The sequence below is a fragment of the Photorhabdus antumapuensis genome (assembly GCF_020387775.1).
In the GTDB taxonomy this organism is placed as follows: Bacteria; Pseudomonadota; Gammaproteobacteria; order Enterobacterales; family Enterobacteriaceae; genus Photorhabdus; species Photorhabdus antumapuensis.
In genome coordinates, this window is sequence record NZ_JAHZMK010000012.1 from 155,120 (window position 1) to 211,558 (window position 56,439).

General features: G+C 46.5%; 39 protein-coding genes and 3 pseudogenes (1 of these 42 running past the window's edge). 9 read left to right on the forward strand and 33 right to left on the reverse strand.

What is annotated here, in order from left to right; all coding sequences use genetic code 11:
• On the reverse strand, positions 1-5,365 hold the 5' portion of the coding sequence (locus tag KZ793_RS04185; RefSeq protein ID WP_225813769.1) for a TcdA/TcdB pore-forming domain-containing protein. The gene continues 3,482 nt to the left of window position 1, outside the view; the window shows 5,365 of its 8,847 coding nt (coding positions 1-5,365); it begins with the start codon at positions 5,363-5,365; the stop codon falls past the left edge of the window.
• A gap of 545 nt (positions 5,366-5,910) precedes the next feature.
• On the opposite strand from KZ793_RS04185, the pseudogene panE reads away from it, so the two are divergent.
• A pseudogene (panE, locus tag KZ793_RS04190) lies at positions 5,911-6,823 on the forward strand (2-dehydropantoate 2-reductase).
• A gap of 81 nt (positions 6,824-6,904) precedes the next feature.
• Here panE and thiI read toward each other — a convergent pair.
• A complete protein-coding gene (thiI, locus tag KZ793_RS04195) occupies positions 6,905-8,353 on the reverse strand; it encodes a tRNA uracil 4-sulfurtransferase ThiI (RefSeq protein ID WP_225813771.1) in 1,449 nt (482 codons plus the stop codon).
• 200 nt (positions 8,354-8,553) lie between these two features.
• Here thiI and xseB point away from each other — a divergent pair, with 200 nt between their 5' ends.
• The 3 genes from xseB (at position 8,554) to dxs (ending at position 11,682) form a co-directional block, all read left to right on the forward strand.
• Positions 8,554-8,832: an exodeoxyribonuclease VII small subunit gene (gene xseB, locus KZ793_RS04200; protein ID WP_225813773.1), complete on the forward strand. Its 279-nt coding sequence runs from the start codon at positions 8,554-8,556 to the stop codon at positions 8,830-8,832.
• Positions 8,833-8,836: 4 nt separating this feature from the next.
• The gene (gene ispA / locus KZ793_RS04205; protein ID WP_225813775.1) at positions 8,837-9,754 is read left to right on the forward strand and encodes a (2E,6E)-farnesyl diphosphate synthase; all 918 of its coding nucleotides are present in this window, start codon (positions 8,837-8,839) and stop codon (positions 9,752-9,754) included.
• 62 nt (positions 9,755-9,816) lie between these two features.
• Complete coding sequence (dxs, locus tag KZ793_RS04210) at positions 9,817-11,682, forward strand: 1-deoxy-D-xylulose-5-phosphate synthase (RefSeq protein WP_225813777.1); 1,866 nt, start codon at positions 9,817-9,819, stop codon at positions 11,680-11,682.
• Between the two features lie 633 nt (positions 11,683-12,315).
• Here dxs and KZ793_RS04215 read toward each other — a convergent pair.
• From KZ793_RS04215 to queA, 13 genes and pseudogenes are all read right to left on the reverse strand, one after another.
• Positions 12,316-12,639, reverse strand: a pseudogene (locus KZ793_RS04215) (type II toxin-antitoxin system YafQ family toxin).
• Positions 12,611-12,883, reverse strand: a complete 273-nt coding sequence (locus KZ793_RS04220; protein WP_225813779.1) for a type II toxin-antitoxin system RelB/DinJ family antitoxin — start codon at positions 12,881-12,883, stop codon at positions 12,611-12,613. The pseudogene KZ793_RS04215 and the gene KZ793_RS04220 overlap by 29 nt, the downstream one beginning before the upstream one ends.
• Before the next feature lie 252 nt (positions 12,884-13,135).
• A complete protein-coding gene (pgpA, locus tag KZ793_RS04225) occupies positions 13,136-13,627 on the reverse strand; it encodes a phosphatidylglycerophosphatase A (protein ID WP_225813781.1) in 492 nt (163 codons plus the stop codon).
• Positions 13,620-14,609, reverse strand: coding sequence for a thiamine-phosphate kinase (gene thiL, locus KZ793_RS04230; RefSeq protein WP_225813783.1), 990 nt, complete (start codon positions 14,607-14,609; stop codon positions 13,620-13,622). The genes pgpA and thiL overlap by 8 nt, the downstream gene beginning before the upstream one ends.
• 100 nt (positions 14,610-14,709) lie before the next feature.
• Complete coding sequence (nusB, locus tag KZ793_RS04235) at positions 14,710-15,126, reverse strand: transcription antitermination factor NusB (RefSeq protein WP_112879366.1); 417 nt, start codon at positions 15,124-15,126, stop codon at positions 14,710-14,712.
• Positions 15,127-15,152: 26 nt separating this feature from the next.
• Entirely contained in the window at positions 15,153-15,623 is a 471-nt protein-coding gene (gene ribH, locus KZ793_RS04240) for a 6,7-dimethyl-8-ribityllumazine synthase (protein WP_225813785.1), read from the reverse strand.
• Positions 15,624-15,750: 127 nt separating this feature from the next.
• Positions 15,751-16,860: a bifunctional diaminohydroxyphosphoribosylaminopyrimidine deaminase/5-amino-6-(5-phosphoribosylamino)uracil reductase RibD gene (gene ribD / locus KZ793_RS04245; RefSeq protein ID WP_225813787.1), complete on the reverse strand. Its 1,110-nt coding sequence runs from the start codon at positions 16,858-16,860 to the stop codon at positions 15,751-15,753.
• Between the two features lie 4 nt (positions 16,861-16,864).
• Positions 16,865-17,314, reverse strand: coding sequence for a transcriptional regulator NrdR (gene nrdR / locus KZ793_RS04250; protein WP_225813789.1), 450 nt, complete (start codon positions 17,312-17,314; stop codon positions 16,865-16,867).
• A 114-nt stretch (positions 17,315-17,428) separates the two neighbouring features.
• Positions 17,429-18,397, reverse strand: coding sequence for a protein translocase subunit SecF (gene secF, locus KZ793_RS04255; protein ID WP_225813791.1), 969 nt, complete (start codon positions 18,395-18,397; stop codon positions 17,429-17,431).
• A gap of 10 nt (positions 18,398-18,407) precedes the next feature.
• The gene (secD, locus tag KZ793_RS04260; protein WP_225813793.1) at positions 18,408-20,255 is read right to left on the reverse strand and encodes a protein translocase subunit SecD; all 1,848 of its coding nucleotides are present in this window, start codon (positions 20,253-20,255) and stop codon (positions 18,408-18,410) included.
• Between the two features lie 27 nt (positions 20,256-20,282).
• Positions 20,283-20,612 (reverse strand): preprotein translocase subunit YajC, encoded by a 330-nt coding sequence (yajC, locus tag KZ793_RS04265; RefSeq protein ID WP_011148038.1) that lies wholly within the window; start codon positions 20,610-20,612, stop codon positions 20,283-20,285.
• A gap of 92 nt (positions 20,613-20,704) precedes the next feature.
• The gene (tgt, locus tag KZ793_RS04270; RefSeq protein ID WP_225813799.1) at positions 20,705-21,829 is read right to left on the reverse strand and encodes a tRNA guanosine(34) transglycosylase Tgt; all 1,125 of its coding nucleotides are present in this window, start codon (positions 21,827-21,829) and stop codon (positions 20,705-20,707) included.
• 141 nt (positions 21,830-21,970) lie between these two features.
• The gene (gene queA / locus KZ793_RS04275; protein WP_225813801.1) at positions 21,971-23,038 is read right to left on the reverse strand and encodes a tRNA preQ1(34) S-adenosylmethionine ribosyltransferase-isomerase QueA; all 1,068 of its coding nucleotides are present in this window, start codon (positions 23,036-23,038) and stop codon (positions 21,971-21,973) included.
• A gap of 104 nt (positions 23,039-23,142) precedes the next feature.
• Between queA and KZ793_RS04280 the strand changes: the two genes are divergently transcribed.
• From KZ793_RS04280 to ggt, 3 genes are all read left to right on the forward strand, one after another.
• Positions 23,143-23,739, forward strand: coding sequence for an acyl carrier protein phosphodiesterase (locus tag KZ793_RS04280; protein ID WP_225813803.1), 597 nt, complete (start codon positions 23,143-23,145; stop codon positions 23,737-23,739).
• Positions 23,740-24,048: 309 nt separating this feature from the next.
• Complete coding sequence (locus KZ793_RS04285) at positions 24,049-24,651, forward strand: peroxiredoxin C (protein WP_118987802.1); 603 nt, start codon at positions 24,049-24,051, stop codon at positions 24,649-24,651.
• A gap of 218 nt (positions 24,652-24,869) precedes the next feature.
• Positions 24,870-26,630 (forward strand): gamma-glutamyltransferase, encoded by a 1,761-nt coding sequence (gene ggt, locus KZ793_RS04290; RefSeq protein ID WP_225813805.1) that lies wholly within the window; start codon positions 24,870-24,872, stop codon positions 26,628-26,630.
• Positions 26,631-26,752: 122 nt separating this feature from the next.
• Here the strand turns inward: ggt and brnQ are convergent, their stop codons facing one another.
• The 3 genes from brnQ to phoB all read right to left on the reverse strand — a co-directional run bounded on the left by brnQ (position 26,753) and on the right by phoB (position 30,508).
• Positions 26,753-28,084, reverse strand: coding sequence for a branched-chain amino acid transport system II carrier protein (gene brnQ, locus KZ793_RS04295; protein ID WP_225813854.1), 1,332 nt, complete (start codon positions 28,082-28,084; stop codon positions 26,753-26,755).
• A 350-nt stretch (positions 28,085-28,434) separates the two neighbouring features.
• Positions 28,435-29,772: a phosphate regulon sensor histidine kinase PhoR gene (gene phoR / locus KZ793_RS04300; protein WP_225813808.1), complete on the reverse strand. Its 1,338-nt coding sequence runs from the start codon at positions 29,770-29,772 to the stop codon at positions 28,435-28,437.
• A gap of 46 nt (positions 29,773-29,818) precedes the next feature.
• A complete protein-coding gene (phoB, locus tag KZ793_RS04305; protein WP_112879375.1) occupies positions 29,819-30,508 on the reverse strand; it encodes a phosphate regulon transcriptional regulator PhoB in 690 nt (229 codons plus the stop codon).
• A gap of 261 nt (positions 30,509-30,769) precedes the next feature.
• Here phoB and sbcD point away from each other — a divergent pair, with 261 nt between their 5' ends.
• Together sbcD and KZ793_RS04315 are read left to right on the forward strand one after the other, a co-directional pair.
• On the forward strand, positions 30,770-32,005 hold the full coding sequence (gene sbcD / locus KZ793_RS04310; RefSeq protein WP_225813809.1) for an exonuclease subunit SbcD: 1,236 nt from the start codon (positions 30,770-30,772) through the stop codon (positions 32,003-32,005).
• Positions 32,002-35,688, forward strand: a complete 3,687-nt coding sequence (locus tag KZ793_RS04315; protein WP_225813810.1) for an SbcC/MukB-like Walker B domain-containing protein — start codon at positions 32,002-32,004, stop codon at positions 35,686-35,688. The genes sbcD and KZ793_RS04315 overlap by 4 nt, the downstream gene beginning before the upstream one ends.
• Before the next feature lie 113 nt (positions 35,689-35,801).
• Here KZ793_RS04315 and KZ793_RS04320 read toward each other — a convergent pair.
• From KZ793_RS04320 to KZ793_RS04390, 15 genes and pseudogenes are all read right to left on the reverse strand, one after another.
• Positions 35,802-35,906, reverse strand: a pseudogene (locus tag KZ793_RS04320) (transposase); the annotation flags it as partial.
• Positions 35,907-37,037: 1,131 nt separating this feature from the next.
• A complete protein-coding gene (locus tag KZ793_RS04325) occupies positions 37,038-37,223 on the reverse strand; it encodes a hypothetical protein (RefSeq protein WP_225813811.1) in 186 nt (61 codons plus the stop codon).
• 103 nt (positions 37,224-37,326) lie between these two features.
• Positions 37,327-38,580: a hypothetical protein gene (locus tag KZ793_RS04330; RefSeq protein WP_225813813.1), complete on the reverse strand. Its 1,254-nt coding sequence runs from the start codon at positions 38,578-38,580 to the stop codon at positions 37,327-37,329.
• Positions 38,581-38,777: 197 nt separating this feature from the next.
• On the reverse strand, positions 38,778-39,218 hold the full coding sequence (gene tssE, locus KZ793_RS04335; protein ID WP_225813855.1) for a type VI secretion system baseplate subunit TssE: 441 nt from the start codon (positions 39,216-39,218) through the stop codon (positions 38,778-38,780).
• A gap of 11 nt (positions 39,219-39,229) precedes the next feature.
• Positions 39,230-39,769: a type VI secretion system lipoprotein TssJ gene (gene tssJ / locus KZ793_RS04340; protein ID WP_225813815.1), complete on the reverse strand. Its 540-nt coding sequence runs from the start codon at positions 39,767-39,769 to the stop codon at positions 39,230-39,232.
• Positions 39,747-40,838 carry a type VI secretion system baseplate subunit TssG gene (gene tssG, locus KZ793_RS04345; RefSeq protein WP_225813817.1) on the reverse strand — a complete coding sequence of 364 codons (1,092 nt, stop codon included), beginning with the start codon at positions 40,836-40,838 and terminating at the stop codon, positions 39,747-39,749. Before tssG ends, tssJ begins: the two co-directional genes overlap by 23 nt.
• Positions 40,802-42,562, reverse strand: coding sequence for a type VI secretion system baseplate subunit TssF (gene tssF, locus KZ793_RS04350; protein ID WP_225813819.1), 1,761 nt, complete (start codon positions 42,560-42,562; stop codon positions 40,802-40,804). Before tssF ends, tssG begins: the two co-directional genes overlap by 37 nt.
• A gap of 34 nt (positions 42,563-42,596) precedes the next feature.
• A complete protein-coding gene (locus KZ793_RS04355) occupies positions 42,597-43,697 on the reverse strand; it encodes a TssA family type VI secretion system protein (protein WP_225813822.1) in 1,101 nt (366 codons plus the stop codon).
• A complete protein-coding gene (locus KZ793_RS04360) occupies positions 43,697-47,059 on the reverse strand; it encodes an ImcF-related family protein (protein ID WP_225813824.1) in 3,363 nt (1,120 codons plus the stop codon). Before KZ793_RS04360 ends, KZ793_RS04355 begins: the two co-directional genes overlap by 1 nt.
• Positions 47,056-48,183 (reverse strand): hypothetical protein, encoded by a 1,128-nt coding sequence (locus tag KZ793_RS04365; RefSeq protein ID WP_225813826.1) that lies wholly within the window; start codon positions 48,181-48,183, stop codon positions 47,056-47,058. The genes KZ793_RS04360 and KZ793_RS04365 overlap by 4 nt, the downstream gene beginning before the upstream one ends.
• 1,161 nt (positions 48,184-49,344) lie before the next feature.
• Positions 49,345-50,454 carry a T6SS immunity protein Tli4 family protein gene (locus tag KZ793_RS04370; protein ID WP_225813828.1) on the reverse strand — a complete coding sequence of 370 codons (1,110 nt, stop codon included), beginning with the start codon at positions 50,452-50,454 and terminating at the stop codon, positions 49,345-49,347.
• 97 nt (positions 50,455-50,551) lie between these two features.
• A complete protein-coding gene (locus KZ793_RS04375) occupies positions 50,552-51,457 on the reverse strand; it encodes a T6SS immunity protein Tli4 family protein (RefSeq protein WP_225813829.1) in 906 nt (301 codons plus the stop codon).
• A gap of 97 nt (positions 51,458-51,554) precedes the next feature.
• Positions 51,555-53,189: an esterase/lipase family protein gene (locus KZ793_RS04380; RefSeq protein WP_225813831.1), complete on the reverse strand. Its 1,635-nt coding sequence runs from the start codon at positions 53,187-53,189 to the stop codon at positions 51,555-51,557.
• Between the two features lie 3 nt (positions 53,190-53,192).
• A complete protein-coding gene (locus KZ793_RS04385; protein ID WP_225813833.1) occupies positions 53,193-55,718 on the reverse strand; it encodes a type VI secretion system Vgr family protein in 2,526 nt (841 codons plus the stop codon).
• Between the two features lie 180 nt (positions 55,719-55,898).
• Positions 55,899-56,390, reverse strand: a complete 492-nt coding sequence (locus KZ793_RS04390) for an Hcp family type VI secretion system effector (RefSeq protein WP_225813835.1) — start codon at positions 56,388-56,390, stop codon at positions 55,899-55,901.
• Positions 56,391-56,439: the final 49 nt, after the last annotated feature.

The following is a 56,439-nucleotide window of genomic DNA, read 5'->3' on the forward strand; positions in this document are numbered from 1 at the left end:
CTGTGCTCACCAATTCAGTGATCTTGACCACGTCCTGGAGACTACCGTGAGCCATCTGAGTCAGACCAAGATAGCTATGGATCTTGAGTGCAGTGGCTAGATCAGGCGAAACCACTCCGCTTGCAGCATCATGGCGGTTCTTGTCAGCAAACCACTGGATCAGCGTTTGGACCGTAAACCCGGCGTTCAACCCGTCCACCGGTGCGACCTCGCCAACCCCGCGGCGAAGCTGCATCCGACCATTCTCCAGAGTAAAGTGCTCATTCAGCACACTCATGTGTTCATCGACGAAGCGCCGGAATTCGACAAAAGTACTATCGTCAGTGGTCAACCAGCGGGTTTGCTCGGGTTGGTCACGGTTGATGAACTGGACCCGGTAGCGACCTTCTCCCAGGTCCTCGGTCGTGGCAATAATCGGTAGCCAGTAGCTGTCCAGTTGGTGTTCTTGCGCCAACCGGGTGCTGGCAACTTCAAACCGTGCCCCTAATTGCTCGGCATCAAGGGTCTTGAGCAAGGTACTCAGTCGCAAGTCTTCCGTGACCCGCTCTGGTGCTCTCACCGCCTGCTCGACCTGGCGTCGTTGCCCAATGACACTGGCCAGTTCCTCGAACCGGGTCAGATCGGCCACGTTCAAGCCATTGCCCACAGGTACCTCAGCCATCTTACCGGTATTGATCTCAACCAAGTTGAAGGCCGGCGCCGACTGACTGCCGAACGAGCCATAGTGTACGGCCAGATTGTGCCCAACTAAGTGCTTCTCCATCGCCCTAGACAAATTATTAGTGTTGTCGAAGGCAAAGATGCCGACGTTCGGGTCATAGAAGTAGTAGCGACGCCCTTCGGCTGTATCAGTGATCCCTACCATCATCGAGTGATTCTGGGTATTGAGCGCGAACATCGCAGTGTGAGTCGTTGTGGTCAGCAGCGACACCACTTCGGACAAATTGAACAGGTCCAATTCCGTGGAAGCCTGAACGGCTTCAACATTGGAGTGCAGCCGGATCAGGCTGTTCTTGAGCAGCGTGGAGCTGCCCGCCCGCGGGTCGGCGGAAGCGAAGAACAGTTTTTGCACCAGATTGTTGATGCCGGTCTCACCGCCACTAGCCAATGCCACGGCCATAGCCCTGACCAAGGGGTAGCAACGGCCACCGAATTGGTCACCGACCAGCGACAGATAAAAGTCCTGTGGTACCAGGCGATTGAAGACACTGCCGGCATCATGGAAGTCCTCACTGAACACCGCAGTCTGCCGTAGTACCTTATCGATGTATTCGGCCTGGCTGGTTTCGGTGATGCGACCGCTTAAGGCTCCCCGTTGCTTGGCGGTAAGTTTTCCCTCAAGAAACAGGCGTTTCATGTCGAGAACTGACGTTTCATCATCCACCCCGGGGATATTGATCTTACGGAAGTTATGCAAACCATCGGTAAACGCAGTATCCAATACACCACGCTGGTAAACCTCGGCGATCGCATAACGCTCACCCACGCTGCTGGTGTGCTCCCCATCCTGAATAGCCGTATCGTTAATCCTTACCACCGCGGCGCTGCCGTCTTTGGCCTTGATTTGCTGCCAGAGCCAAGTCTTCTCAACAAAGTCGGATTCACGCAATACTGAATCGTACTGTGCCCTGTAATAGTCCTGCGTAAGATTCAGTTGTTTGATCTGCTGGTCGATCAAAGCCGTATCGCTTGAAGTGCGTCGTGCTTCCTGGAGCTGGTAGCGCTTGTCTGCCACTTGATTGATGTCGGCAAAGACCTTGGCCTGAACTGCTCTGCGCAACTGGGTCCATGCAGCAATCGCTGGATGTTCGGGAGAAAACTCGCCCTCTGTGTAGACACCGTCGGCAACCCCTTCGACCGACACCCCAAACTGCGTTGCTACCTTCTTCAGTTGTTGGTGAACCTGCTCGCGGTAGGTGGCAAACTTGTCCTGATTGCGCTGCCCCACCTGACTGTCGGCGACCTGGTTCGAAAATGGCTCCCCATCATCGCGCAGCTTCGGCCAGACCTTCTGTCCATCTCGTTGATATTCTTGACGCTGGAACGCCAGTTGCCATTCGCCATGAACGTACTGCATGTACGCCATGGCAAGGCCCTCGGTGGTACCGGATACCTGGTAATCCTTGTAGTCGACTGCCATCACCACATTGTCGTACAGTAGCGAGCTGTTGACCCGGCCATCGTGGTAAACTCGGTAGGTATTGGCGTCAAGACTGGTCACCACCAGCGAGCCACCCGACAACGTACCGGTGAAGAGGAAGTTGCCCAGTACCGCCTGCTTGGGAATGTCCACATAGGCAGGCACCGCATTAGCTTGGTCCGAACCGTTGTAGCCAAGGAAGTACGCCAACTCGTGGTTTGTCGATATATCATAGGTGCTTCGCTCGGTGTATTCGAGCTCATACAAGTTAGGCGTGACTTTCACCAACTGAGCATTACCCTCTGCCGGCAGGCGGCCCGACTTGACCAACGCCTCGGCACTGATGGTATGGGTTTTGGCGAACTGTGTAGGATCAGCAACAAACTGATGGATATCAGCACTACCTTGACGGGGTTCAAATCTATCACCTACAGACGCCAATCCGCCCTTGAGTTTGAGATCCTTGCAGGTAAAACTCGGTGGATGAAACTCACCAGCCTTCGGCAAACCCTGATTGATGATCGGCAAAACTCGCGCCATTACTCCGTCATACAGTTCACTCCGCAACGCCATCACTTTGCCTTTAGCGCGGTACTTGTCGAACATCTGTAACATGTCCTCGCCGATACTGCCCGTCCCCTTCGGTTCATAACGCGCAGCGACGTAGAAGGCTTCGAAGAACGAATGATAGCCGTTACGGATCATGAAGGCCGCATTGGCCATCTGGAACTGCCAGTACTCCTTGACGCTCAATGCCCTACCGAACAATTCCGGCAAAGCATTGCTAACGGTCTGGGTGGTCCCGGAAATCCCCCCCACGAACGGGGTGTCCAAGTCATTCATGTAACGTGTGGCGTCATTATTAGGGTCCGGACGGAACTGGTTGTAGCTGCGGTATTTATCGTCCTTGATCAGGTACGAACCATCGTGATACGCCAGCCCCTCAGAGCTGGTATTGAGGATCAGATACGGGTCGGGCTGATTCAACCGGTTATTGATCATAACCTTGTCAGCACCCAGCTCTCGGTGGGAATTGACCGGGACCGCGGCCTTGGAAAGGCCATCAGCTACCGGGCGCAAGGCATGGAACAAGACCTGTTTGCGCAGGCTCTTGCCCTCATTACTCAACAGCGCCGCCTCAACCTTCGGGCGCAATTGCGCATCAGCGCTCTCAAGACCCTGGGGACCGGCCAGCAACAGGGTGAGCAACTTGCTATCCAGCGAGCGCTCAACCGTGACCTCATCAAAAACCGGTATTTTCGGGTTGTTTTGATGCTGTGCTTCATTGGCTTTGTCGACCCGCTGGGTTTCCTCTTCTTTAGCCTGAGCGCGCCATTGTTCGTACAGCGGTTCCAGCAGCTTCTTGGCCTGGGCAATGTCACTTTGCACATAGCCACTTTGCAGAACCTTGACCACAGCCGCGTTCTTCACCAGGCTCTCCGCCAACCCGAACAGCAGCGTGTCATTATCGACACGCTGCCAGACCGAAGCGGCGAACGCCTGTTCCCACAGCACCTTGTTCAGGTTATTGCCCTTGATATCGCGCATACTGTCACGGGGGAACTTCGGCGCCAGCATCCCTGCCGGGGTGATGTGGTTGCGTTCGAGCAAACGCACCAGTTGCTGATCGAACTCCGTGCCTTCAACGCTGCCTTTGAATAAACGACTAGCCTTCTCCCCATCGTCTCGCAATTGATCCAGCTTCTCAAAAAATGCGGCGTTGTATTGATACAATTCGGCGGTCTGCGCCTTGCTCAAGTGACTACTGCTAATCTTGTCGCCGTCAACGCTCATCACCACAAAGGGCGTTGCGGACAGGTAGGTTTTGCTTTGGAGTTTACCCTGGGTTTTGCTCTGAGGCATTTCCAATAAGTACTGACGACTGGCAAAACCGACCGAGCGTTCCAGCTCATGAATATTGACGAAAAGCCCATCACGGTCCGGGTAGTAACTGTTCTGGCGAAACCCCTCCAGGCCGATAGTCTGGAAGCTGGAGATATCCGCATTTTGATTGATCAGGTCACTCAAAGCGCTTGGCAATGGCACCTCACGGGGGATAGTGGTACTCAGAGCCTGGCCGGATACCTGAATCCCAATCTGGTTCGGTACCTTGCGATCAACGTTGGTCAGCAGCATCTTGTGACCGTCACCCAGCAACTGTGCCTTGAAACCTTCGCGCAAGGTGCTTTCCGAAACCAGGTAATTGGCGAAGTACTTCTCGACGAATGCAGTTTTGACCAGCACCGAGCGAATTGGCGCATAGGTCGGCGAACGGGAGGATGGCGGCTCACTTTTGAGCCGGTATTGTTGTTGCCAGGCCAGGGAGCGGGCTGCGGTACCGAAGGAGAAGTTGAGTACCCCATTCGTCGACACGACCAACCTACCGTTCTCCAGGAAGAAGTCTTTGAAGCGGCCATCAGTGCTGGCATTGACCAACGCGACGTTCATGCGGATGTAGCCAGGACGTTCCTCCATCATCAGTAGTGAAATATTTACCGGCAGATCATCGGAGGCTTGAGGTACCTTGGTCAGCGCGTCAAGGGCCGCAGCCTCTTCCTTAGGGGATGATGCATTGAGAAAGGCGTTGTAGCGGGCATTGACGTCCTTGTAAGCTTGCAGTTCGGAAAACAGCGTCACATATTTTTGGCTAAATGTAGAGTCGGCTACCTGTATGGCCAGTTGCTGTTCCAAACGATTAATCTTGTCATTCAGCTTAGCCCGCTTGTTCACCTTATCCTCCTTCAGGAGCACCTCCTTCGAGGTCACCTCCTTCAGAGTCGCCGTATTCAGGGGCGCCGCATTCAGAGCCTTTAAGCCGCCGGGACTCAGCATGCCCAGGGCCTTGCTCCAAGTGCTGTCAAAGTGCGTTATGGCCGTTTGCTGACGGCGGTATAACAAGATGTCGCGGTCCAGTTGCTGCTTGTAGGCGTTGACCGCCGGAGTGCCGCGCACATTGTCCATCTTCTGCCGTCTTTGCTGTAACGTCTGCAAATGGTCGCCGACAGAAACAGGGTTGTCCTGCATATGAAAATGCTGGGCAGCCAGCACACTCTGGGTACTCTGCTGCATTTCTTGCAGCCGGTCGATTACCTGCCTGATATAGTTGGCATGCTCGTCAGAGCTCATGTTGAACCATTCGGTCTGACGACCCGTCGCCTTGATCTGTTGATAGATCAGAATATTAAGCCGTTTCGTAAAGTCTTTAGATATAGGTATAAAAGCCATTGCAGTGATCCTTTGTCTGTTCTTGAGGGAAGCCCTTCGCACCGTGAAAGGCTGTCTGTCAATACGGATTTGTTATCCAATACATTTACCGTGGGATTCCCGCACATACGGCCGGGTCGAAGGTAAATGTCATTTGATGCTCCTTTATTTGGATGATAGTCGCAGGTCATGGTTCTTTAGGTTGGTGAATATTGGATAGCCAATAGTTCTTTGCCCTGTAGTTGTAGTTATCATTATTTCCTTTATTTTTCGTTTATATTGCAGATCATATGAATGATAACGCTATAATATAATCAACTTTGAATATATCTAAATATCAATTATTAATAATTTGAACTATTTATTAATATGATTATTTATGTGTGGACATATTTTTCAATCATATTGTTGCGTTTTTTATAAGACATTGAATAAATAAAGTGACGAATTTTAGAAAGGTTATTTATTGACTGGTTGTTATATCTGATTTTTTGGGGTCACTTCAGATTAGCGAGATTTTATCATTTCTATCCATTACCATAACAGCGTCTCTCCCGGAGGATTATATGAAGATAACCGTTCTTGGCTGTGGCGCTATAGGAAAACTGTGGCTAGCAGCATTATCGCAACAAAAACATCAAGTACAGGGTTGGCTAAAGAGCTCCCGGTCTTATTTATCTGTTCGTATTGACGAAATTAATGGGGAAATATTCAACCAACCAATCCCAACTAATAACAGTAACCATCTTGCCAACAGCGAATTACTGCTTGTCTGCCTAAAAGCATGGCAAGTCGCTGATGCAGTGAATAATTTACTCCCCAAACTTTCACCTAATTGTCCAATCTTATTACTACACAATGGCATGGGTACCCAAGAAGAACTATTATCAGCGCCTAATCCAATACTTCTTGGCGTCACAACGCATGGCGCATATCAGGATGACCAACGGGTTTATCATACCGCTTCTGGGTTAACCTATATCGGTTCAGTAACGTCAAATGCAACTGGGCTTAGCTCTCTGGCTAATGTATTACACCAATCTTTGCCAGATGTTGCATGGCATAATGAAATTCTCTCTATTAGTTGGCTGAAACTTGCCGCTAACTGTGTCGTAAACCCGCTGACTGCACTTTATGAGTGCCAAAATGGAGATTTGCTTCGCTATCCTGAACAATTGAATATTTTGTGCGAAGAAATTATTCAGGTTATACAACGAGAAAATATACATACCACTATCGACAACCTGATTGCCTATGTCTACGATGTGATTAAGCTTACAGCAAAAAACTACTCTTCCATGTTGCAGGATGTTCGCGCAAAACGTCACACTGAAATTGACTATATCACCGGTTATTTATTACGCCGGGCCCGTGCACATGGTCTGTCCACCCCTGAAAATACCCGTATCTATAACCTAGTAAAACATAAAGAAAGATGATTATGAGCCCTTCAGCACTCATCTGCCTAGCTCACGGTAGTGAAGAAATAGACAAAAACATCTTACTTTATACAATTCAGGGTTCACGTAATAGGAACCCCGAAATGTATAATTAAAGCAATTAAGGCCGATAAACTTTCACGTTATCAAAACCCTGTTCAGATAAATAAAGTGCCTGCAAACGGCTCATTACTCCACGTTCACAATAGAGCAGATAAGTCTTCTCCTTTGGCAAATCACCAAACTGGCTGCTCAACTTATAGAATGGCAATGATTTGATTTCCACACCATTCAACTGTAATGGTCGATCATCTTGTTCATCAGGCGAACGAATATCTAATAACACATCCGTTGGAGCGAACGCTGCCACTGTTTCAATTTCAACCACTTGCTCATTTCTTTGTTCTGCGATCTGACGAATATCAATATTCTGAGCTTCACTAACAACTTTTTCCAGAATATTAAAATCGAAATTCGCTTCTTCTGCTTCAATTTTAGCTTTAACGGCTTTTACCGTCGGGCTTTTTGAAATAACACCACAGAATTCAGGCATTGTACGAGCAAAATCTTCAGTGCCTATTTCACGTGCCAACCTGATAATGTGCTCTTTATCATGAGAAATCAGTGGCCGCAGAATCAACGTATCCGATGCATTATCAATCAAACGCAAATTAGTGAGTGTCTGGCTGGAAACCTGTCCCAAAGCCTCACCGGTAACAATCGCCTGCACGCCATAACGCTCTGCAACTTTAGATGCCGCTCTTACCATCATCCGTTTAAGCACCACCCCCATTTGGCCGTCATCAATTTTTTCCAAAATTTCAGCAACAACAGGTTCAAAATCCACAGCAACGAAACGGACTTTATGGGAACGACCAAAACGATTCCAAAGATAATGAGCAACCTGCTTCACACCAATTTCATGAGCAGAACCGCCAAGATTGAAGAAGCAATAGTGAACACGACAGCCACGGCGCATTAGCATATAGCTGGAAACACCAGAATCAAAGCCTCCAGAAATTAGAGACAATACATCTTCCTGCGTTCCGATAGGAAAACCACCAATCCCCTCATAACGGGCTTTTACCAGAATCAGCACATCTTGATCAATTTCCAGATTAACAGTCACATCAGGATGATTGAGTTTTACTTTTGCAGATTCAATATGCTGGTTTAAACCACCACCGACATAACGTTCTACTTCATTGGAAGTAAATTGATGTTTACCGCGACGTTTAACCCGAACACAAAATGTCTTATTGTGGAGCAATTCGCCATAAGCCTCATAAGCTTGTTCAAAGATATGATGCATATCACGAAATTCACGCTCTTCTACTTGCAGAATATGGTGGATCCCGGGGATACGTGTCAGAGCATCACAAATTTGAGCGCCAAGATTTTCATCTTTAGTACGAACTTCGATATTATCCCAATGGCGAACCACTGCAATATTACCTCCTAACGTTTTAAGCACATTGCGAATATTACTAGCGAGAATTTTAATAAAGCGCAAACGAACAGTTTGGCTCTTGATCGTGATTTCAGGGAATAATTTAATAATAAACTTCATAGTGAGTTATAGTAGTAGTTAGGCATTTTAATAAATAAAACTGATGGTATGTTTTGGTTGTCAAATCTAGGCTGCGAAGTATAACACTATCTCGTGATATAGCGCGTAAAAAACACAAAATCCGTTAAGGATTTGTTTGCACCAACGTAATAGGATAGTCTGCAACTCTCAGGCGAACTCTGTATAAATAGTAAAAAATTATGCCAAAGAAAAATGCAATATCAGAAAGTACAAACAGTACGCCAGAAACTACACCGGCAATGACATTTGAAAGCTCATTAAAAGAGCTGGAACAGATCGTCACCCGACTGGAATCAGGTGAACTGGCACTGGAAGAAGCACTAAGCGAGTTTGAACGTGGTATTCAATTAGCCCGTCGAGGACAACAAACTTTGCAACAAGCAGAACAGCGAGTACAAATTCTGCTTAATGATGGCGCCCAATCTCCATTGAGTCATTTCTCCCCGGATACCGAATAAGCCTATGTCTGAACAAAATTCAACCCAATTTAAAGAACAGCTTAAAATCTGTCAACAACGAGTCAATCACGTTCTGATAAGCACACTATCTTCGCTGGCATTTGCAGACAATCCACTGGTTCACGCAATGCAGCATGGCACTTTACTCGGTGGTAAACGTCTGCGCCCATTTTTAGTTTATGCCGTCGGTGAAATGTTTGGATTATCCGCAAATAATCTGGATGCTCCAGCAGCAGCCGTTGAATGTATCCACGCCTATTCATTAATTCATGACGACTTACCTGCGATGGATAACGATGATTTACGCCGTGGACAACCAACCTGCCACATAAAATTTGGGGAAGCTCACGCGATTCTGGCGGGAGATGCATTACAGGCTCTAGCGTTTGAAATCCTATCTAAAAGAGAAATGCCGGATGTTACAACAGCAGATCGCCTTGAAATGCTTGCTGAATTGGCAACCGCCAGTGGTATAGCCGGTATGTGTGGCGGCCAAGCCCTGGACTTAGCTGCGGAAGGCAAGCACATTGATCTTCATATGCTGGAACAAATTCATCGTCACAAAACGGGCGCGCTTATCCGTTCCGCTGTCAGAATGGGCGCATATGGTGCAGGCCAAAGTGGGCATGACGCCCTGCCTGAATTGGATCAATATGCCCAAGCGATTGGTCTCGCATTCCAAGTTCAGGATGATATTCTTGATGTCATTGGCGATACCGAAATGATAGGAAAACGTCAAGGCAGTGACCAACAGTTAAGAAAAAGCACTTACCCTGCACTATTGGGGTTAGAACAAGCCCAAAAAAAAGCACACGAACTGTATCAAGAAGCCTTAAAAGCTTTGAGCAAACTGGAAGATAAATCCTATAACACAACAATGCTGCGCGCACTTGCCAGCTTTATTATTGAACGCAATAACTAAGGTCTGCCGGTAAATTTACCCGCTGGCAGCTCTATTAATAAACACTTCTTAACGAGCATCAAATGAGCATTGATATAGCCAAATACCCCACATTGGCATTAGCGGAAAATCCTGAAGAACTTCGTATGTTGCCAAAAGAGAGCCTGCCGAAGTTATGTGATGAACTTCGGCAATTCCTGCTAAACAGTGTCAGTCGCTCCAGTGGTCATTTTGCCTCCGGTCTTGGTACCGTTGAGCTGACTGTAGCATTACATTATGTCTATAAAACGCCTTTCGATAAATTGGTATGGGATGTTGGCCATCAGGCTTATCCTCACAAAATCCTGACAGGGCGTCGAGATCGTATTGATACGATTCGTCAAAAAAATGGTCTTCATCCTTTCCCGTGGCGAGATGAAAGTGAATATGACACCTTATGTGTTGGGCACTCATCGACCTCTATCAGCGCTGGATTAGGCATGGCAATTGCTGCTCAACGCGAAGGCAAAGGCCGCCGCACAGTTTGTGTTATCGGTGATGGTGCGATAACAGCAGGGATGGCTTTCGAAGCGATGAACCATGCCGGGGATATCGATCCGGATATGTTAGTCATTCTTAATGACAACGAAATGTCTATCTCAGAGAACGTTGGTGCGTTAAATAACCATCTAGCCCAACTTCTTTCCGGTAAACTCTACACCACGTTGCGGGAAGGCGGGAAAAAAGTCTTTTCCAACCTACCACCGATTAAAGAACTACTGAAAAAAACTGAAGAACATATCAAAGGCATGGTTGTTCCTGGCACTTTGTTTGAAGAATTGGGCTTTAATTATATTGGCCCCATTGACGGACATGACGTACTGACATTAACCCAAACGCTGAAAAACATGCGTGAACTGAAAGGGCCGCAGCTACTGCACATCATGACCAAAAAAGGTCGAGGCTATGCGCCCGCTGAAAAAGACCCCATCAGTTGGCATGCGGTACCTAAATTTGATCCGACCACTGGCGCACTACCTAAAAGCTCAGACAACCGCCCTACTTTCTCCAAAATCTTTGGAGACTGGCTATGCGAAGAGGCCGCTAACGACAAAAAACTGATGGCAATTACACCTGCCATGCGTGAAGGCTCTGGTATGGTGCGTTTCTCCCGTGAATATCCTGATCAATACTTTGATGTCGCCATTGCAGAACAACATGCCGTGACTTTTGCCGCTGGTTTAGCAATTGGTGGTTACAGACCGATTGTTGCTATCTATTCGACATTCCTCCAACGTGCTTATGACCAGGTTATTCATGATGTTGCCATTCAGAATCTACCTGTTTTATTTGCAATCGATCGCGGCGGTATCGTGGGGGCTGATGGTCAGACACATCAAGGTGCCTTTGATCTTTCATTCCTTCGTTGCATCCCCAACATGGTCATTATGGCACCAAGTGATGAGAACGAATGCCGCCAGATGCTACATACTGGCTATCATTATCAGCAAGGTCCAGTAGCCGTGCGCTATCCACGAGGAACCGGAACGGGTGCGGAACGCCAACCATTTGAACAATTGCCAATTGGTAAAGGTGTTATTCGCCGTCAAGGTAAGAAGGTAGCGATCCTGAACTTTGGTACTCTGTTACCCGATGCAATAACAGCAGCAGAATCACTGGATGCAACTGTTGTTGATATGCGCTTTATTAAACCACTGGATAAAGAATTGGTATTAGAAATGGCCGATAACCATGATTTATTGGTCACACTGGAAGAAAATGCCATTATGGGTGGCGCTGGAAGTGGCGTTAATGAACTATTAATGCAAGAAGGTCGCCTGGTGCAAATTCTGAATATTGGCTTGCCCGACCAATTTGTACCACAAGGTAGCCAGGAAGAAATCAGAGCGGATTTAGGGCTTGATGCCGCGGGTATTCAAAATAGAGTCAATAAAAGGCTATTTTCCTGAGTGTATAAGGGTAATAGGATATTTATCCTATTATCCTTACTATTATATAGTTAATTAACCATATGATTTATTAATAAAAATAAATACAATCTCCATGTTAATTATGAAAATTTGGCATATTATAATTAATATCTTTGTTAATTTTATTTCTATAATAAATATATCAATCAAACAGTAACCCATTGATTTAAAAATAATAACTAAATCTGTAGGTATAATTATTGTAAATGAAACATGGATAACTAGCAAAAAAAATAACGTACAAGGATTAAATAGGTAAATAGGTAAATAGGTAAATAGGTAAATAGGTAAATAGGTAAATAGGTAAATAGGTAAATAGGTAAATAGGTAAATAGGTAAAATAAACACTTTAATTCTGTGAGTAAATATATTTCCACAACAAAAATAGAGCCTGTATAGAAACAAATAATCAATTGGCTGAAATGTATTTTAGAGAGCGGGATAGCACACAATCACACTATAGTATTACATTATACAACACGCAAACATGGTACATAGGTTAATGCTGCAATTATGAAACTTATCCCCAAGACTTCTTTCATCCCTCTAAACATCTAATTCCTTGAAAACCTGCGTCATTGTGTCACTCAGGACTTCCGCTAGCTCCCTTTCTCATTCGAACAATTCCGCATGTGTACCGGTTCTGACAAACTCGATTGCATTCTTCCGTTCGTCCAGAAGATAAATTAAAAGAAAATCCCCCACAATATGGCATTCTCTAAATCCAGCCCAATCTCAGACTAACTCATGATCTTTATATTCAGCTCCTAGCGGTGAATCATTCGCAATGAGGAGCATTACAACAGATTTTAATCGGTTCATGTCATAGCGCCCAGAACGGCTCAATCGTTGCCAATCTTCACCGAACTGTTTTGTATAGTCTGAACGGCGCGGAAAGCTAGCACGCTTACTTGCCGCAGTCTTTTTCGATGTCATGAATTAAATCATCCGCATCGTTAAAACGTGCATTCATTGAGCTTCTCGCCTCATTCATAGCCTCAACAGTAACTCTGTTAGGGATTTTCTTGATCTCGAAAGGTAGTGCCTTTTCTTTGGCCACCATCGTTACAGCAATGCGTAAAAAGTCAGACATTTTAATCCCAATATCGGCTAAAACGTCGATTGCCTCTTGCTTAATTGCAGGGTCTATACGTGTGCGAACATAAGTTTCAGTGCCCATTTAATACCTCGTACATGCTGATTTTTGTAGTACAGTCGTAGTCTTAATTTTGATATTAGGCAATCTTAACCTAAAGAAGAAAATACTGAGATATAAAGCAAAAATGAGTCATCCTTTAAGGAACAATATACAGTCTGTCCACTGACCAATCATATTCTGCACTATACTATGCTGACATCCGATAGAATCCAGAGTTGAGATATTACCTTCCAGCGCCAATCTCAATAGGCTTAACAATCAATACACCGCACCTTAAAAAGTCAAAACCTGATAAAACGCCAATAACCAAACGATAACGAAAGAAAATACAGCGGCGATAATATCATCCAACATGATACCTAATCCGCCATGAACATAGCGATCAAACCAGCGAATTGGCCACGGTTTCCACATATCCAGAATACGGAACACCATAAAACCAATTAAAACCCATTGCCAGTTAACCACAGGGATTGCCATCAAGGTAATCCACATACCGATAAACTCATCCCAGACAATACTACCGTGATCATGAACTTTCATATCATCAGAAGTACGCTGACAAATCATTATTCCGAAAAACATCCCGACAATAATAACCAACCAGCAAACCCATGCAGGAAACTGAATCAATAATAACCAGAATGGAATAGCCGCTGCTGATCCCATTGTCCCCGGCACAACCGGCGACAGGCCGCTACCAAAACCCGTCGCTAATAGATGCCAAGGATTACTCATCCGTAAACGACGCTTTGCCTTATCCATGTGCCTCCTCAGTAATAAAGTGATCGAACCCTTTCAGATCTAATTTAATCTCTTTATTATTGCTGTAGTAACGAATTCCCTCTGATTCCGCCATAATCTGTCCAACACAGCTAAAACCAGCACCGGTATGCGCCAATGCAATTTCCAACGCACCACGATTCCTCTCCGGGACAGTAAAACACAATTCATAGTCTTCCCCACCACTCAAAGCCCACATCAAAGCTTGTTGTGGTTCAACGTACTGTTTCATTGCATCAGAGTAAGGAAGCGCATCCAGATTTATTCTGGCTCCACATCGGCTGGCTTTCAGAATGTGACCCAAATCGGAAATCAAACCATCAGACAAATCAATTGCTGATGTCGCCAAGCCACGTAGTGCTTGCCCTTGCAAAATACGAGGTTGCGGCCTGAAATGGCGCTGAACCAACCAGTTGCGGGATATCGGATCAAAAATTTGTAGACGGTTTTGTAACAGAGCCAAACCCGCTGCACTATCACCCAACGATCCACTCACATAAATCCAATCACCATTTTTTGCGCCAGTACGCCGTAACGCCCTGCCTGCGGGAACCAAACCATGAATCGTTAATGTCAGACTCATCGGGCCGCGGGTAGTGTCACCACCAATAAGCTGCATACCATAATAACGCAACTGTTCAAACAGACTGTCACTGAAACCACTCAGCCAGCGTTCATCCACTTCCGGTAATGTTAACGCCAATGAAAGCCAAGCAGGATCAGCGCCGACTGCGGCCAGATCACTAAGATTCACTGCAAGAGATTTGTAAGCTAAATCTTCAGGGGAAATATCAGGTAAAAAATGAACGCCTGAAACTAAGGTATCCGTGCTAACAGCTAATTGTTGTTTATCGGCTAGTGTCATCAGTGCACAATCATCACCAATACCTAAATTTACATCACGCCGGTTAGTCTTCTGGCGATCAAAATAACGTGCAATGAGGTCAAATTCGCCACATGCCATAATAGAATCCCAAAAAATTACTGATGATCATGAACATAAGGCCGGTATCCCGGCCTTACAAATCATCGTCTACGGTGGGAAAATCCCGACAAGCAGTAGCTTATCTTTTTCTGCGTACTGCCGGACCAGATTTATCCAGTACTCCGTTCACGAATTTGTGACTATCTTCAGCACCGAAGACTTTTGCCAATTCGATAGCTTCGTTAATAGCCACTTTATAAGGGACATCATCACGATAACTTAGTTCAAACATAGCAACACGCAAAATGGCTTTTTCTACCTGACCTAACTCTTCGAGCTGACGGGAAAGATAAGGGGCCATCAAAGCATCCAGCTTAGCCGCATTTACAGCTACTCCTGACAGCAACTCACGAAAATAGGTTACGTCAACACCAGTGACGTCCTGCTCCGACAGAAACTGTAATTCAACATCAGCAATGCTATTGCCAGATAATTGCCATGAATATATAGCCTGAACAGCGCACTCACGAGCACGACGACGAGCAGCAGGTTTCACAAGATTCCCCTTAATTAAAACTAAAATCAGCCTTTAATGGCATTAATTACATTGACCATTTCCAGTGCGGTTAATGCAGCTTCCGCACCTTTATTACCCGCTTTGGTTCCAGCGCGCTCAATCGCCTGTTCAATGCTTTCTGTGGTCAGAACACCAAACGCTACTGGAATTTGACTCGTCATCGCCACACTAGACAGACCAGAACTGCATTCACCAGCAACGTATTCAAAATGAGCGGTACCACCACGGATAACTGTACCTAGCGCGACAACAGCGTCATATTTTTGGGTTTCGACCAATGTCTTCACTATTAATGGCAACTCGTAAGCACCAGGAACCCAGACAACAGTGATATTCTCTGAGGAAACCTGACCGATACGCTCAAGCGCATCTACCGCCCCTCCTAACAGACTGTCATTAATGAAGTTGTTAAAACGTGCAATGGCAATCGCCACACGAGCTTGCGGAGCTGCAACAACACCTTTGATTACGTTCATAGCCTTCCTTCTATCTGTTCATATCCGCAGGGGGGGCGGATTCTATCATATTCTTTCGTTAGCTGCGCCTGCCGATTTAGCAGCAGAGCATAAAAACAGGCAAACTAACCCACACTCACATATTCAGTCAGTATACAGGCCGTAGACGCAGACGAAGATCAGGCCCAACTTGCTGTATATCAAAAATGTCAAATTCCGGCGCATCCGCCAGATTTTTGAGTTCAGGAATAGTGAACAAACCACAAGCCGTATCACCTAGCACTTTTGGCGCAACGTAAAGAACCAATTCATCCACCAACCCTAAAGTTAGCAAGGTACCCGCCAGCAATGCCCCACACTCAGTCCAAACTGTGTTGATCTGACGCTTACCCAATTGCATCATCAATGACACCAAATCTACCCCAATACCATGAGCAGGTAACAGTATCTGTTCTACATTTTCAGATAAATCATGTTCATCCGTTTTAGTACGAGCCAACCAACAATAACCGGGCTGTTGTATGACCTGATGCTGAGAGCCAACCCGATTCTGACTGTCAACAATAACACGTACCGGTTGACAAAGATTTTCCTTGGGATAAACCGCCTGGGTTTCTGCGTCCAATTCACCCCAACGAACCGTCAAGTAAGGATCATCAGCTAAAACAGTGCTACTGGAACTCAGAATCGCGCTACATTGAGCACGGAATTTTTGCACATCACAGCGAGCTTGTGGTGATGTAATCCATTTACTTGCGCCAGAAGCTAATGCAGTTCGCCCGTCAAGAGAAGCAGCCATCTTCAACTGAACATACGGGAACCCAGTACGCATCCGCTTCAAAAATCCCCGGTTGAGAGACTCAGCCTCCTCCATCATCAGCCCATGTTCTACTGCAATACCAGCCTGTTGCAGCTTATAAAGCCCCCTGCCTGCTACTTGTGGATTAGGATCCTGCATCGCCGCAACCACACGGCTAACGCCAGCCGCAATCAACGCATCGGCACAAGGCGGTGTTTTACCGTGATGACTGCATGGCTCAAGCGTGACATAAACAGTTGCGCCTTTAGCTTTATCTCCGGCTATCCGTAAAGCGTGAACCTCAGCATGCGGCTCACCAGAACGTAAATGAAAACCTTCCCCAACAATTTGCCCATCAAGCACAATCACACAACCGACGTTAGGATTAGGTGACGTGGTAAAGCGCCCTTGACGCGCCAATTCCAGAGCACGCGCCATATATTTTTTATCGTTATTCACTGGCTCAACCTTGTAATTTAGCAATCTCTTCGCCAAATTCACGAATATCTTCAAAACTGCGATAGACAGAAGCAAAGCGGATATAGGCGACTTTATCCAATTTCTTCAATTCATCCATCACCAAATTACCAATCATTTTAGATGGAATTTCCCGTTCACCGGTAGCACGTAACTGAGATTTAATATAGCTAATCGCCACTTCTACATCATCAGAACTGACCGGACGTTTCTCCAATGCTTTTTGCATACCTCGGCGCAGTTTTTCTTCATCGAACGGCTCTCGGATATCATCACTTTTTATCACTCTCGGCATAACTAACTCAGCCATTTCAAAAGTGGTAAATCGTTCATGACACTCAAGACACTGGCGACGCCGGCGCACCTGAGAGCCATCCCCCACCAAACGGGAGTCAATCACTTTGGTATCAACAGCGGCACAAAATGGGCAATGCATATCACTTCCTGATGGTTAGTCCGAACTAAGTTTACAGTTTACCTTAATCTGAATAAAAAACACCCTGTCAGCCAGATACTCACAGGGTGTTTGAACAGCATCAAGGCAGAATAATTAAGGCAATAAAGATGGCTGATCAGCCCCTTCCTTCTCAACCTTTTGCTGGATCATGTGTTCACGCTTCATACCCAGTTTCAACGCTAAAGCGGAAGCAACATAGATAGAAGATACCGTACCGATAGAAACACCGATTAACATCGCTAGTGAGAAACCCTTCAACATCGCACCACCGAAAATATACAACATCAGCACCACCAGTAAAGTTGTTGCAGACGTCATGATGGTACGGCTCAATGTTTGCGTCAGAGAGACGTTCATAATTTCATACGACGTACCACGACGGATCTTACGGAAATTCTCACGGATACGGTCAGAAACCACGATACTGTCATTCAATGAATAACCAATAACCGACATCAGCGATGCCACAATGGTCAGGTCAATCTCAATATGGAACAGTGACAGAACCCCTAACGTGATGATGACGTCATGGGCAAGGGCGAGAACCGCACCCAGTGCTAAACGCCACTCAAAACGGAATCCAACATAAATCAAGATACAGATAAGCGCCGCCAGCAACGCCATTGCACCATCTTGGGCAAGTTCAGCACCGACACTTGGCCCAACAATTTCAATACGATTGACACTCGCATCTTTATCAATGGTGTCATTAATGACCTTAATAACCTTGTTACCCAGTTCCTCATTAGCCGCTCCCGTAACTGGCGGCATACGCACCATTACATCACGGCTACTACCGAAATTTTGCAACAGAGGATCTTCAAAACCCGCTTTCGCCAGGCTATCACGCATCTTATCCAGATCAGCAGATTGACTGAGTTTGATTTCGATTACCGTACCACCGGTAAAATCGAGTCCCCAGTTAAACCCGCGGGTTGCCATCACAAAAACAGAAGCTACCAACAGCAGCAACGAAATTCCGAAAGCAACGTTGTCCCAGCGCATAAAGTCATAGACTCTGCGACCGTAGTTCAATTGTTCAACAGTATAATCCTGTGCCACAACGTACTCCTTAAATTGACAGCTTCTTAATACGCTTACCGCCGTATAGCAGGTTGACGATCCCTCGAGTACCTACAATAGCGGTGAACATAGAAGTCGCGACACCAATTGACGTTGTTATTGCAAAGCCTTTAATTGACCCTGTACCAACAGCGTAAAGAATGATCGCAGTAATCAGCGTAGTCAGGTTGGCGTCGATAATACTGGAGAAAGCGCCTTTATAGCCTTCATGTATCGCTTGCTGTATGGTACGACCATTACGCAGCTCTTCTTTGATACGTTCGTTTATCAACACGTTAGCATCGACTGCCACTGCCAGCGTCAGAACAATACCAGCAATCCCCGGCATGGTTAGCGTAGCCCCCGGTAACAGAGACATAACACCAACAATCAGCACCAGGTTAGCCAACAGCGCGCTACTCGCAATCAAACCGAATTTACGGTAGTAAATCACCATAAACAGGATTGATGCGACCAGGCCCCACAAACAGGCTTCCAACCCTTGCTCAATATTTTGCAGACCAAGGGTTGGCCCAATGGTACGTTCTTCCACAATCTGAATCGGTGCAATCAAAGCGCCGGCACGCAGCAGCAAGGATAACTGACGGGCTTCAGCCGCATTGGAAATACCCGTGATACGGAAATTACTCCCCAGACGAACCTGAATATTGGCGATGTTAATCACTTCTTCATTTTTAACTAACACAGCACGGCCGTTAGCATCTTTCTTACCACTGTCTTTATATTCCACAAACAACGTTGCCATTGGCTTACCAACATTGTCTTTGGTGAAATTAGACATCGCGCTTCCACCCGCACTGTCCAGTGAAATATTCACCTCCGGATTACCGTATTCATCGGTACCAGAAGTTGAATCTGTAATATGATCCCCGGTCAGAATAACTCGCTTATATAACACAACCGGGCTACCATCGCGGGTATTTTTCACCTCAGAATCACCCGGTACACGACCTGATATAGCCGCAGTAGAATCAATACTTGTATTGACTAAACGGAACTCCAACGTTGCTGTCGCACCAAGAATCTCTTTTGCACGAGCAGTATCCTGAATACCCGGTAATTCAACCACAATACGGTCAGCACCCTGACGCTGAACCAATGGTTCAGCCACACCCAGCTGATTAACACGGTTACGCAGAATAGTAATGTTCTGCTGCACAGCATAAGAACGGGCTTCGCGCTGACGTTCATCACTCATCACCGCTTTCAGGGTATTATTGGCTCCAACACTGAAAACTACATCACGATGACGATTGGTAAGATAGCTCTCCGCATCAGAACGGGCTTTTTCATCACGGAAGCGGATCTCTACGCCGTAATTATCAATTTTGCGGGCAGTGGAATAAGAAATGCCTTTTTCACGCAAATCAGTGCGCAGGCCATCAATATTCTGCTCTTGCAGTTTGCCTAATGCAGTTTCCATATCCACTTCCATCAGGAAGTGCACCCCACCTCGCAGATCAAGGCCCAGTTTCATTGGCTCAGCGCCAACCTTACTTAACCAGGCTGGTGTCGCTGGCGCCAGGTTCAATGCCACCACGTATTGATCGCCTAATGTAGACATCAATACTTCACGGGCACGAAGCTGAATATCGGAATTATTGAAACGAGCAAGAATCGCACCATTTTCCAGCGCAATAGATTTACTCGCGATTTGATTTTTTTCTAAAACATTATGGACTTGGGCCAGCGTTTGCTCACTGGCGGCAATACCTCGCACGCCAGTGATTTGTACAGCCGGATCCTCACCATAAAGGTTGGGAAGTGCATAAAGCAAACCGATGAGGATCGCAGCGATCAGCATCAGATACTTCCACAAAGGATAACGGTTTAGCACGGCAGTTCCCTTCGGGAAAATCAGAAATTACAGAGCCTTCATTGTACCTTTCGGTAAAACGGCAGCGACGAAATCACGTTTAATGGTCACTTCAGTAGTGTCATTCAGTGCTACAACGATATAACCCGTGTCAGAAACTTTAGTGACACGACCAATCAAACCACCATTGGTCATCACCTCATCACCTTTGGAAATAGAATCCATCAGCTTTCTGTGTTCTTTGGTACGTTTCTGTTGTGGACGCAGGATCATGAAATAGAAGATCAAGCCGAAAACGACCAGCATGATGATCAAAGAATATGGGCTTCCCTGAGCCGGTGCGCCAGCAGATGCTGCTGCTTCAGAAATAATACTCATTAAAACTTCCCTCATTGTTATCAAATTCAATAGTAATCAAAAACTAGCCGCAATATGCTATACACGCTGAAACCAGTCAATCACTAATTAAGTCAAATACTTAATGCCGGAACGGGTTTACCAATCCGTTGATAAAAATCTTCAACAAACTGTTCAAGATTACCTTCCTCAATGGCTTGACGGATATTAGCCATCAGGCGCTGATAATACCGCAAATTATGGATAGTATTCAGCCTTGCACCGAGAATTTCGTTACAACGGTCAAGATGATGCAAATATGCCCGACTATAATTTCGACAAGTATAACAGTCACACTGCTCATCCAGTGGCGAAGTATCCTCTTTATGTTTGGCATTACGGATTTTAATCACACCATCGGTCACAAAAAGATGACCATTACGGGCATTACGGGTTGGCATCACACAATCGAACATATCAATGCCACGACGAACTCCCTCCACCAAATCCTCTGGTTTCCCTACCCCCATCAGATAGCGCGGTTTGTCTTGCGGGATTTGCGGACAGACATGTTCAAGAATACGGTGCATATCCTCTTTAGGCTCCCCTACCGCCAGACCACCTACAGCGTATCCATCAAAACCAATCTCTACCAGACCTTTTACTGAGATGTCACGTAAATCTTCGTAAATGCTTCCCTGAATAATACCAAACAAAGCATTTTTATTCTGTAGCTCATCAAAACGCTTACGACTACGCGCAGCCCAACGCAAGGACATCTCCATCGAACGTTTCGCATAATCCCAATCAGCAGGATATGGCGTACATTCATCAAAAATCATGACAATATCAGAACCCAAGTCATACTGGATTTCCATCGATTTTTCTGGGCTGAGGAAAACCGGCGTACCATTAATTGGGTTACGGAAATGTACCCCTTCCTCTTTGATTTTGCGCATTGCGCCAAGGCTGAATACTTGAAAACCGCCTGAATCCGTCAAGATTGGACCATGCCACTGCATAAATCTATGCAAATCACCATGAAGTTTCATGATTTCCTGCCCTGGGCGCAGCCACAGATGGAAAGTATTGCCAAGCAGGATCTGCGCACCGGTTTCTTTCACTTCTTCCGGTGTCATTCCTTTTACTGTGCCATAAGTCCCAACTGGCATAAATGCCGGCGTTTCTACCACACCACGCTCAAAAATCAGACGACCACGACGGGCTTGACCGTCGGTAGTTTGTAATTCAAATTTCACTTAACCTCCAGGCATCAGATAAACAGTCCGATGCTGTTGCTTGAGACCAGACAAAGTTGGAATTGACTGTTAAATAGAGAGATCTACATAACCGTGTTCTCAACAACATTTTCCAGTCAATGCCATAATCATTATATTGAATTAAGAAATCTTCTCTTGGCAAGCCAAGGGATTACGACGAATAAACATGGCATCACCGTAACTAAAGAAACGGTACTTTTCCGCAACCGCCTCTTTATAGGCATTCATCGTATTTTTATAACCCGCAAACGCAGAAACCAACATAATAAGTGTCGATTCCGGCAAATGGAAATTAGTAATCAACGCGTCCACAACCTGATATTCAAAACCCGGATAAATAAAAATTTGCGTGTCATTAAAAAATGGCGCAATTAATCCATCCTGACAGGCTTTTGCTGCACTTTCCAGCGAACGCACTGACGTTGTGCCAACGGCAACAACTTTGTTACCTCGCGCCTTACATGCCAGCGCTGCATCAACGACATCCTGTGGCACTTCTGCATACTCAGCATGCATAATATGATCTTCAATGGTCTCCACCCGCACTGGCTGGAAAGTACCCGCACCAACATGCAATGTCACAAAAACCATTTCCACGCCCTTTTTACGCAACGCTTCCAATAATGGCTCATCAAAATGAAGGCCGGCTGTTGGTGCAGCTACCGCCCCGGGCCGTTCACTGTATACAGTTTGGTACAACTCACGGTCTGCCTCTTCATCAGGACGATTAATATAAGGCGGCAAAGGTATATGACCTATGTCATCCAAAATGGACAACACATCACGCTCATCATCAAAACGTATTTCGAACAGGCTATCATGGCGAGCCAACATGGTTGCTTTAAGACTTTCATTGTCACCCAATAACAGCTCAGTTCCCTCTTTTGGTGCTTTGGAAGCACGCACATGTGCAAGTACCCGCTTATCATCTAGCACCCGCTCGACCAGCACTTCCAGCTTACCGCCAGTAGCTTTCCGGCCGAAAATACGCGCAGGTATGACACGAGTATTATTGAAAACCAGCAAATCTCCGGCATTCAACTTATCGAGAACATCCGTAAAAATACCATGCGTCAATGCCCCCGTTTCACCATCAAGCGAGAGCAGACGGCAGCCACTGCGTTGCGGTTGAGGGTAATGAGCAATCATTTCGTCAGGAAGTTCAAAAGTAAAATCGGAGACACGCATTATATTTAATCATTCAGAAAAACAGGCGGACTAGTCTAGTGCCGCAGCCCTAAGGGTGCAACAAATAAGCACATAACTTCGCGGATTTATATTATAATTGCCGAATGAATTTTCTCGCTCACCTTCATTTAGCTACTCTGGCTGACAGTTCCCTGTTAGGAAATCTGATGGCAGATTTTGTTCGCGGCAACCCAGAGGGGCAATACAGCGCTGATGTGGTTGCAGGTATTCGTATGCATCGGCGAGTTGACGTATTAACAGATACCCATCCATTGGTTATTCAAGCCCGTCACTTATTCAGTGATCCATATCGACGGGTTGCGCCAATTACTTTGGATATTATCTGGGATCACTTCCTCTCCTTGAATTGGGATAAACTGGTTCCCACCTACTCATTACCGGCATTTATTCTCCATGCTCGCAACCAGATTGAACCTCATCTTTATCAAACTCCCGAAAAGTTTCAGGAACTGAATGAATTTTTATGGCCGCAAAACTGGCTGATCCGCTATGCAGATCTTGCGTTTATCGCAGATGTGTTAAAAGGCATGGCCCGAAGACATCCCAAATTATCGGCTTTATCGGGATCATTTCAGGATATAGAACAACATTACGCTGATTTCGAAGCACTATTCTGGCAATTTTATCCCTATATGATGGAAAAAGCAGAAAATAAGGATTTTTACTGCTTACCCCAATAGGCGTTTGCATTCAAAATATCGCCTTTGTTTAAGTCCAACTCAAACATGATTGATCTACAGTCAGTAGAACTCACTATTTTCTACTCCATGAAACTCGTGTCAAATTAAGTCACTATGCGCCACAGCTTACGAAGCAAACAGCCTCATCCAAGCAACACAGAGAGCCATTACAGTAAAGAAAATAAAAATAAAGTATTGATAGGTAAAATCTATTGCAAAGATTAGTATTTTATCCTTTATTGGTGTACGCTAATTCCTTATTCTATATCAAATTTTTACATAAACCCCGCAAAACTACAGGAGTAACTCATGGTTCTGGTAACTCGTCAAGCCCCTGACTTTACAGCAGCAGCGGTCCTCGGCAACGGCGAAATAGTTGGGAATTTCAATCTGAAAAAACACCTGAACGGTAAACCTGCCGTTATCTTTTTCTGGCCAATGGACTTTACTTTCGTATGTCCTTCTGAGCTGATCGCATTTGACCACCGCTACGAAGAGTTCAAAAAGCGCGGTGTTGAAGTTATAGGTGTTTCTTTTGATTCTGAATTCGTCCACAACGCATGGCGTAAAACTCCTGTCGATCAAGGTGGTATTGGCGAAGTTAAATATGCAATGGTTGCTGATACTAAACGTGAGATTCAAAAATCCTACGGCATTGAGCATCCAGATGCAGGCGTAGCTCTGCGTGGTTCTTTCCTGATCGACAAAAACGGCGTCGTTCGTCATCAAGTCGTTAACGATCTGCCTCTGGGCCGCAACATTGACGAAATGCTGCGTATGGTTGACGCGCTGCAATTCCATGAAGAGCACGGCGATGTCTGCCCTGCACAGTGGGAAAAAGGTAAAGAAGGCATGAGTGCTTCTCCAGATGGCGTAGCTAAATACCTGTCTCAAAACGCTGCTAAACTATAACCTTAGATATTACCCATATTTAGACCAGCCGGTTATTTCGGCTGGTTTTTTATCGCTAAAATTCCTCGTTTTGCCACCTTGCGCACAAAAAACCTCCTTCCCGATAACTATCACCACTTACAATTAAATTTACAATTGATTAACATTAAAATCGCTGTAAATAAAACAAATCATTCCACCGATAAAAATAACCTCGCCAAAAGACAGGAGCTTACAACATGTTGAAAACATGGAAAACACCACTGGCAATCATATCCTTGCTCATCTCATCCCATCTTTATGCCGCTTCGGAACCGGCTGTTGAAGCTAAAAATGGTATGGTCGTTTCAGCCCAACATCTTGCTTCACAAGTTGGAGTGGATATCCTCAAAATGGGTGGAAATGCCGTTGATGCAGCGGTTGCCGTTGGCTACGCCCAAGCCGTCGTCAATCCATGCTGCGGCAATATTGGTGGTGGCGGCTTTATGACAATTCATTTAGCTGATGGTACAGATACTTTTATTAACTTCCGCGAAACTGCTCCAAGTGCGGCAAGTGCCAACATGTATCTGGATAAAGAAGGCAATGTTATTAAAGGGGCCAGTTTATATGGTTACCGCGCTGCCGGTGTGCCCGGAACCGTAATGGGATTAGACAGCACCCTAAAAAAATATGGCAAATTGAGCCGTGAACAAGTCATGGCACCCGCAATTAAGCTGGCACGAGAAGGCTTTATACTAACCCGTGCAGACACTGATATTCTGGACACCTCAATCAAACGCTTCCGCAAAGATCCAGAAGCAGCCCGTATTTTCCTACGCAAAGATGGCTCTCCTTATCAACCGGGCGACAGACTGATACAAACCGATCTGGCAAATACGTTAGAGTTAATTGCTAAAAAAGGGCAAGAAGCTTTCTATCATGGAAATATCCCTAAACTGGTCGCAGAAGCCGCTAAAAAATCCGGCGGCATTATTACCGAAGCCGATTTTGCCAATTATAAAATTTCAGAAACAACCCCTGTCACCTGTAACTATCGCGGTTATAAATTTATCTCTTCCCCGCCACCGAGTTCAGGCGGAGTCACCATGTGCGAAATTCTGAATATTTTGGAAGGCTATAACCTCAAAGAAATGGGATTCAACTCGGCTAATTATATTCACACACTGACAGAGGCCATGCGCCATGCCTATATGGATAGAAATACTTACCTTGGTGATCCAGAATTTGTTAAAAATCCAATCGATCGCTTACTGAGTAAACAGTATGCTGAATCTCTACGTAAAAAAATAGAGCCGGGTAAAGCAACATTATCGGAGAATGTTCAACCAGGTATTGGACCCCATGAGAAACCAGAAACCACACACTACTCCATTACCGACAAAGAAGGTAATGCAGTTTCAACTACCTATACTATCAACGGACTTTTTGGTGCTGTCGCCATCGCCCCCGGAACAGGTTTCTTCCTCAATGATGAGATGGATGATTTCACCACTAAAATTGGTGAGAAGAATCTTTATGGTCTCGTTCAAGGTGCAACTAACTCTATTGCCCCTGGTAAGCGCCCACTATCCTCAATGAGTCCGACACTTGTCACAAAAGACAATAAGGTATTCCTTGTCCTGGGCTCACCCGGCGGCTCCCGTATTATCTCTATTACCCTGCAAACCGCCTTAAACATCATTGATCACGGAATGTCTCCTCAAGAAGCGGTCAATAGCCCTCGTATTCATCACCAATGGTTACCCGATGAAGTTTATTATGAGCAACGTGGAATTTCTAAAGACTCGTTGAATTTACTAGAAAAAATGGGATACAAGATGGTGGAGCAGATACCGTGGGGTGCTGCTGAAGTCATTATGGTTGGTTTACCTAAAACCGCTGGCGCTTCAGCTAATTCTTCAGGTAACGATGCCGCCGTATCTGGTCAGGTTCGTGAAAACCATTTCTATGGCGCCAATGATGTTCGACGCCCAGCAGGTGCGGCTATTGGTTACTAATAGATAGCCGGTAGCCCAAGAAACAATAAGATATCGGGATAGGAGCGCCTTCTCAGAAACCCTATCCCGTACTCTCCCTAAACATCTAACGATGACAAGCCGTCAGAATAAACGGGCTATTATCATTGATGAGTTTGCCTCTCGCGAGCACCTGAACGCCCTAAAACTCGGTCATAAATACCAAACACGACTAAAACTAGCAGAGATGGTGCTAACCAGGCTAACCCCTGATCCGCCAGTGGTAAACGAGTTGCCCAGTTCGGTAATAAATACGCCAGTGCTTCAGATGATTTAATCGCATCCAAGATACCAAACATCAGACTAACTAACATTACCGGCGCCAAAATACGGGTAAAATTGTGCCACCAGCACAGCGTGAAACTCAACACAATCAGAACGATACAAGGTGGATAAATAGCAGTCAGTACCGGTATGGAAATCTTAATCAAATGACTCAAACCAAGGTTAGAAGTCAACATGGAAAATCCACCCAGGATCAGAACCAGTGAACGATAAGACAGGGGCAAATAACGGCTGAAAAACTCAGCACATGCACACGTTAATCCAACCGCAGTCACCATACAGGCGACGAAAATCAACACAGCCAAGAAAATACTGCCGACACCACCAAAAGTATGATGAACATAGGCATGCAAAATGACAGCACCATTTTCCGCATGAGGCACTAACGATCCACTACCAGCACCTAATTTGAACAGAGATAGATAAACCAGTATCAGACCAAGGCCAGCAATAAAACCTGCCCACATCGCATAACGGGTTAATAATGAAGATGAGGCAACGCCTCTTGAACGCGCTGCGTTAACAATGACAATCCCAAATACCATCGCACCCAGCGTATCCATTGTCAGATAACCATTGACGAAACCGCTGGAGAATGGGATTTGCTGATAAATATCAATAGCTGGAATTGAACTACCGGCCGGCCAAAGTAAAGCAGCAACACCAAGTATACCTAACGCCAACATCTTGATAGGTGCTAACACATGCCCGACAGTATCAAGCAAACGGCCTGGATAAAGGGAAACAGCAATGACCAGAACAAAATAAATAAGACTGTAGATAAACAGGGATAACTCACCGGTACTGGTAAGCGGGGCAATGCCTACTTCAAAAGAGACCGTTGCAGTCCGTGGGATAGCGAATAAAGGACCAACAGCCAAATAACACACTGTCGCAAGCAGCAAACCAGCAACTTTACCAATAGGTGAACTCAGCTCTTCAATACCACCGCCAACTTTTGCCAATGAGATGATTGTAATGACGGGTAAACCAACCGCTGTCGTTAGAAAGCCTAATGCTGCCAGCCAAACATATTCACCTGATTGTAACCCCACCATAGGGGGAAAAATAATGTTTCCCGCCCCGACAAACAGAGCAAAAGTCATAAACCCTAATGCCCAAATATCCTTAGATGATAAACGATGTGTCATAATGATTATTAATGTTTTGTTACCATATTTAATGGCCTGAATAATATAAATATCGTCAATAGTTAAGCCCATATTGACAATATTGAACCCTAATTTAACGATTTATTATCAAAATAATATTCACCAGGTATCTGTTGAAGACAGGTTATAGTGGTCATTATAGATAGAATCGCCAACAACTGCCCACAAGTAAAACTTTTATAGTGCCAGAAGGCAATAGATAAACCAGAATGCAGAAGTATATGCCGTACTCTTTTTCAAAACTAGTGATTGCTGTTAGCTATCATTGAATAAACACTATATGATTTGCGTTTTTTTTAACCTGAAAAAATAATAATCAATTACGAAGATTAATTATTACTGTTAATCAAATTATTCCTATCTCTTCTGCTGGTTATTTTGACAGGTACAATCAATCCTGTCGGTAAAGTAAAACTAAAGATCGTCCCTTTGCCTATTTCGCTGGAAACTTCAAGATGAGAATGGTGATGATGTAAGGCATGTTTAACAATCGCAAGACCGAGACCACTTCCTCCAGTTTGTCTAGAACGCGCTTTATCTACTCGATAAAAACGTTCAGTCAAACGAGGTAGATGTTCAGCACTGATACCTTGCCCATTATCTTTCACTGTAAATTCAACACCGTGGGAATTCTTTTTCCAACTAACATCAATTTGAGTGCCTTTAGGAGTATGGTTAACCGCGTTATAAACCAAATTCGACATTGCACTGCGAAGCTGTTCTTCATTACCGAACACTTTTAGATCTTCACCAATATCAAAATTAATCTTATAACATTCATTACCCAGCGCTGTGGCTTCCTGACGCAATACTTTAAGCATCAAAGGCACATCAACGACTTCATTCATATCAATCTGGGGAGCGACTTCAATTTTAGACAGTTGCAATAATTGTTTCACCAAACTGTCCAGCCTCCGGGTTTGCTCCTGCATCGTATTCAGCGCTTTCTTATTTAGCGAACTATCCTCTGCCTGATCCTGCATCACTTCCAAATAACCCTGCAAGACGGTTAGAGGGGTACGCATTTCATGACTGACATTGGCAAAAAAGTCACGACGAGCATTTTCCAGTGTTCGCTTCTGAGTCACATCTCTGGCAACCATTAAGAACTGCCCCTCAGAATAAGGCATCACCCGAAACTCAACAGTGAAACCATGATTTAATTCAATGGATAAAGGGCGCGAAAAATCCCTGGACAGGATATATCGGCTAAAATCAGGGTAGCGAAGTAAATTAAAAATATGCTGTCCATTGTCTTCAGGCCAACGAAAACCAAGCAAATGTTGTGCCAAATGGTTACACCAGAAAATATTACCTTCCGTTGTCATCATCACAATAGCATCGGGCAATGATTCCGCCCCGCTACGAAACCGTTTGATCAACAGCGCCAGCTCACGACGCCGTTTTCGATTCCGTTGCTGCATCTGGTGAATACCATAGAAAATTGGCTCCCACCCTCCTCTCCCCGACGGTGGCAACATACTGCGATCCAACCATAGCCAATTCGAAAGTTTCAGCAAGTTATAACCATGCCATATCAGTACCAAAAACACCGAAGCAAATAAACACCAAGACAAATGACCAATAAATATCGATAGAATTAACGCAGGCAAACAAAAGAGAAACAGCTCTGAAACCAGTTTTTTCCAAGATAAACGTTCTAACACATTAGATTCTCCGGTGCGTGGATTTACTGCCTATCCCAATAGGCACTTAGTAACGGGTAGAAAAACGATAGCCCGTACCACGAACGGTCTGCACCATTTTATCATGGCCGCCAATCTCTAATACTTTACGTAAACGGCGAATATGGACATCAACAGTTCTATCTTCAACATAAACATTTGCTCCCCAAACATAATTAAGCAACTGTTCACGACTATAGACTCGCTCAGGGTGAGTCATAAAGAAGTGCAATAATTTAAATTCCGTCGGCCCCATATCCAGTGCTTTATCCTGGCTAGTCACCCGATGGGACGTTGAATCCAAAACCAAACCATCCATTTCGATGATATCTTCCATGACCATCGGTGAAATACGCCGTAATACCGCTTTAACTCTGGCAACCAACTCCTTGGGAGAGAAAGGCTTAGTGATATAGTCATCTGCCCCAACTTCGAGGCCACGCACCCGATCTTCCTCTTCACCACGGGCAGTCAACATCATCACCGGAATATCACGAATATTATTATTCCGTTTCATCTGCTTAATTATCTGCAAACCAGAACCACCGGGGAGCATCCAATCCAATAACACTAAATCAGGATAGGGTTCAGATAAACATGCCAACGCAGAATCATAATCCTCTGCTTCTACCGGCTGATACCCGTTTTTTTCCAGCACAAAACAGACCATCTCACGAATCGGAGCTTCATCTTCAACTACCAGAATGCGTCTTGCCATGATTAATCCCGTTAATATATTGAGATAAACGCTACTTAGTTTGAAAAAGCATTATGCGTCAGTTTTATGACAAATTTATGAAATCCTGCCTTGGTTATCCTCTATCTGCAATCGATTTCGCAATAATTAATTTAACAATTGTCATATTTCATAATGAATGCGAAGCCGCTCGGAGATATATTCACGAAATCAGATTTAAAAGCGACATCCAGAATATAGCGATTATAATCATGCTTCACTTTAACCAATGACGGCGAAACTATGCGTATTATTCACACTTCGGACTGGCATCTTGGCCAATATTTTTTTACAAAAAGCCGGGTTGCTGAACATCAACATTTTCTGCGCTGGCTGATTAAACAGATTGAACATTATCAGGCCGATGCATTAATTGTTGCCGGAGATGTATTTGATACCGGTTCACCGCCTAGCTATGCCCGTGAATTGTATAATCGCTTTGTCGTTGAACTACAACCGACTGGCTGTCAGTTAATTATCCTTGGTGGTAACCATGATTCAGTAGCAACATTAAATGAATCAAAAGAACTCCTTTCCTGCCTAAATACCACCGTTATTGCTCATGCAGAAAAAGATCCACAAAAACAGATAAAAGTACTCACCACCAAACAAGGCAATGCCGGTGCAATTCTTTGTGCAATCCCTTTTCTGCGGCCAAGAGATATTATGCTCAGCCAGTCTGGTCAGTCAGGAGAACAAAAACAACTCGTATTACAAGAAGCCATTGCAGAACACTATCATCGACTCTATCGGCAAGCGTGTGAATTACGTGATGAATTGAATTTGCCCTTACCTATCATTGCTACCGGGCATCTGACGACCATTGGCGCCACTGTTACAGATTCGGTGCGGGATATTTATATTGGTACATTGGATGCCTTCCCGGCGCAAGCTTTCCCGCCGGTAGACTATATTGCGCTTGGGCATATTCACCGGCCACAAGTAGTGGCTAAATCTGAACATATTCGCTACAGCGGTTCCCCTATTCCTCTTAGTTTCGATGAAGTCGGGCAAGAGAAAAGTGTTTGTTTGGTGGAATTTACCCAAGACAAACTGGAATCCATCAAGCTTTTACCCATTCCGCAATATCAGCCCATGCAACTAATAAAGGGCAACCTACAACAAATTGAACAACAGTTGAAAACTTTTAATGACTATCAAGGAGAGCAACCCGTCTGGCTGGATATTGAAGTTGCAACCCAAGATTACCTCCATGATATTCAGAAAAGGATTCAATCAATGGTTGCTGAGCTTCCGGTCGAAGTCATTCTGCTACGACGTAGTAAAACACAGCGACAAAATAGGCTAGCACAAGAAAACAGAGAAACTCTGACAGAACTTAGCGTTAACGAGGTTTTTGCCCGACGGCTTGCACAATCAGCACTCGAAGATGAAGAACATAAAAAACGTCTGACCACCCTTTTCGAACAAACACTGCACGATATCTATCAGGCTAAAAACAAGGAAGAGCAGGCATGAAAATTTTGAGTCTACGGCTAAAAAACATTAATTCATTACAAGGTGAATGGAAAATTGATTTCACAGCAGAGCCGTTTGCCAGCAGTGGTCTGTTCGCCATAACCGGCCCTACCGGTGCGGGTAAAACCACTTTATTAGATGCGATCTGCCTTGCGCTGTATCACGAAACGCCACGCTTGACGATTTCTACCTCACAAAATGAGCTGATGACCCGACACACAGCGGAATCACTAGCCGAAGTTGAATTTGAAGTGAAAGGTGTCGCTTACCGTGCTTTTTGGAGCCAACGGCGAGCACGTAATCAACCTAATGGCAATCTGCAAACCCCTAAAGCGGAGCTCGCACTCAGCAACAGCGGCAAAATTCTGGCAGATAAGCCCCAAGATAAGAAAGAGAAAATCATTGAAATTACCGGATTAGATTACGGCCGTTTCACCAAATCCATGTTGTTATCCCAAGGGGACTTCGCCGCTTTCCTCAATGCCAAACCAAACGAACGGGCTGATTTATTGGAAGAGTTAACCGGCACTGAAATTTACGGAATTTTATCCCAACAAATTTACCAACAACATAAACAAGCACAGTCGGAGCTGGATATTCTACAAGCCAAAGCATCCGCCATTGATTTGCTAACAGCAGAGCAGCATCAACAATATCTGGAACAACAGCAACAACTCACCCAAGCTGAATCACAACTCAATCAACAGATAAAAACATTGCAACATTCGGCACAATGGCTGACACGTGAGGAAGAACTTGAGCAACTTGTTACTGAAAATAACGCTTCCTTACAGCAGGCAGAAAAAGCGCTGACTCATGCAGAACCGCAGCTGCAAAAACTGGCCGGCAGTGAACCCGCAGAAACACTGCGCCCATTGCTGGATGATAAAAACCGAACACAATATGAACATCAGAGAATCAGCAAACAGTTGGCAGAGATGCGTCAGCAACTCCATCATCAACAACAGATACTCACGCCGATACAGCAAAACGTGACTCATGCAGATTCTGCCAGAACAGAGCATCAACAACACCGGCAACAACAAGAAAAGCTGATAACAGAACAGGTGATTCCATTAGATCATCAAATTGCGGTACAGATTAAAGCGCTCAATCTTACTCAGCAACAAATCAACGAGCAGAAAACTGTACTTGAAAACCGTTGTCAGCAATATGACACAGCAAATCAGCGCGCCCTATCATTCACCAATCAAAGAAAACAACTGGAAAACTATTTCGAACAACACCCTTATCATCAATATTTCGGTGAAAAGCTGGCTTTTTGGCAACACCAATTCTCTTGGTGGCAAGAACAGCAGCAACAAATTGATCACCAAACGCAAAAAGTTGGCAAGCTCACCGCCGAAATCGCGCAACTTAACGATAATCTGCATAAACAAGGGGAAAACTTAAAACAACAGATTGAAAATAACCAACCACTGGAACTGGCATTTGAGCAGGCCAAGCAACAATTTTTTACTCTGCAAAAACAATATTCGCCGGAGAAATTAAAAAAACAATTAACTCAATATCAGGAACAGCTACCGCTGCAACATAAACTGGAAATCCTGTCCCCACAAATCTTGCAATTACAAGCCACTATTGCCAGTCATCATATTCGCTTACAACAACCGGAAAAATTATTAAAGGAACTTCCTGTTCAAATTGAATCCATTAATAAACAACTCTCAGGCAAACAGCAGCATTTAGCCGATCTTACTCAACGTATTCAGTTAGAACAAAAGATTGTCAGTCTGGAAAAAGAGCGGGCACAACTCAAGGAAGGCTCCCCTTGCCCACTGTGCGGCTCTGAACATCATCCTGCAATTCAGGCTTATCAAAATATTGAATTGCCAAAATCAGAACAACGGTTAAAAGATTTACGCCTGCAATTCGATGAATTACAAGCCACCAAAATATCATTGGTTAATAAAAAAGAGTTCCAACAGCAACAATACGACCATATTTTGCAAGAAATTGCTGATGCTGAACCACGATTGAATATATTAACTCAACAATGGCAGGAAACTTGCGCAATATTACAGATCGAAATTTCTCTTTCAGATAAACCCGCTCTTGAACTATTTGTGCAACAAAACCAATCTGCTCATCAGCTTTGCCAGACTCAATTAACCGAACTTGAACTAACAGAAAAAACATACCAGAAAACAGAAAAAACACTGGCTGCTCATCAAGAACACATTAAAGAAATTGAGCGAAATATTGAACTGAGTAAGCATCAACACCATGTACTGAAAAAACACTTATCTGAACTGCAACCAGAGATACAACAGCAGCAGCGTAAACTGACGGATGTCATCGAAAAAATGACATCAGAATTACAGCAATATGATTTATCACCACCAATGCTGAATGAGAGTGAAAACTGGCTGCAACAACGTAGAAAAGAGTGGCAGGTATATCAAAACTGTCATGAAAATTGGCAACAGATCCAAAAAGAAGAGGCGGTTATCCAAAATCAGATTGAATCATTGCATAAACAGAAAGAAGAATATGTATCCCGTTTAAATGGGCTTAATCAAACAGCTCAACAACAGAAACTGCAACTCACAGAGACACAACAACAGCGCCAACAACTATTTGGTGAGCAATCTGTTACGGACATCACTCAGGCATTACAACAACAATCTCAACAACTGGAAGAAGCATACAAACAGGCACAATCACATCTGCAACAGGCACAATCCAGCATCAACCAATTGACCGGCGCCATTCATGAGACAGAAAAAAACGATAACCAGTCTGAACAACAAAAACAGCAGGCAGAACAAAACTTCAATGCTGCGTTAGCAAAGAGCCCATTTGCCGATCAGCATGCCGTTGCATCAGCGCTGTTATCGCAAGAGCAACGTAAGGAATTGCAACAACTCAAAGAACAGCTTGAACAACAGCAGATACAAGCCAACGCCCTATGCCAAAAAGCAGCAGAAACTCTACAACAACATCGAAAAAATCCCCCTGAGTTACTTAATCAATACACAAAATCGCAACTGACCGAACAGTTGGAAAACATTACTGATGAGCTAAAAAGAAACACCTTACAACAAGGAGAGCTGAAAAACCTGCTTGGTAATGATGCAATACGCCGTCAACAGCAAAAATCCTTATTGGCAGAGATCAGCTATTGCCAACAAAATTATGATGACAGGAGTTATCTTAATAACCTGATTGGTTCGGCTGATGGTGCTAAATTCCGTCGCTTTGCTCAAGGATTAACACTGGATCATTTGGTTCATCTCGCTAATCAACGGCTGAAAAAATTGCACGGACGCTACGATTTGCAACGTAAAAACAGCGATGGTCTTGAACTACAAGTGGTTGATACCTGGCAAGCCGATGCTATTCGTGATACTAAAACGCTTTCTGGTGGCGAAAGTTTTCTGGTCAGCCTCGCTCTGGCTCTAGCGCTATCTGATTTAGTCAGTAATAAAACCTGTATTGATTCACTATTCCTGGATGAAGGCTTTGGCACACTAGATCAAGAAACCCTTGATATTGCTCTTGACGCGCTGGATCATTTAAATGCTTCCGGTAAAACCATTGGTGTTATCAGCCACATTGAAGCCATGAAAGAACGGATACCCGTACAGATTAAGGTTAAAAAAATTAATGGTCTTGGGATAAGTAAACTCTCACCTGAGTTTCGTTATGACAAGTCATAATGGAACACAACAAAAACGTTTCCCAAAGTGAACTGAATACAGTCAGCTTTTCCTCGAAAGGTACTCCCGCCAACATAAAGGCGGGAAAGAAATACCGACAAAACGTTACCTTGCTAGTTTTGAATGTACTGTTTAACAGCTTCCAGTGGTGCTCCTTCGCATGAGCCTAAAAAATAAGAATTTAACCAAAGCACTGGTTTGCTGTAAGCGTCCCTTAAAGACGATGGTTTTAATAGCTTAATAGCTTAATAGCTTAATAGCTTAATAGCTTAATAGCTTAATAGCTTAATAGCTTAATAGCTTAATAGCTTAATAGCTTAATAGCTTAATAGCTTAATAGCTTAATAGCTTATAGGTATGATGACAACCCTCTATTTTAAAAAATAGCGACTTTTTCGTATTTTATAAAATTTCAGATAGCGTGTTGTCGGTTAATTGGTTTTCTATAATGTCTAATAATATATTATTACATCATTGATGGTGAAAAACATTCAAATATTAACGGAGAGCTAAAATAGATTATAAAAATAACAACATCAATTAATTTTAGCATTAAAGGCATAAAAAGAGGCATATACCCGTTATCTTTCAAGCTGCCTCTTTGTTGGCTGCACTCTCTCACCCCGGTCACATAGTTATCTATGCTCCCGGGGATTCGCTCCCTTGCCGTCGCGATGCAACTCGAAATCTATTAGGCATAGCTTAAATCAAAGCAAGTTTAAACGAATGTATTTAAGATACCATTATTTTGCATGATAAATGCAAAATAATAACGCTTAAAACAATCCGACTCGCATTCGGTTAAATCATTTATTTAATAATTTTATTATACCAACTTTCTATAATCGATAATTTAATTGGTTTACGACAGAGTTTATTACCAGGTTAAAAACGTTATTAAAGCCAGTTACTTGGGGTAAATAGATTATCTGATTAATCTATTCATATTCTTATTTATCCCTCCCCACAAAATACATAAATATTAACAAAGCCAATTCTTATTTATCATCTTCTACAAATAACTTTATGATGGGCAAGTTTCAGACTATTATTAAAATCATTATTTTAATTATTGGTTTTCACTGGCATAAAGTTTTAACACTCTTTCTTACCACTTTTAACCCCTAATTTCTGTTAAATTTAATCATCATGGAATATCGTATTTTACGTTTAACCCGCGTTTAATCATACCCGCACTTTATCTTTACCGATCATAATAATCACTTACCTAGTTGATCATTCATTCTTTTTTATCCACGATTTCCAAACGAGCATTAATACTGACTCTGTAGCGGTTTTTCCAGGCCATTTTTTGCTTTAATAATCAAAGGATTGAGCGATTGACTCCCCTAAACAACAAACGAACCATCATACTGTGAGACCTGTTGAAAATACTGAAAATCGATATAACCCGCCTCCGCCAAGAGTAAATGGTCACGTAAAGTTTCTGGGGCGGGCAGGTAAGTGCGCTCAGAGGCAGTATCTGCCGTGATGGTCATCTCGGTGGGCGCCTGAGTGAATAAAGATATCGTCATATGGCATTCAACCGCGGCTAACGAAGGGCTGAACCGATAGGCAAACGTCTTCGCTAACGGACATACGTTACGTGCGGGGGTCCATTAAAGCATTTGGGAGGGTTTAAATTTCCCGCCAAGCTTGCAGCCGAAACTCATACCCGCAGTCCTGACAACGAATTTTCGGATTATCCGGGCAGACGACAATAAATCCCACGGCATCCACATTCGAAGACTGACAGCAAAGACAGTGAACCCCTTGTCTTCCTAGGGTAAACCCAGCCATATACCGTGGGTACGGCGTGATAGGCTGATCACCGAGTTCATCAAACAGCGGTTGCAGCCGTTTACGGTAGAAATTAAATACCTCTATCTTTCTGAGCTTACCGATCGCCGCAGCATGTGTAGGCCGCCACTGTACCCACAATAAAACCAGCGTGGCATACAACCGATAATAATATCGCCTTTGCAAATTATAAAATAATGAGCCCACGCTGGCAGCGAACGTCTTATCACAGAATCGACAGTAATATTCATCCCGATGAGTGGTTGTCACATGTCGATTCCCGCACCGGGGACATTCATACACCCCACCCAACGTCGGATTTTGTTCATCCAGACGATCAGCTAATGCCCGGAGTACCGGCTCTCTTTGCCAGACACATCTCAAATGCTGGTATTGCGCTTGCGTGGTATACGCAAACAAACGCCGGAACCAGTCCGGTTCAGACACCTGGTCATTCAGTGTTTTATCGGCAAACGGATCAACTCCCTTAGGTATATCCGGATACATTACAAACTGATGCTGGCACGCCTCACAGTGAACCATGGGATTGCCCGCCGGCATTTCCTCAACGTAGTTCAGCCGCGATGATTGACACGCCGGACAGTGTATCCCTTGTTGACCCGGCGAAAATCCCAGCAGATAACGGGGATACGGTGTCACTGGCCGGCCACTCGTCAACACCAGAACCGGTGCCAATCGTTGGCGATAACGTTCCCACGTAGACTTTTTATGACAGTGGCTTATACGTATAGCATTTTCAATACACCAACAGCCCCATAGCGTGACCAAGACGGCATATAGACGGACATGCAGGTGATGATCAATCAGATGAAATGGCGTATCGAAATAGTCAGCGTGGTCACACTGGCAGGAATGACAATAGTACACCTGATGTGTATGTTTCGTCGGTTTTACGGCCTGCTTTTCCTGGCGGCCTCTGAGATGATATTTATCGAGTTCCGCGACCCGTTCACGTAACACCGGCTCACGCTGCCAGATTTGACACACCAGGGCATATTCCTTTGCATCCAGATGAGAGAAAGCGCACGGATACCAGTCAGGCAACGACAAAACGTCAACAACATTGTTCATAGATAAAAAAATCCTTATAGTTCATTGGGGTGATTAAGATTAACAAGAGGATGGGTGAGCAGTGCACGCGGGTCATCCCCCGTATGTACGGTGTAACCGGATGAGATTGCGGCCATAACATGTATCCTTATTAGCCTCTGTTGCGTGATTAATACAGACCAGAAAGGCAAACCCAAATAGCCTGATGAAACAAAAAATTAATCTATGCGCCCTTGCTGGCGTAAATGGCGGATCAAGACTTGCCCTTCCGGCACAAACTCCGTGCTAAAACGCACTAATCCCACGCCTTTCAATTCCGCATTGATGTCATAACGCAGATGCGCCGGTTCAAGCATCGGCAGTAACGTAACCGTGACCTGCTTCAAACGCGGCTCATAAGTCAACAGCGTATGCTCGATCGTCGCGATCAGACGCTGCGACGACGCAGGCAGCTCTTGCAAAATGATGCTGAGATCAGGCAAACCATAATCCGGCAGATGAGCGAGCGTTCCCGCCCGACAGTTGAGGACACGCTGCATATTGTCCAGTACCGACAAAATCACCTGCTGCTCTTCACTGACTTGGGACAATGCCAGGCCACCGGTAAAGCCCCCCTTCAGGCGGTCATACAGGGAGGGCCTTTTCGTTTTCGTCTTCATTTTCATCTCATTCATTCCTTCTCAGGTAACAGGGTCAGACCATCGGTATTCAGCTCAATAGTTCGAGGCTTATCCGGTAACAACTCACGACGTTTTATTATCCGGCGCCAAGTCCCTTTAGACAGGTCTGGCATTCTAAACAGCCCCACCACCGCCACGTATTTCGCCTGAGCGGCCATCGGCATATCCAGAGACGCATGACCGCCCGGTTTTACCACCACCTCCTGACTCGCCAAACAGTCGGCACTGAGTACCCGGTCACCTTCATTCAACAAGTCTGCATAATCCGCCGCGGTTATCGCTTTGTTATCCCGTAATTGATAGACACGTACCAGTGTGGGGACAGACAGGGCAACACTTTCCCCCCCATCCGTATTGACCGCAGCCCGTGGGATAAAATCCAGATGCAGCGTCTTGATTTGCTGATAGAACAGGGATTGCGTGACCGAGACCGCACCATCGGTCACTGTCTGAGTCAAGCCGCAGCCAGTCAGCAACAGTGTTATCGCCGCTATCAACGGTACGGTTTTATAAAAAGACATAGTTAACATGGTGTCCTCCTTTATTTTCATGGTTGTCTGGCGTAATGCCCCGATAATTCCCCACATTCACGGTAATGTTGTCAGGCACTGTCGTCAGATGTTGTTCAGCCTTGAGTCCTAACACACCGGTCAACCCCAACTGAACGGGCGGGCCCCCCAATACTGGTGGCGGCAATATCCGTGTCGGCAGAGTTAATTGCAATCTGGCCGGGTAACGCCAGCCCAGATAAACCCGCAGCAATACCTGAAAATCAGTGTGCAACTGCCCACCCGGCAGCCAGCCTTGCACGTCCTCCAAACAATCCGTGTGCAGTACCACCAATAGCTGACTGTTAATATCGATGCCCATTCTGCCCAGCACCGTGCGCTGCGACAGAGAAATCTGCTGCATATCTGAAAACCCTGCCGGGTGCATCAGATGGATCTGCCGTGGGCAACAAGGTGTTACCACAGTACGGGTCTTCGGGGCCAATAACGTCACCAGTGCCGAGACGCCTTCGGCGGTACGCGTCGGCAGACGCATCACACTGAGCAGCGCCAAAAAACGGGACACCGGCGTCGTAATATGCTGCCGACTGCCCGGTATGCCTAAGCCAATCAGCCCCAACAAACACTGAGACGTCCCATCCGTTCCCCCAGCCGCAAAGGTTGCTGGGTAGGAGGAATATTTGCGCCAGATACGGTAGAACTGAGTGAATGTCCGGTGATTGAAAATATCCAGAAAGGCTTCAATCGCTTCATGCCCTTCCTGACACTGGGTAATATCATCCAGATAAGCGGTCGGCAACGGAGAATCCACCCCGTACAGCCCCATAAACGTGGTTCTGGCTGTCGGTGGACGGTCCGGGCATTCGGGGTCGGTTTCTATCGCTTTCAGCTCGCTAACCGGAAAGCCCATCCCCGGATGAGGCCGGAAACGTATCACATCATCGGCAGGGTTATCTGTACTGCCCAGCGGTGGCCGGTCAGGGACAGCCCGCTCCATTACCTGACAGAATGAGTAGAAATCGAGGGTCGATATATTGGCTTTCAGTGTGGCCATCAGCCGGGAATGCGCGTGCAGTGTCTTTCTTCCCATAACAGTCGTTCCCCTGTGGGTTGCAAAATCAACGTGAGCCGGTTAAACAGATGGATATCGGTGTACAGGGCAAAGAAGCGACTGAGCATTTCACCGAACAGGCAGATATCACCGGTGCCGGAGAACCCCTGGCTATCCAGCGTGACTTCAATGTGCACACCCCGTCGCAGATACCCCTGTTCAAACCGCTCAATAAGCGCATGTTTCACCGCCACAATCGCAGCCAGACGACGGGTATTCATCTCATTATCGGTCCAGTCATACAGCGCCAGCGTGCCGCGCAGCACGTCCGGGTTATCCATCATACTGAGAAAGTTGGAGCCGAGATGACTGAGTATCCGCCAATGGAAGCGGTCCTGGTTCGGCGGATAACAGGGCAATGTCGGCTCACACAGATTACGCACGATCAGTCCCGCCAGTGGCGGATTAATCGCCGTATCCAGCAGCGTATCCTGTAACGCCCGGCGAGGCAGCTGTCCATTGGTGCCGGTTAAGGTCAGTGACAGGTTTTCTGCATACGGTTTATCATCATCAAAATCCTCCCCACCCAGGATAAGCCAAGTGTCATACAGCCCTGAGGGCCCCCGTTTCACCCGGGTATGGTAGTAACGTTCCGGTGCCTCATGCCGCATCATGCCCCCTTTATGGCGGAAACTACTGAACGGCACATACGTTTGATGACCAACACGTTCCGAAGACACTACCGCATCCACCGAATAAATCTCGATATGCCCGTCCTGAAGGCGCATCGGGCGCAGCAGATATTCAGTTTGTAGCGGTGACAACCGCAAGGGGTCGGACTCCAGCGAAAACAGGTTAATGACCGGAGAGCAGTGCAAACGGATATTCTCCGCAGAAAACGGCTGATCACCGGGCCAGCTTTCACTCAACGCCACCTCCAGCTCAAACCACGGTGTCCTGTCGGGGATCGTCAGCGTTTCCAGTCCACAGAGCGCCACAAACATAAATTTTTCCCGGAAGGTGAAATACTCCAGCAGCAGTTGATAACCACTGAATGCACTTTCCCCTTTCGGCCACAACCTTTCCGCGTCGCCAAATCCCAGCGGTGAGAACCCGCCATCAAACGGCTGCCGATCAGGCTGGCCGGGCAGACGCAGATAAAGCTGTTGTGTCTGAAGCGTGAACGCCCGATGCAATGCACAGGCCAGCGGACTATCCGCATTCAGATACAGTGGCAAACAGCGCAAATCAACCTGACGCCAATCCACCATCGTCCCACAGTCAAAACGCAGCCGGATAACAGAACGTCCATCCGGTTCAGCCTGAAAAGAGGCCGCAGTGAGTGACAGGGGCAACAGTTGAACCGCCTGAGTGGTGGTATAGCGGCAGCGGGTTCTGTGCAGACCAATCGGCTGCGACAGCACTTCAAATCCCTTTTCCACCGGCTCGGATTTTTTCATCTGCGCCCAATCCGGGGCCAGCTCAACAATCGACATAGAAGGAATGGTGCGCAAATAATGCGGCCACAACAGACTGACCAGCCCTTCCGTTAACTCCGGCAGGTCATCATCCAGCTTTTCGCGCAGACGCCCCATCAAAAAAGCAAAGCCTTCAAGCAGACGTTCCACAAAAGGGTCACGGATACTGACCCTATCCAGATTGAGCATCGCGGCCTGATCGGGATAAGCCTGAGCAAACTCTTTGCCTGCTTCACGCAGGTAGCGCATTTCTGCCTCGTAATAGCGCAGGGTTAAATCATCCATCACATTGTCCTCAAGAAAGGGAATAAAAAATAGATCAGCCGCACAGCACCGCGGCTCTAACCGGGTCAATCGCGACCAGTCCCTCCAACAGGGTCTCCATACGTTGAGCCATCTGTGCCTTATCCTGTTCACTGCGCTGGGCTTTCATCCGCAGCAACTTAAGCAGACTCGCTTTTACCTCAAACATCAGGGCCGGCTCCCATTCGCCAAGACGTTGTGACTCATCGGCGTTTAACTCAGTCAACAGATGCAGAGCGACTTCATTTCTGCCGTATTGTTCCGCGACTCGCGCCATCAACAAGCGCTGTAACCAACGGTGACGCGCCCCATTGATACCCGGCAATTGCCCCAACCACGACAATGCGGCGTGGCTGGATAACCACCCTCGCGGCTGGTCACGCAAATAGCGCGCCAATTCACGAGCCTGTTCCAGCAAGTCGCGTCCGGATTGGACCGGACGCCATACCGGCGATGCCTTCCGGGGGGACGGATTGTCTTGCATCACCGGTAATGGCGCCTGAGCGGTCGTTTGTGGCACCAACGCATCCACCCCACCCGACTGATCCAACCGTTTTTCCAGTATGCCTACCAATCCGGTCAGCGAGGGACGAGCATCCTCATCCCAGGTAGCAAATACCTGTTCCAGTAATGCTAGCGACGCCAGAATGTGTTCGAAATCAATCCGATTGACTTCAGGATAAAGCGACAGACTGTCCTGAATTTTGGTTCCCATCAGCCATTCCAGCGCGGCTTTACGACTGCCGGCGCGCCTGGGCAGCAGCCCATCACCAAAACGGTCTGTCAGTGCGACCAATAATCCCAGCCCTTCCGCCAGGCCACGTTCCCCTTCCTGATGCAGACGCGCCCACACATAATAGGTCGCTACCCGGACATCTTTACAATGCGTAGTCAGCAATGCTTCCGCCAGTTCACCGATAAGCGCGGTATCAATGCCGCTGAGTTTGTTGACCTCTTCACGCAGACGCTGAAAATCATCGTCATAGCCAGGGTCCATACCCACTGGGTTATCCGGGGTAATGGGGGCCAGCCACTTTTCCCACCGTCCGGCCTGTTCACGAGCCAGTGCCGGCACATCACGCCCATCCAGACAGGCCATGATCAATCGTTGCAGCATCACTCCTCCCCGTCATCGGTCACTGACATGTTCATGTCATGGTCGGGGGCGACCTCAAAGAGGTTTTCCGGCAACCTAAATCCCCGCAGTTTCAGCAACGCCAGCGGCCCGCGGCCCATTTCCGTGCGCAAAATCCAGGTCAGCAGCAATCCGTCCGGCGCGACAAACGTCAGTTGATAGCGGCTTTCATCCAGTTGTTCCGCTTTCGCCTGCGCCAGCCAGCGGATAAGCCCCCAGTTCCCCGGATAATCGCCAAACAAACGCGCCCCCGCATTCACACTCGTCCAGGTCAGCATCACCCCCGGTTTGTAGGTGTCACCCGGCCAGCGAAAACGCTGCCAGCTTTCCATCTGGTTGAAGTAACGTAATTTCTGCCCGTCTATCGTCAGGTCGGTTTCCACCACATCCCGCGCCGCTCGCGCCCGCAGGTCAAACCTCAACCCCTGACTGCCATCGGCAAACAGCAGGTCCGATAACTGACTGAGCTGGGACACGGCTTGCAGAAATTGCGGGTTAAAATGCAATCCCTGACTGTTCACCTCATCCGGTACCCAACGGTTCCCCTCTTTATGCAATATCCCGCCTAACTCACGGGTCAGAAACTGCTCAATCCGCCCGGTGTCCGGCCGGATAAACTGCCCCAGCATCGGCAACGAGGCGTCGCTGTCTCCGTTGGCAAACGGGTAACGCCCGGCAAAGGCCGTATTCCAGTTCGCCACTATCGCGGTCTGCCACTGCGCATTCAGACTGGCCGCAGACGGTTGCAGTATCCCCTGCCACGCCTGGGTTAACGGCTGAACAAACACCGCCTGACCAAAACCGTTCCATTGTGAGCCCAGACTGGCCGCCATCAGACGGCCGTAACCCTGCGTCTCCGTCAGGTCCGCGCTTTTTCCCTGAAACACTGTCTGGGCCAGCCGCTTCGCCCTCTCCGGCGGGTCATCACTGGTGGTCATCTGTTGCAGTTTCAGGCGCACCTGGGTGACGCGGGTCAGAAAGGTGGACAAATTGAGAGGGGTGTCCGCCGTCATCCCGCTTTGCGGATTATTTTTCCCCATCAGCGCCAGTAACGGACCGAAGGTGCTGTCCATCGGCCCGGTCAGTTCGCGGGCTTGCCGGTCAATCACCGGGACCGCCGTTTTATTCAGCAACGCCTTAGCGGATTTCATCAGTGACGCCGATAACGCCGGGTCCTGTTGCCCCGCCTGGCCCTGATACGCCACGGTGTTCATCAACGCTATCAGCGGGGACTGGCGCTCATCCGCCATCAGGGTTAACTGGTCTGTCACCTCGGCCAGATTACGCGCTTTATGCCAGCGCAGACTGTTGAGAAAATCCTGCCAGGCTCCGGCAAAATCGGTAAAGTAACGCGCGGTCAGGCGGGCTTTCAGCTCTGCCGGTGAGACGGCGGCCGGGACCGCCTGACGGTTATCACTCAGCACCCAGTCAATCGCTTCCTTGCGTGAGGCCACCGCGTTATCAATCGCTTTTTGTATCTGCCCTTCCCACGCCTGACGGGTAAACATCCCCGGCACCCCCTGCGGGGTGGTAAACAACCGTTCCGCCTCCGTGTCGCCGGTCATTTGCCTTAAGGTCAGGTCGGCATAATCCTTCCCGACGGATTGCAGCATCTGCTGGTAGAGCCCGGCTTCGGCATTCTGCCGCCCTATCTGTGTCAGCAATATCTGGCGCACCTGCCTGACTAAATCCGTATCCGCGGTTATCCGCCATTCCGGATGGGCAGACAGATTTTGCGCGTAAAAATCCCATAAATCCGGGGCCGTACTCTGCCACACCCCGGCAGCCACACCAGCACGGGCCGGTTCATTGTCACTGAGTATCCGGGTTAAAAACGTCGCATTCGCTTTCGCCGGGTGCGCCATCATCAGATAGGCTTTAAGCTGGTCATGCGTGGCCTGCGCCCGACTGAGACGCTGCGGACTGGCCGGGGGCAGAGCCACCAGTGCGCTCAGTTTCTGGTGCAATAACGCCGCCGCTTTATCCCGTATCAGCCGATTATTCCGCTCAGTGTAAGCCGGCATCACCCGCGTCAGCAGCGCCGCATTCTGATCCAGACCGAAACGCTGATACCAGGGTGCCCCGTGTTCGACCCGGGATTGCAACCGGCCCACTTCATTGCGCAGGGCTTTTAAGGCCAGCAATTGGGCACCAGACGCCGCCGGATGGACGTTGAGGCCGGCCACGGCCGCCTGGACCACCGCTATCTGGTCGCGGTTGGTGAAAAAGGACAGCAGACTGCCGGCCCCCCACAACAGCGCCAGCGCCATCAGGCCGTGATAAACCTGCCGTTTTCGAATCACCCCCATCCGCCTGCCGGGGGCTTTCCGGCTGTCACTGAGAACCCCCTGCCACACCGGATCTGGCAGCCAGCTCTGTGGCGCGCCGTCTTTGTGCACGCTGACCGGCAAACTGAACATCAGACCGCGCAGCAAGACCGCGTCGGCATATTCCTGTAACAGCGGGGTCAACACCTGACGCCAGTGGGTCATGCCCTTTTGCTCTAAAGTCGACGCCAGCCGATACAGAAAATCATGGGCGGTCTTCGCCAGTAATTGCTGCATCCCCTGTTTGCGCATCGGGTTAATGAGCAGCTGCAATTGGGCGGTCACGTCTTCCGGCGAACAACGTTCAGGAAAAAAGCAGCCCACCGGCTGAGTCAACCTCTCTTCCTGCGACCAGATGCTGTGGCACACCTGCCACAGATAAATCGGCGCCTGCCAGCGTAACTGCCGGGCCTGTTTCTGCAACATCCGCAGCGCCTTATCCATCAAGACCGGCTCAGCACTCTGGTTTTCGGTCAGCGCCCAAACCACCCCATTGAGTGGCCGGTAACGACGCAACCGGCGCAGGGCCGCCAGCTGGGCGGCATCCGGCTCGGCTTGTAAACTGCCGCCGTACAACAACAGGGTGCGGTAGCCCTCCAGCCAGTGTTGTGTGGTCAGCCCCGGCGCAATCGCCTCCACCTGTTCCACCTCGCCCATCACCAGCAAAATACGTACCTTGTACCCCCAGAGCCACCCGTAACGACGGTGCAGACGGGCGCCTAATTCATTGAGTATCAAAGCGGATTGGCTGGGGGAAATTTTTGTTCCTTCGGTTTCAGGTCTGAGTTTTTGTTGCATTTTATTCTGCCGGATATGCCACCAGACAGTATTCCCGAATAAACCGATTAATATGGCCGGGAAAATCGTGGCACAGGCATACCACGCGGGTTTAAGCAGACCATTTTCCGCCAGCAATGCTTGATTAAAATAAATCAGCAGGAAAAATATCCCGGCAACGCTAAGGATAAAAAAAGCATATCCCCAGTAGCCATAGTGATGATCACGACTTATTTTCATCGGTGTAACTCCTTCGTCATTAAATAAAGTACAGCGCTACCCTCGGGTAATTGATTAACAACTATATGATCGCTATTCGTCAGGCCAATGGCCTCAGTCAGCATGGCTGAGGTCAAAAACACGGACAGCGGCCCTGGCGGACCAAACGTGTGATCAATTAAATGAATTAGATTTTCCGGGGAGAAATTGAGCGCGTGCTCATAGCTGTGAATCGCCAGTTCAGTCAGCACATTATTAGGGACACCCGTTACCCAAAGGTGTCGCATACTCTTTTTATCAATACGGTTATATTCAAATAATATAGGCAGATCTTTTATTATTTCTCCCGGTAACGAAGGTAAAGGCCGCCCCATACCGGCCAAGACATTGAGCTTTTTCTGAGTGGCAAATGCCGGCGACGAGAGTAACTGAGCAAACACAAATTCGCTGTATGCCTTTTTATCACCGCCAGGCGGCCACCGTTGGCAGGCAAGAACCATTATCAGCCCCTCAAAAGCCGCCTCTTTGTATAACTTATCGATCTCATCCCTGTTTTCTGCCTGAATGGGGAGCAGATCCCACTGTTGGTATACCGACGATTGATAAGAAAGCCAGTCGTCGGAAGCGACAGAGGCAACATAAATCCGGTGTAAAAAGCCGCGATAACCCGGACATTGTTTCTCAAGCTCACGATCAAGCTCATCCAATAATTGCCGGTTATCTTTCGACGATAAAAACAGCGCCCGCCCTCGATGAGGAAAGACAGGAATATCTTTCGAGTCACCTAACAGCGATGCCATACCTTGCTGTTCAGGCGTCAGAATAATATTGCCGACCACAGCCAGTTGTTTTCTGCTCCATTGCTGCCACTGGAAACGAGTTTCCGCACTGGCGGCTTCCCAGGCTTGCGCGGCGGTACAATATTGCTCATAGCGGTTCAGCACCACGCCGAATAACATCAGCCATACCAGGAAGGACGGTAAGCTGCTATAAATCGCGGCGTGCAAGAAATCGGTGGTGTCTTTTAGAAAAGCATAAACGAGTGTACCGACAACCAGTATTAACAGTAAAACGACAAACCATAACCGATAGCGCAAAGGCGCTACTGATTTGAGTTCAGGTATTTCAGGAATGGGCCAGCTCATAATAATGACCTCATATTGTTATGAAAAATGGAATTTAAAACAGAGCAATAGCCATTGTGCATCACAATTAAATGAATACCCGGGTTAATTGCATTAGCCAAATAAATAACACCAAACATAATGACACACCTCATTAACTATCAGAGTGATTACGCAATAAATAACAATGCATCCTGAGATAACATTTTATCTCTAAAAATCCTGCCATTAATTTTGACATCAATATTATCACCCTTGCAGCCATATAATTAAAACAAAAACCAAGGAACCACTAATTATCACCGCAACAGGAGTCAAAAATAGCATACATTTGTATTGTTTCTGCTTAATGCACTTAATAATCTGATAAATTATATACCTAATAGATTTCGAGTTGCAGCACGGCGGCAAGTGAACGAATCCCCAGGAGTATAGATAACTATGTGACTGGGGTGAGTGAAAATAGCCAACAAAGCAGCAGCTTGAAAGATGAAGGATATATATACATCAATGGGTACAATTGCCGGCCAAGTGTAATATATAAAGAGAACAACATAGGCAAGTATTGAGTCCCAAAAACCAAAGTTAATCACCATTGGTTCCCTCATAGGTTAATTATTTTCAAAACCACCCACCCTCATCCCAGAGGAGAATAAATACCATAGACAATAAACTCAGTTATTTTACTTTCACCGCCTAAACCATCTTCACGATTAAACCTAAAACACTTATTTATTTCCATCCGTTCACCCATATAAATTTGACCATATCATTATAAAAACAAGAGAGCTACTCATTAACAATGCAACAAAAATCAAGAGTAACGCCCGCGTGTATTTCTTTTGTTTAATGCATTTAATTATCCGATAAATAACCAACGCATCAAGAACTGTAATAACCGGCCAAGTGTAATATAATAAGAAAACGGAGGCGAATAAGGCCGCATCCCAATAATCAAGTTGAATCATATTATCCCCCTCATCAATGAGTTATTTTTAAAATTCTTGACCTCTCACAAAGAGAGAAACCTCAACAATCAATAAACCAATAATCCCTTTTTATATTCAATTTTCATTGTCTGAATAATTATGAAAGCTGAATATAAAAACACATTGATTTTTATTATATTATCCGAATTCTTACCCTTATATCCCTATAAGGGAGTTAATTTAAAGCGTATTTTCATCGCTCGCCGAAAGCACCCGGTCTTTTACGAAAGGTCTTCGTTACCGCATCCCAAAATGCTACCAGTTCATTTTGACTATATGGCGTTGGCGATTCCCGATCATTCTTCAACTCAATACTAACAAAGGGATTTTTATAATCTCCTAGTGTTTCATTGGCAATTAAATTAAACATATACCGAGGGATCTTCGTTTCAGGTTCCAACTGCATCCCTTCCGAACCTGCCGCTAAAATTTCCTCCGTATGAGTACCGTTAATTTCCCGCTTCCCTTTCCTTATTGTCTTGACCCGCATAGCTAATAACATCCCTTCCATTCCACCAATACGATCCAGCATATTGTCTTTCTCTTTAAGATCATTCAGTATTTCAATACTGAAATTAAAATGGTCACTTTCATTTCCCTGATAGACAAAGGTTATATTCTCTTTCTCATTACTACTACCAGTAATAAATCCGTCCGGGATACAGGTTCCTGCCATTGTGGGGATTTCTGTGTCCTTTCTGCCGCTGATTCTGGGGAGAAGTCTGTTCATTTTCTCCAAGGTTTGATAAAGCATTTTATATTCTCTTTCTGTCAGTCCAGCTTTTATAGAAAGGTCTCTTGAATAGCTATATTTATCATCTGATATTTCTGTAAATGGCATTTCTATAATAAAAGCAACGCCATTATTGTATAAATGCGCCTCCAATACTCGTGAAAAACCAGGTTCACTAACATTATTATTTCTGTCAAAAATTACACCATGCAGTTTCCCCTGGAGGCGATAGACTTTTTTCAAAAAGGGCATATCTTTCGAATCGACAGTTTTAGTCGTCTTTAATTCCTGCTCCTTTAATTGTATCCGCTGTTCAAAGGCAGGCAGATATAAACGTTTGGTTTCTATTTTTGCATCACCAATAAATATCCCATCATGGAGGATATTGCCAAATGCTACGGGGATATCAACCAGATAACGGCCCACACAACGGGTTTGCATATTTGCTAACAGTTCGGTCGTCATTCGCTTTTCCTTCTCAGTTAAAATAGGGTGATGATAAGGGGTAGGGAAATACCACCACAGAATATAGGTAACCACTAAAATAAATAAGGCATTTTTCTTATTCAATTTTCACCTCTTTAACCATCTTGACGACTGAAAATTACGCATTATCTTTATATTTCTACCCTATTTTTTACCCTTATATCCCTATAAGGGAGTTAATTTAAAGCGTATTTTCATCGCTCGCCGAAAGCCCCCGGTCTTTTACGAAAGGTCTNNCATTGGCAATTAAATTAAACATGTACCGGGGGATCTTCGTTTCAGGTTCCAACTGCATCCCTTCCGAACCTGCCGCTAAAATTTCCTCCGTATGAGTACCGTTAATTTTCCGCTTCCCTTTCCTTATTGTCTTGACACGCATAGCTAATAACATCCCTTCCATTCCACCAATACGATCCAGCATATTGTCTTTCTCTTTAAGATCATTCAGTATTTCAATACTGAAATTAAAATGGTCACTTTCATTTCCCTGATAGACAAAGGTTATATTCTCTTTCTCATTACTACTACCAGCAATAAATCCGTCAGGAATACAGGTTCCTGCTATCGTGGGGATTTCTGTGTCCTTTCTGCCGCTGATTCTGGAAAGAAGTCTATTCATTCTTTCCAGAGTTTGATACAACTCATTATATTCCCTTTCAGAAAATCCACCTCGGATATAATCATCTCTGTCTGCTTTATACTTATCATCTGACAGCTCAATAAATTCCATTGTGATGATAAAAGCAACCTCATTACTATATAAATGCGCTTCCAGTACTCTCCCAAAACCAGGTTCATCAATATTTTCATTTCTATCGAAAATCACACCTTTTAGATTTCCTTCAAGGCGATAGACTTTTTTCAAAAAGGGCATATCTTTCGGATTGACAGTTTTAGTCGTCTTTAATTCCTGCTCCCTTAACTGTATCCGTTGTTCAAAGGCAGGCAGATATAAACGTTTGGTTTCTATTTTTGCATCACCAATAAATATCGCATCATGGAGGATATTGCCAAATGCTGCGGGGATATCAATCAGATAACGGCCCACACAACGGGTTTGCATATTTGCTAACAGTTCGGTCGTCATTCGCTTTTCCTTCTCAGTTAAAATAGGGTGATGATAAGGGGCAGGAAAATACCACCACAGAATATAGGTAACCACTAAAATAAATAAGGCATTCTTCTTATTCAATTTTCACCCCCTGAACCATCTTCACAATTGCACGCAGGGTAAATAACCGGGCTTTGCTATCTTTAGTTTCTTTATCCTCTTTATACGCCCCTTCATGATCCACCTCAGTTGCCAGCAGGCTACGTAAACTTCTGGCTTTAATACGACCCGCCTGTACCGGCACTGTACCATCCCCTTTCTCATTTGGTGATGCCAGTACAAAATATTTTTCTTTATAATCCCATGAGGAGGGTCCAACAAGAAAACGAACCGTACGTGTTACACCGGCTTCCTGATTAGCAGGATCATATAACGGCTGATTAAATGTCATACCGGAATAATCCTCCTGCTTTTCTAAAAGATTATCATAGCTATAACTAGAATAATAACGATGCCCTTTTTGCCAGGAAATAATCCCATACGATGGATGTTTCTCACTGGCACCATAAAAGGCATAGGTATTAGGGTGATAATTACCAGTTAATTCTTCAATAAATGGCCTAACTTTTTTCTTTATAATGGCCGTATAATTATTCCAACTTTCATTATCTTTCCATTTATCTTCTTTATCCGGGTTTAAAAACCGGGTTTCACATAATCCCCACCAGCGATCCTTTTCCAGATAGATCTCCTCATAAGGATCTAATTGAGGCAGCTTGTGCGTAATTTTACCATCCGCGATATGTAACCAGCCTTTACCATACGCCTTTCCCGGCAACAGTTGTAAAGGACCGGGCGACTGGGCCATCACAGCGGTCATCTCCGCGCCATTACTGCCGACAACCAGCCCTGTCATACCATCTTCACCGGTTTTCATCCTTTTATAAGTTGTTGGAGCACCGGTATCCGGCATCACGCCGTGCACAATCCCTAAAATTTTATCCCGACCATTCAGTTTTTCTGAATAATGACGGGCAACCAACCCGCCCATAGAGTGAGTGACTAAAATTACCTGCTTGGTTGCACAGCGTTTACCATAGAAGGCTAAAACCTTATCAACATATTCCGCCAACCTCTTCGCCGAATCCGCATTGGATTGCAGCCAGTTATAGCCCATCACATGCACCGGATACATAAAGCGATAACTGTGTTTAACCTCTTCTGGTGTCAGCGGCTCTTCACCCCGCTCCGCATCCAGATCCATCTCGATCATTTGCTGCCGGAGCGTTTTCCTCCCCTTACCTTCTATGCAATATTCAAACACCTGGCGCTCATCATCCAACACATCCTGAAGCCAGGGCAAAAACCCCCCGTAACTCATATGTGCCACTTCTCCCCAACCCCGCTGCCGACAACTGGGAAATTTATTCTTTTCGGTGTGGTCAAACGTGATAGCCCCGGAACCATCAACCGCTGTTTTGCCGGGAGCTAATGTTTTTTTCCTGTAAGAAGCGCCTTTAAGCCCCCAAAGTAAAACCTCTGGGCTATATATCGCGTTTAACCGCCAGACTGACTTACCCTCTGTCGATTTTAAGTTACTCCCCATCACCCCCGGCAGGAAAATCACCGGGATCACTTTAGTCGCATATTTCACACAGACCGCGACCAAGTTTTCTTCAATTCTGGCATTCGGGATGTTGTAATAAGGGCGGCCAGATTCGTCATATTCAGGCTGAACATAAATCTCATTTTCAATCGGTTCGCTCAAAATTTACTCCTCGTCTTTTATTCTCAATTTACTGATTTCCACACCAATCTGTTTTTGCTGGGAACTTTTCCCATCCTGTGCAGTTGATAATGCCTGCACGCCGTCATCTTCGGCATGGAGTTGCATATCCTGACTGGCTAATGGAGAAACGTTATAACCCTGAACAACCTTCGGCGTTACAGCATAACTGGCGGTTTGCCATTGCTGTACCGCCTGACTAACCCGTTGCCCACCGAACTTCTGCCATACCGCGCCCCGCTGGATAATGTGATCCGGCGCACCACTTTCCACCTGACCCTTGCCAATACGGATATAACCGCCCCCACAGGCCAGCAGGATCTCTTCCTTAGCACTGATAATCACTTTGCCCTCATGGCTGCTCACCGTGATATCTTTCAACGCCTCCAATCCCATCGCATCACCCTGCGCCTGAATCTCTACCCGCCCTTTACTGGCAAACAGTTTGATCCCCAGCTTTTCCGCAAACAGGCTGATCATTCCTCCGGCGGCCACCGTGAATTTTTTCAGCACGCTGAAATCGGTGTTTTTCCCACTGGTAGCAATCACATTTTCCCCGGCAGAAAATTGGAGACTTTTCGCCGTCGTCTGAGCGATACCCTCGGGGGCGGAAAGTAACAACGCCGATTTTCTCAGTTCCGTTAACGTGTCACTCAATAACGCTTTCTGGTGCTGTAAATCCGCCAGTTCAGCTTTGGCCGTTTCCGCCGCGCCGCGTAAGGCTTCGGTTAACGCCTGCGCCTGCTGCAACTGACTGATTGCCGCCTGCATTGCCAACACTTCACCACCCGCGTTGGCCTGTTTATCCGCACTGATAAACAATCCTTTTCCGGCCCGAATCGCTCCCCAGTCGTCGGTCCGCAGTTCAAAACCTTCCCCCCGTTTATCCGGATGCGGACGCTGACTATCAACCAGATGTCCCAGATTCAGCTGGCTTTTACCGCCGTAATCGGTACTCAGTTTGATGTGCTCCCGACCGCGTTCGTCATCCATCCGCAGTTTGTTATTCGCCGGGGTACGCAGGACGTTGCGTTTGTAGTTGTACAGGGTGACGTGATCCGGGTGTTTTGAGTCATGCAACGCATGGGCGATATAGGGCCTATCCGGATCGCCCCCTTCAAACGCAATCGCCACCTCGGTCCCTTCCAGCAGCGGCCAGTGAAAACCGTAGGTGTCGCCCGCGTAAGGGCGGGCCAGACGGACCCACAGGCTTTCTCCCCCCTGCGGCCATTCCGCCCGGTCAAAGTCAAACGCCACTTTATACAGCCCGTCTTTATCAATATCCCCGTACACGTCGTTCACGGTGCTGCTGCTTACCCTCGCCGGCAACGTGCCCGCTATCCGGGGTTTGGGGATTAATTCAGGCCGAAAACAGACGTTTTCCGCGTAGGGGATCGCAGTGAACGCCATTTCAAAACTTTTATCCCGCCGCGCACTGCTGCTAATGCCGGTTATCACCGCCCCCTGACGGAAAGCTTCCGGGGCCTCCCCCCTGACTTTCAACTCCTGGCCCGGTAACAGGGTCGCAGACGTTGTCAAACCCCGCAGCTGGGTCTGTCGATTCAGGTAACGTTCATGGTGCAGCCGGGCATAGAACACCCCGCTTTCCACTGCCGGCTCCAGCGCATAACGGTTACCCAGTACCCGGTAGTTATCCCGGTAATGGTACGCTTCGCCATACAGGGTCTCATCGCCCCGCGTCACATCCACGCCGGTATCCATCCCGTACTGAGTCAGCGCGTCACGGTAGTTGTAATCCCGGGTCAACACCTTCCCTTCGACTACCTGATGCGCGGTTTCCAGGCCCCATACCGCGTCTTCCTCCCCGCCGTGCATGCCTGACGGCGGGCGGGCCGGCATATAGACATTAAACTGGTAGTGGCGCTGCTTGTCGTAAAATTCCACCACGTCAATTTTCAGCCGATCGTCCGCGGTCAGTTTGTACCAGATCCCCACTTCCGCCAGCAGTCGCTGTATAAAACGCAGGTCATCTTCGTCGTATTGCATCACCTGCTCCCGCTTCGGGTAGGGGTACGCCAGGGTGAATAAGAAATCCTGCCCGCGAAAACCGTGACGTTCACGCAGGATTTTTTCTACGATTTCCGGCACCGACATCTTCTGATAAATCGCGGACTGGCGGCTTCTCGACAACAGCGCCAGCCGCGGCTCCAGGGTCACTTCATAACGGCTTTCATCATGCGAGGTGGACAACAGCTTAAATCCACTAATCACCCCGTAGATCGTGCGCAACGGGGCTGGCGGTATTACCGGCATGCCCCGCATCCCCGGATTAATCGCCGGCGACGTCAGGGTAAACGCGGCGTCCTGCATCAGCATCTGCGCCGGTTCGATATCCTTCACCGGGCTGGTGAATTCAATGGTGTAACAAAAGGGCTGACTTAAATATTCCTGCCCGCTAAACGCCACGACATCCAGCGGCGCGGTATTCTTCCGCACGTTCAGTTTGTAGCGACTGTGATCAAAGATGATCGCCGGTATTGCGTTGTTCATGTTTTCTCCTGCTTGCTTCCCGATCATTTCGGGTACGCTACCGCCCATAGCCGGATACCGAGGCCCATAAGGTCATGATCTGTCCTGTTTTTGCGGGTTTTCATCGCGGGGCTTATGACACCCGCTATCATGTAAAAAAGAAAAAAACGGCAGACGGGTTAACCCCGTCCGCCCTTTACGTTACGCGGTCGAACGTTCACTCCAGGCATCAGAGTGAATGATGTTGCCGTCTTTGTACGTCCAGGTGATTTTCTCGTAGCGGAACTCCACACGTTCCAGATGGTTGTGCTTCTCTTTGGTCGGATCTTTGATGTCATGCATCAGCGGCGCCACTTTCACCACCTTCACGTTGTCCAGTTTAGTGGTGAAGTATTCTTTCTCCTGACCGGCGTCATCAATTTGGTACCACTTGATTTCCGCCGATTTCAGGGTCTGGCCTGAGGTGACCGCTTTATACAAATACGGGGTGGATGCATCGACTTCTTTAGTGAACACGAGCGGCGCGTGCACGCGGGTTCCGGTCAGCTTGCCGGTGTTGTTGTCCGTCGGAATATGCAGCGCATGTTCCAGCGCCACGATTTCGATGCTGCCTTCCCGGTTCTGCACATCGACAGACCCTTTGATGTCAGCACCGCCGTCATCTTTCAACCATAAATACGCGGGGATCGCCATAATAGGACTCCTGTTGTTGCGTGTGTGATGTCGCCTGCACCGGCGACGT

Bases quoted from the DNA above. Each gene is read 5' to 3' on its own strand.
- thiI (WP_225813771.1), bottom strand. From the start codon at position 8,353: ATGAAGTTTATTATTAAATTATTCCCTGAAATCACGATCAAGAGCCAA.
- xseB (WP_225813773.1), top strand. From the start codon at position 8,554: ATGCCAAAGAAAAATGCAATATCAGAAAGTACAAACAGTACGCCAGAA.
- ispA (WP_225813775.1), top strand. From the start codon at position 8,837: ATGTCTGAACAAAATTCAACCCAATTTAAAGAACAGCTTAAAATCTGT.
- dxs (WP_225813777.1), top strand. From the start codon at position 9,817: ATGAGCATTGATATAGCCAAATACCCCACATTGGCATTAGCGGAAAAT.
- KZ793_RS04220 (WP_225813779.1), bottom strand. From the start codon at position 12,883: ATGGGCACTGAAACTTATGTTCGCACACGTATAGACCCTGCAATTAAG.
- pgpA (WP_225813781.1), bottom strand. From the start codon at position 13,627: ATGGATAAGGCAAAGCGTCGTTTACGGATGAGTAATCCTTGGCATCTA.
- thiL (WP_225813783.1), bottom strand. From the start codon at position 14,609: ATGGCATGTGGCGAATTTGACCTCATTGCACGTTATTTTGATCGCCAG.
- ribH (WP_225813785.1), bottom strand. From the start codon at position 15,623: ATGAACGTAATCAAAGGTGTTGTTGCAGCTCCGCAAGCTCGTGTGGCG.
- nrdR (WP_225813789.1), bottom strand. From the start codon at position 17,314: ATGCATTGCCCATTTTGTGCCGCTGTTGATACCAAAGTGATTGACTCC.
- yajC (WP_011148038.1), bottom strand. From the start codon at position 20,612: ATGAGTATTATTTCTGAAGCAGCAGCATCTGCTGGCGCACCGGCTCAG.
- queA (WP_225813801.1), bottom strand. From the start codon at position 23,038: ATGCGTGTCTCCGATTTTACTTTTGAACTTCCTGACGAAATGATTGCT.
- KZ793_RS04280 (WP_225813803.1), top strand. From the start codon at position 23,143: ATGAATTTTCTCGCTCACCTTCATTTAGCTACTCTGGCTGACAGTTCC.
- KZ793_RS04285 (WP_118987802.1), top strand. From the start codon at position 24,049: ATGGTTCTGGTAACTCGTCAAGCCCCTGACTTTACAGCAGCAGCGGTC.
- ggt (WP_225813805.1), top strand. From the start codon at position 24,870: ATGTTGAAAACATGGAAAACACCACTGGCAATCATATCCTTGCTCATC.
- brnQ (WP_225813854.1), bottom strand. From the start codon at position 28,084: ATGACACATCGTTTATCATCTAAGGATATTTGGGCATTAGGGTTTATG.
- phoB (WP_112879375.1), bottom strand. From the start codon at position 30,508: ATGGCAAGACGCATTCTGGTAGTTGAAGATGAAGCTCCGATTCGTGAG.
- sbcD (WP_225813809.1), top strand. From the start codon at position 30,770: ATGCGTATTATTCACACTTCGGACTGGCATCTTGGCCAATATTTTTTT.
- KZ793_RS04315 (WP_225813810.1), top strand. From the start codon at position 32,002: ATGAAAATTTTGAGTCTACGGCTAAAAAACATTAATTCATTACAAGGT.
- KZ793_RS04325 (WP_225813811.1), bottom strand. From the start codon at position 37,223: ATGACGATATCTTTATTCACTCAGGCGCCCACCGAGATGACCATCACG.
- KZ793_RS04330 (WP_225813813.1), bottom strand. From the start codon at position 38,580: ATGAACAATGTTGTTGACGTTTTGTCGTTGCCTGACTGGTATCCGTGC.
- tssE (WP_225813855.1), bottom strand. From the start codon at position 39,218: ATGAAGACGAAAACGAAAAGGCCCTCCCTGTATGACCGCCTGAAGGGG.
- tssJ (WP_225813815.1), bottom strand. From the start codon at position 39,769: ATGTTAACTATGTCTTTTTATAAAACCGTACCGTTGATAGCGGCGATA.
- tssG (WP_225813817.1), bottom strand. From the start codon at position 40,838: ATGGGAAGAAAGACACTGCACGCGCATTCCCGGCTGATGGCCACACTG.
- tssF (WP_225813819.1), bottom strand. From the start codon at position 42,562: ATGGATGATTTAACCCTGCGCTATTACGAGGCAGAAATGCGCTACCTG.
- KZ793_RS04355 (WP_225813822.1), bottom strand. From the start codon at position 43,697: ATGCTGCAACGATTGATCATGGCCTGTCTGGATGGGCGTGATGTGCCG.
- KZ793_RS04360 (WP_225813824.1), bottom strand. From the start codon at position 47,059: ATGAAAATAAGTCGTGATCATCACTATGGCTACTGGGGATATGCTTTT.
- KZ793_RS04365 (WP_225813826.1), bottom strand. From the start codon at position 48,183: ATGAGCTGGCCCATTCCTGAAATACCTGAACTCAAATCAGTAGCGCCT.
- KZ793_RS04385 (WP_225813833.1), bottom strand. From the start codon at position 55,718: ATGAACAACGCAATACCGGCGATCATCTTTGATCACAGTCGCTACAAA.
- KZ793_RS04390 (WP_225813835.1), bottom strand. From the start codon at position 56,390: ATGGCGATCCCCGCGTATTTATGGTTGAAAGATGACGGCGGTGCTGAC.